The 55,309-nt window shown below is 67.9% G+C and carries 54 protein-coding genes and 4 tRNA genes (1 of these 58 cut by a window edge); 28 read left to right on the top strand and 30 right to left on the bottom strand.

Features of this window, described 5'->3' with window-relative positions:
• From AC1DCJ_RS16225 to AC1DCJ_RS16250, 6 genes are all read right to left on the bottom strand, one after another.
• Positions 1–356, bottom strand: a 356-nt coding sequence (locus AC1DCJ_RS16225; RefSeq protein WP_478071395.1) for a GTP-binding protein, incomplete at its 3' end; no start/stop codon positions are given.
• A gap of 40 nt (positions 357–396) precedes the next feature.
• A tRNA-Thr gene (locus tag AC1DCJ_RS16230) sits at positions 397–472 on the bottom strand.
• A gap of 47 nt (positions 473–519) precedes the next feature.
• A tRNA-Gly gene (locus AC1DCJ_RS16235) sits at positions 520–593 on the bottom strand.
• A 28-nt stretch (positions 594–621) separates the two neighbouring features.
• Positions 622–707 (bottom strand) — tRNA-Tyr (locus AC1DCJ_RS16240).
• Between the two features lie 138 nt (positions 708–845).
• A complete protein-coding gene (locus tag AC1DCJ_RS16245) occupies positions 846–1,859 on the bottom strand; it encodes an isoaspartyl peptidase/L-asparaginase family protein (protein ID WP_478071396.1) in 1,014 nt (337 codons plus the stop codon).
• 121 nt (positions 1,860–1,980) lie between these two features.
• The gene (locus tag AC1DCJ_RS16250) at positions 1,981–2,952 is read right to left on the bottom strand and encodes a cyanophycinase (protein WP_137191264.1); all 972 of its coding nucleotides are present in this window, start codon (positions 2,950–2,952) and stop codon (positions 1,981–1,983) included.
• Positions 2,953–3,150: 198 nt separating this feature from the next.
• On the opposite strand from AC1DCJ_RS16250, the gene AC1DCJ_RS16255 reads away from it, so the two are divergent.
• Entirely contained in the window at positions 3,151–5,901 is a 2,751-nt protein-coding gene (locus tag AC1DCJ_RS16255) for a TonB-dependent receptor plug domain-containing protein (protein ID WP_478071397.1), read from the top strand.
• A gap of 662 nt (positions 5,902–6,563) precedes the next feature.
• A complete protein-coding gene (locus AC1DCJ_RS16260) occupies positions 6,564–7,601 on the top strand; it encodes an NAD(P)/FAD-dependent oxidoreductase (protein ID WP_478071398.1) in 1,038 nt (345 codons plus the stop codon).
• Positions 7,602–7,700: 99 nt separating this feature from the next.
• Here AC1DCJ_RS16260 and ychF read toward each other — a convergent pair whose 3' ends face one another.
• The 8 genes from ychF to AC1DCJ_RS16300 form a co-directional block, all read right to left on the bottom strand.
• Entirely contained in the window at positions 7,701–8,792 is a 1,092-nt protein-coding gene (gene ychF / locus AC1DCJ_RS16265; RefSeq protein ID WP_038690322.1) for a redox-regulated ATPase YchF, read from the bottom strand.
• A gap of 52 nt (positions 8,793–8,844) precedes the next feature.
• On the bottom strand, positions 8,845–9,423 hold the full coding sequence (gene pth, locus AC1DCJ_RS16270; protein WP_313247261.1) for an aminoacyl-tRNA hydrolase: 579 nt from the start codon (positions 9,421–9,423) through the stop codon (positions 8,845–8,847).
• Between the two features lie 81 nt (positions 9,424–9,504).
• Positions 9,505–10,119, bottom strand: a complete 615-nt coding sequence (locus AC1DCJ_RS16275) for a 50S ribosomal protein L25/general stress protein Ctc (RefSeq protein WP_137190963.1) — start codon at positions 10,117–10,119, stop codon at positions 9,505–9,507.
• Between the two features lie 109 nt (positions 10,120–10,228).
• Entirely contained in the window at positions 10,229–11,188 is a 960-nt protein-coding gene (locus tag AC1DCJ_RS16280) for a ribose-phosphate diphosphokinase (RefSeq protein WP_038692467.1), read from the bottom strand.
• Positions 11,189–11,321: 133 nt separating this feature from the next.
• A tRNA-Gln gene (locus AC1DCJ_RS16285) sits at positions 11,322–11,398 on the bottom strand.
• Positions 11,399–11,407: 9 nt separating this feature from the next.
• On the bottom strand, positions 11,408–12,277 hold the full coding sequence (ispE, locus tag AC1DCJ_RS16290) for a 4-(cytidine 5'-diphospho)-2-C-methyl-D-erythritol kinase (protein ID WP_478071399.1): 870 nt from the start codon (positions 12,275–12,277) through the stop codon (positions 11,408–11,410).
• The gene (lolB, locus tag AC1DCJ_RS16295; RefSeq protein WP_478071400.1) at positions 12,274–12,936 is read right to left on the bottom strand and encodes a lipoprotein insertase outer membrane protein LolB; all 663 of its coding nucleotides are present in this window, start codon (positions 12,934–12,936) and stop codon (positions 12,274–12,276) included. Before lolB ends, ispE begins: the two co-directional genes overlap by 4 nt.
• Entirely contained in the window at positions 12,933–14,630 is a 1,698-nt protein-coding gene (locus AC1DCJ_RS16300) for a tetratricopeptide repeat protein (protein WP_141059628.1), read from the bottom strand. Before AC1DCJ_RS16300 ends, lolB begins: the two co-directional genes overlap by 4 nt.
• A gap of 64 nt (positions 14,631–14,694) precedes the next feature.
• On the opposite strand from AC1DCJ_RS16300, the gene hemA reads away from it, so the two are divergent.
• From hemA to ppk2, 5 genes are read left to right on the top strand one after another with little or no spacing between them, the layout of a single operon-like run.
• On the top strand, positions 14,695–15,978 hold the full coding sequence (gene hemA / locus AC1DCJ_RS16305; RefSeq protein ID WP_038690334.1) for a glutamyl-tRNA reductase: 1,284 nt from the start codon (positions 14,695–14,697) through the stop codon (positions 15,976–15,978).
• Entirely contained in the window at positions 15,956–17,041 is a 1,086-nt protein-coding gene (gene prfA, locus AC1DCJ_RS16310) for a peptide chain release factor 1 (RefSeq protein WP_137190967.1), read from the top strand. Before hemA ends, prfA begins: the two co-directional genes overlap by 23 nt.
• Before the next feature lie 2 nt (positions 17,042–17,043).
• A complete protein-coding gene (locus tag AC1DCJ_RS16315; RefSeq protein ID WP_478071401.1) occupies positions 17,044–18,741 on the top strand; it encodes an O-linked N-acetylglucosamine transferase, SPINDLY family protein in 1,698 nt (565 codons plus the stop codon).
• A gap of 23 nt (positions 18,742–18,764) precedes the next feature.
• Positions 18,765–19,103 carry a hypothetical protein gene (locus AC1DCJ_RS16320; protein WP_478071402.1) on the top strand — a complete coding sequence of 113 codons (339 nt, stop codon included), beginning with the start codon at positions 18,765–18,767 and terminating at the stop codon, positions 19,101–19,103.
• A 50-nt stretch (positions 19,104–19,153) separates the two neighbouring features.
• Positions 19,154–19,933 carry a polyphosphate kinase 2 gene (ppk2, locus tag AC1DCJ_RS16325; RefSeq protein ID WP_478071403.1) on the top strand — a complete coding sequence of 260 codons (780 nt, stop codon included), beginning with the start codon at positions 19,154–19,156 and terminating at the stop codon, positions 19,931–19,933.
• Positions 19,934–20,412: 479 nt separating this feature from the next.
• Here ppk2 and AC1DCJ_RS16330 read toward each other — a convergent pair whose 3' ends face one another.
• On the bottom strand, positions 20,413–20,988 hold the full coding sequence (locus AC1DCJ_RS16330; protein ID WP_478071404.1) for a TlpA family protein disulfide reductase: 576 nt from the start codon (positions 20,986–20,988) through the stop codon (positions 20,413–20,415).
• Positions 20,985–22,259, bottom strand: a complete 1,275-nt coding sequence (locus AC1DCJ_RS16335; protein WP_038690345.1) for a YihY family inner membrane protein — start codon at positions 22,257–22,259, stop codon at positions 20,985–20,987. Before AC1DCJ_RS16335 ends, AC1DCJ_RS16330 begins: the two co-directional genes overlap by 4 nt.
• Before the next feature lie 83 nt (positions 22,260–22,342).
• Between AC1DCJ_RS16335 and wrbA the strand changes: the two genes are divergently transcribed.
• The 3 genes from wrbA to AC1DCJ_RS16350 all read left to right on the top strand — a co-directional run bounded on the left by wrbA (position 22,343) and on the right by AC1DCJ_RS16350 (position 23,854).
• Positions 22,343–22,933, top strand: coding sequence for an NAD(P)H:quinone oxidoreductase (gene wrbA, locus AC1DCJ_RS16340; protein WP_137190973.1), 591 nt, complete (start codon positions 22,343–22,345; stop codon positions 22,931–22,933).
• The gene (locus AC1DCJ_RS16345; protein ID WP_141059634.1) at positions 22,930–23,265 is read left to right on the top strand and encodes a DUF2069 domain-containing protein; all 336 of its coding nucleotides are present in this window, start codon (positions 22,930–22,932) and stop codon (positions 23,263–23,265) included. Before wrbA ends, AC1DCJ_RS16345 begins: the two co-directional genes overlap by 4 nt.
• 103 nt (positions 23,266–23,368) lie before the next feature.
• Complete coding sequence (locus AC1DCJ_RS16350; protein WP_038690351.1) at positions 23,369–23,854, top strand: asparaginase domain-containing protein; 486 nt, start codon at positions 23,369–23,371, stop codon at positions 23,852–23,854.
• Positions 23,855–24,505: 651 nt separating this feature from the next.
• Here AC1DCJ_RS16350 and AC1DCJ_RS16355 read toward each other — a convergent pair.
• From AC1DCJ_RS16355 to sufT, 3 genes are all read right to left on the bottom strand, one after another.
• Positions 24,506–26,251 carry a S8 family peptidase gene (locus tag AC1DCJ_RS16355; protein WP_038690355.1) on the bottom strand — a complete coding sequence of 582 codons (1,746 nt, stop codon included), beginning with the start codon at positions 26,249–26,251 and terminating at the stop codon, positions 24,506–24,508.
• A 454-nt stretch (positions 26,252–26,705) separates the two neighbouring features.
• A complete protein-coding gene (locus AC1DCJ_RS16360) occupies positions 26,706–27,803 on the bottom strand; it encodes a branched-chain amino acid aminotransferase (RefSeq protein ID WP_141059548.1) in 1,098 nt (365 codons plus the stop codon).
• 57 nt (positions 27,804–27,860) lie between these two features.
• The gene (gene sufT / locus AC1DCJ_RS16365; protein ID WP_038690358.1) at positions 27,861–28,412 is read right to left on the bottom strand and encodes a putative Fe-S cluster assembly protein SufT; all 552 of its coding nucleotides are present in this window, start codon (positions 28,410–28,412) and stop codon (positions 27,861–27,863) included.
• Between the two features lie 118 nt (positions 28,413–28,530).
• Between sufT and AC1DCJ_RS16370 the strand changes: the two genes are divergently transcribed.
• Entirely contained in the window at positions 28,531–28,950 is a 420-nt protein-coding gene (locus AC1DCJ_RS16370) for a hypothetical protein (protein WP_137190975.1), read from the top strand.
• A gap of 239 nt (positions 28,951–29,189) precedes the next feature.
• Here AC1DCJ_RS16370 and AC1DCJ_RS16375 read toward each other — a convergent pair whose 3' ends face one another.
• Both AC1DCJ_RS16375 and AC1DCJ_RS16380 read right to left on the bottom strand, forming a co-directional pair.
• The gene (locus AC1DCJ_RS16375; protein ID WP_141059550.1) at positions 29,190–30,644 is read right to left on the bottom strand and encodes an NAD(P)(+) transhydrogenase (Re/Si-specific) subunit beta; all 1,455 of its coding nucleotides are present in this window, start codon (positions 30,642–30,644) and stop codon (positions 29,190–29,192) included.
• Positions 30,641–30,949, bottom strand: a complete 309-nt coding sequence (locus AC1DCJ_RS16380) for an NAD(P) transhydrogenase subunit alpha part 2 (RefSeq protein ID WP_019182396.1) — start codon at positions 30,947–30,949, stop codon at positions 30,641–30,643. The genes AC1DCJ_RS16375 and AC1DCJ_RS16380 overlap by 4 nt, the downstream gene beginning before the upstream one ends.
• Positions 30,950–31,027: 78 nt before the next feature.
• Here AC1DCJ_RS16380 and AC1DCJ_RS16385 point away from each other — a divergent pair, with 78 nt between their 5' ends.
• The 3 genes from AC1DCJ_RS16385 to AC1DCJ_RS16395 are packed head-to-tail and all read left to right on the top strand — an operon-like array spanning position 31,028 to position 32,402.
• Positions 31,028–31,642 (top strand): RNA polymerase sigma factor, encoded by a 615-nt coding sequence (locus tag AC1DCJ_RS16385; protein ID WP_478071405.1) that lies wholly within the window; start codon positions 31,028–31,030, stop codon positions 31,640–31,642.
• Positions 31,639–31,974: a hypothetical protein gene (locus AC1DCJ_RS16390; protein WP_137190978.1), complete on the top strand. Its 336-nt coding sequence runs from the start codon at positions 31,639–31,641 to the stop codon at positions 31,972–31,974. Before AC1DCJ_RS16385 ends, AC1DCJ_RS16390 begins: the two co-directional genes overlap by 4 nt.
• Positions 31,975–31,976: 2 nt before the next feature.
• Positions 31,977–32,402 carry a DUF3106 domain-containing protein gene (locus AC1DCJ_RS16395; protein ID WP_038690367.1) on the top strand — a complete coding sequence of 142 codons (426 nt, stop codon included), beginning with the start codon at positions 31,977–31,979 and terminating at the stop codon, positions 32,400–32,402.
• Between the two features lie 102 nt (positions 32,403–32,504).
• On the opposite strand, the gene AC1DCJ_RS16400 is transcribed toward AC1DCJ_RS16395, so the two are convergent.
• On the bottom strand, positions 32,505–33,590 hold the full coding sequence (locus AC1DCJ_RS16400; RefSeq protein WP_137190979.1) for an NAD(P) transhydrogenase subunit alpha: 1,086 nt from the start codon (positions 33,588–33,590) through the stop codon (positions 32,505–32,507).
• Positions 33,591–33,702: 112 nt separating this feature from the next.
• Entirely contained in the window at positions 33,703–36,015 is a 2,313-nt protein-coding gene (locus tag AC1DCJ_RS16405) for a DUF1631 domain-containing protein (RefSeq protein WP_478071406.1), read from the bottom strand.
• A gap of 331 nt (positions 36,016–36,346) precedes the next feature.
• Here AC1DCJ_RS16405 and AC1DCJ_RS16410 point away from each other — a divergent pair, with 331 nt between their 5' ends.
• Genes AC1DCJ_RS16410 through AC1DCJ_RS16425 form a run of 4 tightly spaced genes read left to right on the top strand, consistent with a single transcriptional unit; the run spans position 36,347 to position 39,212 of the window.
• Entirely contained in the window at positions 36,347–36,922 is a 576-nt protein-coding gene (locus AC1DCJ_RS16410) for a nitroreductase family protein (RefSeq protein WP_038690373.1), read from the top strand.
• 1 nt (position 36,923) lies between these two features.
• Positions 36,924–37,877, top strand: a complete 954-nt coding sequence (locus AC1DCJ_RS16415) for a 5'-3' exonuclease (protein WP_038690375.1) — start codon at positions 36,924–36,926, stop codon at positions 37,875–37,877.
• On the top strand, positions 37,874–38,425 hold the full coding sequence (locus AC1DCJ_RS16420) for an NUDIX hydrolase (protein ID WP_313247022.1): 552 nt from the start codon (positions 37,874–37,876) through the stop codon (positions 38,423–38,425). Before AC1DCJ_RS16415 ends, AC1DCJ_RS16420 begins: the two co-directional genes overlap by 4 nt.
• Positions 38,418–39,212, top strand: coding sequence for an N-formylglutamate amidohydrolase (locus AC1DCJ_RS16425; protein ID WP_478071407.1), 795 nt, complete (start codon positions 38,418–38,420; stop codon positions 39,210–39,212). Before AC1DCJ_RS16420 ends, AC1DCJ_RS16425 begins: the two co-directional genes overlap by 8 nt.
• Positions 39,213–39,252: 40 nt before the next feature.
• Here the strand turns inward: AC1DCJ_RS16425 and AC1DCJ_RS16430 are convergent, their stop codons facing one another.
• Entirely contained in the window at positions 39,253–39,915 is a 663-nt protein-coding gene (locus tag AC1DCJ_RS16430; RefSeq protein WP_428711766.1) for a DUF7716 domain-containing protein, read from the bottom strand.
• Between the two features lie 64 nt (positions 39,916–39,979).
• The gene (locus AC1DCJ_RS16435) at positions 39,980–41,416 is read right to left on the bottom strand and encodes an MFS transporter (RefSeq protein ID WP_478071408.1); all 1,437 of its coding nucleotides are present in this window, start codon (positions 41,414–41,416) and stop codon (positions 39,980–39,982) included.
• A 107-nt stretch (positions 41,417–41,523) separates the two neighbouring features.
• Here AC1DCJ_RS16435 and AC1DCJ_RS16440 point away from each other — a divergent pair, with 107 nt between their 5' ends.
• Positions 41,524–42,408 (top strand): LysR family transcriptional regulator, encoded by an 885-nt coding sequence (locus AC1DCJ_RS16440; RefSeq protein WP_478071409.1) that lies wholly within the window; start codon positions 41,524–41,526, stop codon positions 42,406–42,408.
• 700 nt (positions 42,409–43,108) lie between these two features.
• Here AC1DCJ_RS16440 and pip read toward each other — a convergent pair.
• The 3 genes from pip to prmC are packed head-to-tail and all read right to left on the bottom strand — an operon-like array spanning position 43,109 to position 45,357.
• The gene (pip, locus tag AC1DCJ_RS16445) at positions 43,109–44,053 is read right to left on the bottom strand and encodes a prolyl aminopeptidase (protein WP_137190987.1); all 945 of its coding nucleotides are present in this window, start codon (positions 44,051–44,053) and stop codon (positions 43,109–43,111) included.
• A 41-nt stretch (positions 44,054–44,094) separates the two neighbouring features.
• On the bottom strand, positions 44,095–44,448 hold the full coding sequence (locus AC1DCJ_RS16450) for a DUF5713 family protein (protein ID WP_137190988.1): 354 nt from the start codon (positions 44,446–44,448) through the stop codon (positions 44,095–44,097).
• Between the two features lie 54 nt (positions 44,449–44,502).
• A complete protein-coding gene (gene prmC, locus AC1DCJ_RS16455) occupies positions 44,503–45,357 on the bottom strand; it encodes a peptide chain release factor N(5)-glutamine methyltransferase (RefSeq protein ID WP_478071410.1) in 855 nt (284 codons plus the stop codon).
• A 418-nt stretch (positions 45,358–45,775) separates the two neighbouring features.
• On the opposite strand from prmC, the gene ahpC reads away from it, so the two are divergent.
• The 5 genes from ahpC to AC1DCJ_RS16480 all read left to right on the top strand — a co-directional run bounded on the left by ahpC (position 45,776) and on the right by AC1DCJ_RS16480 (position 50,675).
• The gene (gene ahpC / locus AC1DCJ_RS16460; protein WP_478071411.1) at positions 45,776–46,339 is read left to right on the top strand and encodes an alkyl hydroperoxide reductase subunit C; all 564 of its coding nucleotides are present in this window, start codon (positions 45,776–45,778) and stop codon (positions 46,337–46,339) included.
• A 150-nt stretch (positions 46,340–46,489) separates the two neighbouring features.
• Positions 46,490–48,082: an alkyl hydroperoxide reductase subunit F gene (gene ahpF, locus AC1DCJ_RS16465; RefSeq protein ID WP_141059560.1), complete on the top strand. Its 1,593-nt coding sequence runs from the start codon at positions 46,490–46,492 to the stop codon at positions 48,080–48,082.
• 86 nt (positions 48,083–48,168) lie between these two features.
• Positions 48,169–49,119, top strand: a complete 951-nt coding sequence (gene oxyR, locus AC1DCJ_RS16470) for a DNA-binding transcriptional regulator OxyR (RefSeq protein ID WP_038690391.1) — start codon at positions 48,169–48,171, stop codon at positions 49,117–49,119.
• A gap of 139 nt (positions 49,120–49,258) precedes the next feature.
• On the top strand, positions 49,259–49,666 hold the full coding sequence (gene rnk / locus AC1DCJ_RS16475; RefSeq protein ID WP_038690393.1) for a nucleoside diphosphate kinase regulator: 408 nt from the start codon (positions 49,259–49,261) through the stop codon (positions 49,664–49,666).
• Between the two features lie 46 nt (positions 49,667–49,712).
• On the top strand, positions 49,713–50,675 hold the full coding sequence (locus AC1DCJ_RS16480) for a transaldolase (RefSeq protein ID WP_137190991.1): 963 nt from the start codon (positions 49,713–49,715) through the stop codon (positions 50,673–50,675).
• A gap of 149 nt (positions 50,676–50,824) precedes the next feature.
• Here the strand turns inward: AC1DCJ_RS16480 and msrA are convergent, their stop codons facing one another.
• Together msrA and AC1DCJ_RS16490 are read right to left on the bottom strand one after the other, a co-directional pair.
• Positions 50,825–51,475 carry a peptide-methionine (S)-S-oxide reductase MsrA gene (gene msrA, locus AC1DCJ_RS16485; RefSeq protein WP_478071428.1) on the bottom strand — a complete coding sequence of 217 codons (651 nt, stop codon included), beginning with the start codon at positions 51,473–51,475 and terminating at the stop codon, positions 50,825–50,827.
• 30 nt (positions 51,476–51,505) lie between these two features.
• Positions 51,506–51,772, bottom strand: a complete 267-nt coding sequence (locus AC1DCJ_RS16490; RefSeq protein WP_038690397.1) for a putative signal transducing protein — start codon at positions 51,770–51,772, stop codon at positions 51,506–51,508.
• 346 nt (positions 51,773–52,118) lie between these two features.
• Between AC1DCJ_RS16490 and AC1DCJ_RS16495 the strand changes: the two genes are divergently transcribed.
• The 4 genes from AC1DCJ_RS16495 to rlmM all read left to right on the top strand — a co-directional run.
• Positions 52,119–53,867 (top strand): glutamine--tRNA ligase/YqeY domain fusion protein, encoded by a 1,749-nt coding sequence (locus AC1DCJ_RS16495; protein ID WP_478071412.1) that lies wholly within the window; start codon positions 52,119–52,121, stop codon positions 53,865–53,867.
• A gap of 51 nt (positions 53,868–53,918) precedes the next feature.
• On the top strand, positions 53,919–54,581 hold the full coding sequence (locus AC1DCJ_RS16500; protein WP_478071413.1) for a hypothetical protein: 663 nt from the start codon (positions 53,919–53,921) through the stop codon (positions 54,579–54,581).
• Between the two features lie 111 nt (positions 54,582–54,692).
• Positions 54,693–55,253, top strand: a complete 561-nt coding sequence (locus AC1DCJ_RS16505; protein WP_137190993.1) for a nucleoside deaminase — start codon at positions 54,693–54,695, stop codon at positions 55,251–55,253.
• Positions 55,254–55,277: 24 nt separating this feature from the next.
• Positions 55,278–55,309, top strand: the start of a protein-coding gene (rlmM, locus tag AC1DCJ_RS16510) for a 23S rRNA (cytidine(2498)-2'-O)-methyltransferase RlmM (RefSeq protein WP_478071414.1). 1,015 nt of this gene lie beyond the right edge of the window; 32 of the gene's 1,047 nt are visible here — the first part of the coding sequence; it begins with the start codon at positions 55,278–55,280; the stop codon falls past the right edge of the window.

The following is a 55,309-nucleotide window of genomic DNA, read 5'->3' on the forward strand; positions in this document are numbered from 1 at the left end:
TGCTCGCGGGTCTGCGGCATCGGGCCGTCAGCAGCGGAGCAGACCAGGATCGCGCCGTCCATCTGGGCGGCACCGGTGATCATGTTCTTGACGTAGTCAGCATGGCCCGGGCAATCCACGTGGGCGTAATGACGCTCGGTGGATTCGTATTCGACGTGCGCGGTCGAGATCGTGATGCCACGTGCCTTTTCTTCCGGCGCGGCGTCGATCGAGGAATAATCCTTGAACTCGCCACCGAAGCGCTCAGCACCGATCTTGGTCAGTGCGGCGGTCAGCGTGGTCTTGCCGTGGTCGACGTGACCGATGGTGCCGACGTTGACGTGCGGCTTGGTGCGCTCGAACTTACCCTTGGCCATGGCTGCTTATCTCGAAATCGTCTGAATGGTGGCACTTAGATGGTGCTCACGAAAGGAATCGAACCTTCGACCTCCTCCTTACCAAGGAGGTGCTCTACCGACTGAGCTACGTGAGCGAGTTTTGTATTATGGCACGAATTTGATTAGATTCAAACTCATTCAATGGAGCGGGAGACGGGGATCGAACCCGCACCATCAGCTTGGAAGGCTGAGGTTCTACCATTGAACTACTCCCGCATCGGAAGCCTTTGCCACAACATGAAACTGGTGGAGGGAGGTGGATTCGAACCACCGAAGGCGTAAGCCAGCAGATTTACAGTCTGCCCCCGTTGGCCGCTTGGGTATCCCTCCTTACCACCCTGTCCCGTGGCGCCGAAGCGTTTTCGGTGTGGGGTGGAAGAGCCGTGAATTTTGGGGATAAACAGGCACTCTGTCAACACTCTTTTTCAACTTTTTCACACGAAGTGCAAAAAGCCCTGACGTGGCGGGCTATTGCCCGGGCAGCGGCAGCGATTCGTCGGCGAAGATGGCCACGTGCGGCACGCCATCGGCGCCGATCCAGCCCCGATACATGCCCTGCGTATTGAACGGCGCGGCAACGCGACCGTCTGCCGCGAGCACGATCGCACCGCCGTCGCCACCGAGCGCGGGAATGCGCTCGTTGATCACCGAACGCCCCGCTTCCGCCGGCCCCTGCTTGAGGTACTGCATGCGTGCGCAGATGTCATGCGCGGCCGCCGTGCGGATGTAGTACTCGCCCCAGCCGGTACCCGACACTGCACAGGCGGCGTTGGCATAGGTGCCGGCGCCGATGATCGGCGAATCGCCCACGCGACCGTAGCGCTTGTTGGTCATGCCACCGGTCGAGGTGCCCGCGGCAAGATGGCCGTTTGCATCCAGCGCGACCGCGCCGACGGTACCGAAGTGGCGCGCGGTTTCCAGGTCGGCGTGCGCCTGGCCGCTGGCCTCTTCCTTGAGCGCCTTCTGCAGCTGCTGCCAGCGTTTTTCAGTGCGGAAATAGGCCGGATCGACCACCGCGATGCCCTGGCTGGCGGCGAAGGTTTCCGCGCCCTGCCCCACCATCATCACGTGCGCGGAGTGCTGCATCACCGCTTCGGCCAGCAGTATCGGGTTGCGCACCCGCTGCACGCCCGCCACCGCGCCGGCCTTCAGGGTGGCGCCGTCCATCAGCGACGCATCCAGTTCGTTGCGGCCGTCGTGGGTGAACACCGCGCCCTTGCCAGCATTGAAGGTGGGATCGTCCTCGAGCACGGTGATCGCCGCGGTCACCGCATCCAGCGCGGGTTTGCCGGCCGCCAGCGCCTGGTGGCCGCGGAGCAGCGCCTGGCGCAACGCGGCACGCGCGGCCTTCTCTTCTGCCGGGGTCAGGTCCTTGCGCTCCACCCCGGCGCCACCGTGGATGACCAGCACCGGTGCGGCGGCGGTGGCCGCCAGCGGCATCGACAGGCACAGCGACAACAGCAACGCGGTTGAACGGGACATGGGCGGCGCCGGCAGGTTGGGACGCCCATCATGGCCGCAGATGCGCGGTGGGGGTAGGGCCGCGCCCTGCCCTGTCGGCGCGCGTGCGCGGCCGGGGCATCCCACGACCAACGGGCGTGGGCTACCGGAGCTCGAGGCCGCCGTCGCGGATATCGGCGGTGACCTGGAAGGCCGCGTCGTCCACGCGGAACCCGTCCAGGTGCAGCAGGCTGCCACTGCCCACGCCGGTGACCGGGATGGCGTGGAAGTCGAGCGGTTCGCCATCGCGCAGGCGGTCGGCGGTGTGTCGCGGCATCACCAGCCAGGCGTAGCCGCCATTCCTGCTGAGCACGCGGCCGCGCCCATCGGCTTCCACGCACAGGGCGGTGTCCTCGTCCACGCCGATGCCCACCATGTCCTCGCGCCCGGCCTGTTGCGCCGCCCGGGCCACGAACACGATCAACCGGCCGAGGCGGTCGCGCTTGCCGAAATGGGTGTCGGTGACCACGTTGGACAGGTACGGCATGGTCAGGAAGTCGCTGTCCAGGGTGACCTCGCCCCCCATCGGATCGCGCAGCGCGCGGGCCGAGGTGATGCTGCCGCCATCCATCGCGCCGTAGCTGTAGCCGCCCAGAATGGCCAGGCCGGCGCTGGTGCCGGCGATCGGTCGGCCCGCGCGGACGTGCGCATTGAGCGCCGCGTTGAGCGCGGTGCCCTTCCAGAAGCGGATATAGCGGGACTGGTCGCCACCGGCGATGAAGATCGCATCGGCCGCCGCCACCACCCGCAGCACCGCCGGGTCATCGGCGCCCCGGCGGCTGTCGAAGACCACGGTCTGCACCGAGGCGGCCCCGCCGATATCGCGGTACAGGCGCTCCTGCAGATCGTCGGCGCCGGAGGCGCGCAGGATCACCACGCGCCCGTTCCCGGCGCGCTGCAGCCACCACTGGAAGGCCTCGGGAACCCATTCCCCCCCGCCCATCAGCATCATCGCCGGTTCGGTGTGGGCGGCCGGGGCGGCATCGAGATCGCCCACCTCGTAGTAGCGGTAGCCGGGGTCCAGGACGGACTGTGCGTGGCTGGGCAGGGCCAGACCGAGCAGCAGCCCCAGCATCGGCGCGAACGGGCGGAAAGCCTTGTGCACGTTGATCTCCCTGAACAAAAACCGGGTGTAAGCGCTTTCACTCTTTGCCAGAGAAATCGGTAGTGGTCAAGCCCGTAAAAAAGGCGTTAAATGCGCGCCGTCCATTCGCGAAATGTGAATGGGGGACAGGCCTCCCTCGAGGCCGGCACTTTCTTCTCGAGAATTCTCATGCGTAAACAGGCGATGGCGTGGTCGATCCAGCTGGCGTTGATGGGTGTGGCCGCAACCGCAGGTGCCCAGGCGCCGGCCGCGTCCGGGGTGCAGCAACTGGACACGGTGCAGGTCACCGGTTCGCGCATTCCGCGCGCCCAGGTCGAGGGCCCGGCCCCGGTCACGGTGATCACCGCCGAGCAGATCCAGGCCAGCGGCTTCACCAGCGTGCCGGACGTGCTGCGGTCGATGTCCCAGAACGGTGGTGAGACCCAGAGCCAGCAGTCCTCCAGCGGCGCCGACTTCTCGCCGGGTGCGCAGCAGGTCGACCTGCGCGGGCTGGGCCCGAACCACACCCTGGTGCTGGTCAATGGCCGCCGCATCGCCGACTTCCCCATGCCGTTCCAGGGCCGCAGCAACTTCACCGACGTCTCCAACATCCCGATCGGGATGATCGAGCGGATCGAAGTGCTCACCGGCAGCGCCTCGGCCATCTACGGCTCGGACGCGATTGCCGGGGTGGTCAACTTCATCCTCAAGAAGCACGTGGATGGCACCACGGTGGACGTGCGGATGGGCACGGCCACCGAAGGCGGCGCCGATTCGTTCGACATCAGCCTGGCCAGCGGCTTCGATGCCGGTCGTTTCAGTGCGGTGTACAGCCTGGAACTGCAGTCGCAGACGCCGCTGTGGGCCTACGAGCGCAGCCAGCAGGATTCCACCCTGGACGCCCCCACCGAGAGCGCCCGCGCCGCGCGCCGCGCCTACCTGCGCACCGATTACAACGACGATTACCTGGACCCGGGCCAGGCCACCTGCGATGCGCTGGCCGGCCAGAACCGCGGCAGCACCCAGTATGCCGAGCGCCCGCGCTACGGCTTCTACTGCGGCAGCGACCGGTCGATCGGCTACGGCACGATCCTGAGCAAGCGCCGCGGCGTGAACGGCTACGCCTCGCTCAACTATGCCTTCGACAATGGCACCCAGTGGTTTGCCGACGTGCAGATGGGCTACCACGACATCGCGCTGATGCGCGACGTGACCCAGTGGGGCCGGATGGCCGCCGACGGCAACGAAGACGGCTACTTCTACAACCAGGCCACCGACCAGGTGGAGTTCTGGCAGCGCCAGTTCTCGCCCGAGGAAATGGGCGGCCTGCGCAACGGCATGATCCGCAGCACCCAGAAGACCTTCAGCGTGACCACCGGCTTCAAGGGCAGCCTGGGACCGAATTGGGACTACGAAGCCTCGCTGAGCCATTCGCAGTACCAGTCGTCGATCCGCTGGCCGCAGATCATCGCGTCCAAGGCCAACGCGCTGTTCCTGGGCGAGCAGCTGGGCGAGTACACCGATGACGACGACAACGTGTTCCCGGTGTTCAACGCCGATCCGGCGCGCCTGTACCGGCCGCTGAGCCACAGCGAGTACGATTCGATCGCCGCCAAGACGACCTACACGCCGAAGTCGCGCACCGATACGGCCGCACTGACCCTGACCAACGGCGAGCTGTTCGAACTGCCGGGCGGCAAGGCCGGGTTCGCCGCCACCGCCGAGTTCGGCAACCAGTCCTACGCGCTGAACCCCGATCCGCTGGCGACCGGGTACTACTACTACAGCTGGAAGGACTCGGACGGCCATGGCAGCCGCAACCGCTGGGCCACCGCGGCCGAGCTGCGCCTGCCGCTGCACGACACGCTCAACGTGAGCGTGGCCGGTCGCTACGACCAGTACCGCTACTCGGGCAACAGCATCGGCAAGGCGACCTGGAGCGGCGGAATCGAGTGGCGCCCGATCGACAGCCTGCTGGTGCGGGGTTCGTACGGCACCGCGTTCCGCGCGCCGGACCTGCACTACGTGTACGCCGGGCCGGGCAACGATGAAACCAGCAACAACGATTACTACGCCTGCCAGCTGGACGCCGCGGATGATTGCTCGGACTACGAAGAGAACCTGATCCGCACGCGCGAGGGCAACCGGAAGCTCGACCCGGAGACCAGCACGTCGTGGAGTGCCGGGTTCGTGTGGTCGCCGGCGGTGGGCCTGGACCTGTCGGTGGACTGGTTCGACATCGACATGCGCGACCAGGTGCAGGACATGGACGTGGGGACGATCCTGCGGGATGAGGCGGCTTGCCGTCTGGGCGGCGCCGACGCGACGTCGCCGACCTGCGTGGACGCGATCAGCCGGGTGACGCGGACCAGCGACGGCCGCCTGTACGGGGTACACGTGAATCCGATCAACATCGCGCGCGAGACCACGCAGGGTATCGATGTGGGCGTGCGTTACCGGCTGACGACGGGGATCGGCGATTTCATCCTGAGTGGCAACCACACCTGGGTGAAGACGCATGATTTCCAGCAGTTCGACGGCGATGTGGTGGAGGACAAGTTCGCGGTGAACAGCGGGTTCGACATTCCGCGCACCAAGACCAGCGCCAGCATCACGTGGGAGAACGATGCGTGGTCGGCGACGCTGTACGGGTCACGGCTGGGCAAGCTGCCGACCTACGACAGCTATGACGAGAGTTTCGACCCGGAGAGCGGCGACAGCCCGTGGATCGGGGCGACGTACCGGTACAACGTGTCGGTGCAGTACCGCGTGGACGACCATTCGCGCCTGTCGCTGTCGGTGGTGAACGTGGGCAACAAGATGCCGCCGAAGGACGCGACCTATACGTCCTACCCGTACTACGACGTGTCCTGGTTCGATACGGTGGGTCGTACGATCAACCTGCAGTACACGCACAAGTTCGGCGGCACGGCGCTGTAAGCGGCGCGGTTGCAGCGGATGCGGGCGAAAAGACGGAGGCAGTGCCTCCGTCTTTTTTTTGGCGATGCACTTCCCAAGCGACAAGGCACAAGCGATCACGGTGTGCTGGCGCCTGCGCGGGGCAGGTGGCCATGCAGAGACCCAAACAGGTAGTGCCGGCCGCTGGCCGGCTCCTCGGAATCCAGAAAGCGTCCTGTACGGTTCTCCACACCCGACGTGGAGAGGCGTGGGGGTTTGGTGTGGACAAGTAGGTGCAAGCCAACCACCGCAACGCTTTCTGGACGTGGTGATTTTTTGTCCACGCGCGTGTGGGGTTTTCCACATCGTACGTGGAGAGCGATGGGGGTTTGCTGTGGACAACCCGGCGCGAGCGATACACTGCAAGGGTTTCCAGCAGTGGTCATAAATTGTCCACGTGGCTTGCGGGGTGGGTGTGCGGGTTGCCGGCCAGCGGCCGGCACTACCGGGGTCGGGGTTTTCCACATGGGGCGTGGAGAGCGGTGGGTGTTTGTTGTGGACAAGTGGGTCGGAAGCACACGCGGCAAGGGTTTCCGGGCGTGATCAAATAATCACCACCACGTGCTTGCCACCGGACAACCTGTCGCAGAGTGGCTACCCATCCCGACTATGCTGCGTTCCCCCTTATCGATGGAGAGCACCGCGTGCGCAAAGGCAATCCCCGCATCGCCGTTGTCGGTGCCGGCATCATTGGCGCCTCTGTGGCATGGCACCTGACGCGCGCGGGTGCAGCCGTCACGGTGCTGGAGCGCAGCGCCACTGCGTCGAGCGGCGCGACCGGCAGCTCGTATGGCTGGGTAGGTACGGGCAGCATGCTGCCGGGCGATTCACCGTCGCGTTTTGCCATGATCCGCGACGCCTTGCCGGAATTTGCCCGGCTGGCGAACGCGCTGGGGCCATTACCGATCGCGGCGCGCGGTGCGCTCGTATGGTCCGGCACGGACGCTGAAACCGACGCGTTTGTAACCCAGCAGCGAGAGGCCGGTATCGGTATCGAGCTGCTGGATGGCGCAGGAATCACGGCACTGGAGCCGCATCTGAAGGCGCCGGCACTGGCCGCATGGGTGCCCGGGGATGTCGCCCTCGAACCCGCCCTGCTGACCGCACAGTTGCTGGCCAGTGCACAGGCATCGGGCGCACGCGTTGCCTTCGATCAGGAGGTATCGGCCATTGAGACACGCAACGGCCGGGTTACCCGGGTGGTGACAGCGGAAGGGTCGCATGCCGTGGACGGCGTGGTGCTTGCCAATGCTGCCAGCGCCGTGCCCCTGGCGGCACGCCTGGATATCCACCTGCCCGTGCATGAGGCGCCCGCCGTAGTGCTGGAGTTCGATGCACTGCCCGGGCGTCTCCATCACCTGCTGTGCGCCGCAGACCACGAAGTCCGGCCGCGTCTCGGCGGTGGACTGCTGGTTGCGGCCGACATGCCCGTCGAGGGCGACGCCGGGCTGGATCGCCTGGCCCGTCAGTGCATGGCCGATACGCAGGCCCTGCTCACTGCCCCTGCCGGGCTGGTGTTGCGCTCGGTGAGGGCCGTGCAACGGCCACTGACTGCCACGGGCATGCCGATCCGGGGTTTCATGCCGGGCATTGACGGTCTCTACGCTGTCATAGGCCACCCGGGCGTCATGCTGGCGCCTTGGTTGGGCCGGCTGGCCGCGCAGGAGATCGTTGCCGATTGAGCGCGGATACGGGGTGCTTCCGCGAGGTGGTATGCGCGGGCAAAGAAAAGGCCCCGCGCTGCGGGGCCTCTCTTGTACCGGCATCAACGTGCGATGCAATCAGACGTTGAAGCGGAAGTGCAGGATGTCGCCTTCCTGGACGCGGTATTCCTTGCCTTCCAGACGCAGGCGGCCGGCTTCCTTGGCACCCGCTTCGCCCTTGTACTTGATGAAGTCGTCATACGCGATGGTTTCAGCGCGGATGAAGCCTTTCTCGAAGTCGGTGTGGATCACGGCGGCAGCCTGCGGGGCGGTGGCGCCCTTGCGCACGGTCCAGGCACGGACTTCCTTCACGCCTGCGGTGAAGTAGGTCTGCAGACCCAGCAGCTGGTAGGCGGCGTAGATCACGCGGTTCAAGCCCGGCTCGGACAGACCGAGGTCGGCCAGGAACGTGTCGCGGTCTTCGTCGTCCAGCTGCGACAGCTCTTCTTCGATGGCCGCCGACACCGGCACCACCTGCGCGCCTTCGGTGGCGGCGCGGGCGCGTACGGCGTCCAGGTGCGGGTTGTTCTCGAAGCCGTCTTCCAGCACGTTGGCGATGTACATGACCGGCTTGAGGGTGAGCAGGAACAGGTCGCGGACCAGCGCCTTCTCTTCCTCGTCCAGGCCTGCCGAACGACCGGCCTTGCCGTCGGCCAGCGCGGCCTGCAACTTGGCCAGCACCGGCTTGCGGGCCGCCGCTTCCTTGTCGCCCCCCTTGGCGGCGCGCTCGGCGCGGTTCAGCGCCTTCTCGACGCTGTCCAGGTCGGCCAGGGCCAGCTCGGTGTCGATGGTGTCGATGTCCGACAGCGGGTCGACCTTGTTGTTGACGTGGATGACGTCGGCGTTTTCGAAGCAGCGCACCACGTGGGTGATCGCATCCACTTCACGGATGTGGGCCAGGAACTTGTTGCCCAGGCCTTCACCGCTGGCGGCACCGGCCACCAGGCCGGCGATGTCGACGAACTCGACCGCGGTCGGGATGACCTTCTGCGGGTTGATGATCGCGGCCAGCTCGTTCAGGCGCGGATCCGGCACCGGCACGATGCCGACGTTCGGTTCAATCGTGCAGAACGGGAAGTTGGCCGCGGCGATGCCCGCCTTGGTCAGCGCATTGAACAGGGTCGACTTGCCGACGTTGGGCAGACCGACGATGCCGCATTTGATACCCATCTTTGACAACCTCTGGGGTGGTAGGTACCGACCGTTGGTCGGTACACCGTGGTTATTTCGGGGTGTGGAGGCGCTTCATCGCCTCACTGTAATCGCCGGATACCGCCAGCGGCAGCACGTCGATCGCATCTTCGATGGCACGACCGATCAGCACATCATCGTCTTTGCTGGCACGCCCCAGCACCCACGGGACCACGCGGTCCTTGTGGCCGGGATGGCCGATGCCGATGCGCAGGCGGTGGAACTTGCCGTGGCCGAGCAGGCGAATGGTGTCGCGCAGGCCGTTCTGGCCGCCATGGCCACCGTCGAACTTGAGCCGTGCCACGCCGGGCGGCAGGTCCAGCTCGTCGTGCGCCAGCAGGGTTTCTTCCGGTTCGATCTTCCAGAAGCGCTGCGCGGCGGTGACCGATTTGCCACTGAGGTTCATGAAGGTGGCGGGCTTGAGCAGCCACACCGATTGCCCGGCGATGTCGACCTTGGCGGTCTCGCCGAACAGCTTGCTGTCCACGCTCCAGCGCGCGCCGGCCTGTTCAACCAGGGCGTCAATGAAACGAAACCCGGCATTGTGCCGGGTCTGGGCGTGCTCGGGTCCGGGATTGCCCAGACCAACGATCAATCGCAATCCTGTCATCACTCTTCTTTCGTCGGTACCGGCCCTGTGCCGGCACATACAGAAACGGCGCCTGCCCCGAAGGACAGGCGCCGCAATCACTTACTCTGCAGCCGGCGCTTCGTCGGCAGCTTCTTCCTTGCCGAGCTTGGCGGTGACGATCGCGTCGTCATGGTCCTTGCCCTGGGCCAGGGCCGGGATCTCGACGCCCTTCGGCAGCTTGATGTCCGACAGGTAGATCACATCGCCAGCCTTCAGGTCGGCCAGGTCGACGTCGATCGATTCCGGCAGGTCCTTCGGCAGGCAGGTGACGGTCACTTCCTTCAGTTCGTGGGTGACCACGACGTCGGCAGCCTTGCCAGCCGGCGAGGTGTCTTCGTTGACGAAGTGCAGCGGGACGTTGGCGGTCAGCGCTTCGTTCTCGTTCACGCGCAGGAAATCCAGGTGGATGATCAGCTGCTTGAACGGGTGGCGCTGCATGTCACGCAGCAGGACCTTGGTGATCTGGCCATCCAGGTTCAGGTCCAGGATCGACGAGTAGAACCACTCGTTCTGCTGGGCAAGCCAGGTGGCGTTGTGGTCCAGGTTGATGTTGATCGGAGCGGCGTCGCCGCCGTAGACGACGGCCGGGATCACGCCGGCGTGACGCAGGCGGCGGCTCGCACCCTTGCCCTGCACGTCACGAGCGGTGACCTTGATTTCATGGGTCTTGGACATTGTATTGACTACCAGTTGGTGCCTTGCCGGATGGCTTGGCGATGAAGGGCACGTCCGCGACCAGACGTACCCGGGGCCCGCCCACCGTTGCCGGCGGGCGGAAAAAAAATCAGTCCACGTACAGCGAGCTGACCGACTCGCCGAAGGCGATGCGGCGCATCGTTTCGGCCAGCATTTCCGCCACGCTGAGCTGGCGGATCTTGCTGCACACCCGCGCCTCTTCACGCAGCGGGATGGTGTCGGTCACCACCAGCTCATCGAGCTGGGAGTTGTTGATGTTGTCCACCGCCGGGCCCGAGAGCACGGCGTGGGTGCAGTACGCGGCCACCTTGAGGGCGCCACGCGCCTTCAGCGCCGCGGCAGCCGCACACAGGGTGCCGGCAGTATCGACGATGTCATCGACCATCACGCAGGTCTTGCCTTCGACGTCACCGATGATGTTCATCACGGTGGAGACGTTGGCGCGCGGACGGCGCTTGTCGATGATCGCCAGGTCCGCATCGTCAAGCCGCTTGGCCACCGCACGTGCGCGCACCACGCCGCCCACGTCCGGGGACACCACGATCAGGTTTTCCGTGCCGTAGGCGCGCCAGATATCGGCGAGCAGCAGCGGCGAGGCATATACGTTGTCGACCGGCATGTCGAAGAAGCCCTGGATCTGGTCGGCATGCAGATCCACCGTCAGCACCCGGTCTGCGCCCACGGCACTGAACATCTTGGCGGCCACCTTGGCGGTGATCGGCACGCGCGAGGAGCGCATGCGGCGATCCTGGCGCGAGTAGCCGAAGTACGGCACCACCGCGGTAACACTGTTGACCGAGGCGCGCTTGAGCGCATCGATCAGCACCAGCAGCTCCATCAGGTTCTCGGCGCTCGGCGCGCAGGTCGGCTGGATCACGAACACGTCCTGCTTGCGGACGTTTTCCTCGATCTCGACCTGGACTTCACCGTCGGAGAAGCGCGATACCAACGCCTTGCCCGGTCGCACCCCCAGTTCCTTGCAGATGCTCTGCGCAAGGCGCTTGTTGGCGTTGCCGGAAAATACCAGCAGGTTGGGGTGATCTTGCATCATGACGGTCTCGGGCGGGAGCGATTGGAGAACTCGGCCGCCGGCACCCTGGAGTGTCTGCGGTGACAACACCGCGGATCATCGGCCGTGCCCGCGCAGGCATGCGCATGGGAACGCGGCTGACATCCGCAAGTGGCAGGGGCGGGAGGATTCGAACCTCCGAATGCCAGGATCAAAACCTGGTGCCTTGGGCCTCTTGGCGACGCCCCTGCATCAAAATCAATAACGCTCGAGTACATCAAGCAGTGGCGAGCGCTCCACGCCCGCAGCCACCCATGCCCGCAGTTCTTCCGGCAACTGCGCCAGGCCCTGCTCTGCAGCAGCGCGCGTGGCGAAGGCGACGAAACAACCGCTTCCCGACCCGGTGAGTCGTGCCCGGCCGATCCTGCTCAACGCTGCAAACGCTGCCTCTACGGCAGGTTCGCGACGGCGCAGTACCGGCTCGAACGCATTCCCGAGCAAAGACCCGGAAGCGAAGTCCGCTATTTTCGCCACTGGGGCGTCGCGCGTCAAATGCGGATCTGCAAAAAGTCCGGCGGTCGGGGCGTGCACCCCCGGATCGGCGACCACATACCAGGCCGGCGCGAGGGCAATCGGGGTGAGCTGCTCGCCCACCCCGTCGGCCCAGGCGTTGTGCCCACGGACGAAAACCGGCACGTCCGCGCCCAGCTGCAGCCCCAACGCGGCCAGCGCATCGACGTCCAGGCCGGCGTTCCAGAGGCGGTTCAAGCCCACCAGCACGGTGGCGGCATCGGACGACCCACCACCGAATCCACCACCGGCCGGAATGTGCTTTTCCACGCCGATATCGGCGCCTTGGGCGACATTGGCGACGCGTTTGAGCAACAGCGCGGCCCGAACCGCCAGGTCATCGGCCTCGGCCACGCCCGCCAGCGAGGGGCCATCGCGGCGCACCTGGCCGTCTTCACGCACGCGCAGCCGGATCTGGTCGCCCCACGCCAGCAGCGCGAACACGGTCTGCAGCTGGTGGTAGCCATCGGGCCGGCGGCCGGTGATGTTCAGGAAAAGATTGAGCTTGGCCGGGGCCGGCCACTGCGACCAGCCCGCGTTCAGGTCCGGAGCGCTCATGGACGGCCGAGTGTCCAGCTGTCGACGACCACGCGCACTTTGGCGTCGCCGCTGGTCGCTTCGATCCGCCGCGGCAGCACCGGGCGGTCGCCCTCGGCCGGGTACCAGTCCAGGTACTGGATCTGCCAGCCCATCTGTTCGACCCGACGCGGCCGACCGTCGCCGTCGCGCTCGACGCGCTCGGCGGCGCCGGTGTCATCGGCGACCAGACCGCGCACCCAGTCGGGCAGCTGGTTGACCGGGATGTCCCAGCCGGTCGCCTCCAGCAGCACCTGCTGGGCGTCCTCGCCTTCACGCGGACCGCCCTCCAGGCCTTCCAGACGCCCGCCTTCGTGGTGGCTGTCGCCGGTCAGCTTCCAGCTCTGGCGGGTGACCGGTGCACTCAGTTCGACCACGTAGCGGCGCACATCCTGCTGCCAGTCGATGCGCCCGTTACCGCCGTTGCGTCCCTTGTTGACCGCGACGCGGCCCTGGAAGCTCCACTGCGGCTGCGCGCGGACGGCGGCCACGCGAGCCGCCTCGGCTTGCTCGGCCTCGGCCGATACGGTGGTCACCACGGTGGGCGCGGCCGGGGCCTTGCGCTCGTCCAGCGACACGCAGGCCGACAAGGATGCGGCCATCGCCAGCGTGGCGCCGGCCTTGAACAGGTTCAACGTCATACGCCGTATTTCTCGATCACGCGCTGCAGGGCGCGGTTGTCAGGGTCCAGTTTGCGTGCCTCGTCGAGGAAACGCCGTGCCTCGTCCTTGCGGCCCAGCACCCAGAGCACCTCGCCGACGTGCGCGGCGACCTCGGCGTCCTTGCTCAGGGTCCAGGCGCGGCGCAGCTGCACCAGCGCTTCTTCATTGCGGCCCAGGCGATACAGCACCCAGCCGTAGCTGTCGACGATGGCCGCGTTGTCCGGCTCGGCAACGCGGGCGCGGTCGATCAGCTCCAGCGCTTCCTGGTAGCGCTGGGTGCGGTCGGCCAGGGTGTAGCCCAGCGCATTGAGCGCGGCCACGTTCTCCGGGTCGGTGACCAGGATCTTGCGCAGGTCGGCTTCGGCGCGCGGCACATCGTCGCGGCGCTCCCAGGCCAGGGCGCGGGCGTACAGCAGCGCGTTCTCGTCCGGGTAGGCGGCCAGGCCACGGGCCAGGGCGTCCAGCTCACCGGGCAGGTCGTCGCCGCGCTGGCGCAGTTCGGCCTCCAGCAGGTAGGCATCGCGCCGGGCTTCATCGTCGACGGTGGCGTCGGACTGGATGGCATGCACTTCGGCGAACGCCTTGTCCGGGCGGCCCGCGTCGTACTGGGCGTTGGCCGCGCGCAGGCGCGCTTCCGGCAGTTCCTCGCCCCCGGGCACGCTGTGGTACCAGTCCACCGCTTCGGCCGGGCGCTTGAGGTACTCGGCGATCTTGCCCAGCAGCAGGCGCTGGGCGGGGTCGGGCTTGGCGGCCTTGGCCGACAGGTCCTTGTAGAGCAGCAGCAGGCCCGCGTCGTCCTTCTGCTTGGCCAACAGCGAGGCACGCATGCCCCAGGTCTGCACGTCCTGCGGGCCGACGGCCAGCACGCGCGCGGCCGAGCGCGGATCGCCGAGGGTGTCATAGGCGATGGCCAGCGCGTTGCGCAGGTCCGGGTCCTGGCGGCTCTTGGGCTCGACCCCGCGCAGCAGCGCCAGCGCGTCCTCCTGCTTGCCTGCCTGGGCGAGCTGGCTGGCATTCAACAGCGCCACGCGCGGTTCGTTCGGGAAGCGTTTGACCACTTCGTCGACCATCCGCTTGGCCAGGTCCGGGCGCTCCATGCGCATGGCCAGGCGGCCCAGCTCCTGCCAGACCTCCAGTTGATCGGGAATCGCGTTGTCGTCCACCAGCCCGCCCAGCACCTGGGCCGGCACGGCGGGGTCGCGCCCGCCGCCGATCAGCGCGGCGATGGCGAACTTCCAGCCGCGTGGGTCCGGGTCCTTCAGCAGCGCTCCGAGCTCAGTGCGCGCGCCGGCGATGTCGGCCTTGCGCATGTCCAGCGCGGCGGCGGCGCTGCGCATGGCCAGGCTGCGCGGGGCGCGGGCCTCCCACAGCGCCAGCGCCCGGGCCGCGCGCTTGTCGTCGTCGGCCAGCATGGAGATGCGGGTGGCGCGCTCGGCCAGCCCGGCGTCGTCGGTGCCGGCCTCGGCCGCCTCCAGGTACCAGCGCGCGGCGTCGCCGAGCTTGCCGGCCTGCAGGGCGAACTCACCGGCCATGACCGGGGTCAGCGGCGCGGTCGGGGCGGCCGCAGCCTTGGCGGCCGGGGCTGCAACGGGGGTCGGCGCCGGCGCTGCCAGGGCGTTGGCGACGGACAAGGACAGCAACAGAACGCTGGAGATGCGAATCAATGCGGGCATCGGGGGCTTCTGGCCTTAAAATGACGACTTGAATGGCCAGCAGCTTATCGCAAGCAACTGAACAATGACCCTGTGGGTGCTCGGACTGAATCACCAGACCGCGCCAGTGGAACTGCGCGAACGCGCGTCCTTTGGCGGCGACGCCCTGCCCCAGGCATTGGCGTCGCTGCGCGATACCCCGCAGGTCGCCGAGGCGGTGCTGCTGTCCACCTGCAACCGCACCGAGCTGTATGCCGTGGCCGAGTCCGGTGACGCGCTGGCGCAGTGGCTGGAATCCCACGCCGGGCAGCTGCACGGCTATCTGTACCAGCACGCCGACGCCGACGCGGTGCGCCACCTGTTCCGGGTGGCCACCGGGCTGGACTCGATGGTGCTGGGCGAGCCGCAGATCCTGGGCCAGGTCAAGGACGCCTGGGCCATCGCACGTGACCACGGCCTGCTGGGCCAACGCCTGGACCGGCTGTTCCAGCAGACCTTCTCGGTGGCCAAGCGCGCGCGTACCGATACCCGCGTGGGTGCCAACCCGATCTCGGTGGCCTCCACCGCGGTGCGCCTGGCGCAGAACTCGTTCGCACGGCTGGAAGACTCCACCGTGCTGCTGGTGGGCGCCGGCGAAACCATCGAACTGGCCGCCCGCCACCTGAGCGAAGGCAAGGTGCGCCGCCTGCTGGTAGCCAACCGCACGCTGGCCCACGCCCAGGAACTGGCCAGCCGGCATGGCGGCGTGGCCCTGCCGCTGAGCGAACTGGAGCGCCACCTGGGCGAGGCCGACGTGGTGTTTTCGGCCACCGCCGCACGCGAGCCGGTGATTGCCCGCGCGCACGTGGCCGCCGCGCTGAAGGCCCGCAAGCACAAGCCGATGCTGCTGTTCGACCTGGCCGTGCCGCGCGATATCGAGGCGGGGGTGGGCGAGCTGCCCGACGCGTTCCTGTATACCGTGGACGATCTGGAACGGGCGGTCGAAGACAACCGCCGCAGCCGCCGCGAGGCCGCTGCCGAAGCCGAAGCGATCATCGAGCTGCAGGTGGCCCGCTTCGTGGAAACCCTGCAGGCCAGCGCCCACCAGGCGCCGCTGCGGCAACTGCGCGCGTACGGCGAAGCGACCCGCGTGGAAATGCTGGAGAAGGCCCGCCAGCAGCTGGCCCACGGCAAATCGCCGGACGAAGTGCTGGAACTGCTGGCCCATGGCCTGACCAACCGCCTGCTGCACCCGCCCACCGCCGCGCTGCGCGCCGCGGCGCTGAGCGGCGATACTGAGCTGACCCGCGCCGCCGAGCGCCTGTTCCCGGCCAAGCCGGGCTACCAACATCCTGCTGTGAAGACTGATGACGCCGACCCTGCGCCGTAAGCTGGAAGCGCTGGCCGAACGCCGCGAAGAACTGGAACGCCTGCTTGCCGACCCGGCCGTGGTGAACGACAACGATCGTTTCCGCGCGTTCTCGCGCGAGTTCGCGCAGTTGCAGCCCATCGCCACGGCCCTGGCCGACGAAGCCCGTGCGCTGGCCGACCTGGCCGCTGCCGAAGCCATGCGCAGCGACCCGGACCTGCGCGAGCTGGCCGAAGAAGAAATCACCGCCGCCCAGCAGCGCCTGCAGCAGCTGGACCAGGAACTGGCGCTGCTGCTGGTGCCACGCGACCCGCGCGACGACGGCAACCTGTTCCTGGAAGTGCGCGCCGGTACCGGGGGCGACGAGGCCGCGATCTTCGCCGGCGACCTGTTCCGCATGTACGCCCGCTACGCCGAGCGCCAGGGCTGGAAGGTGGAGATCGAATCGGACAGCCCCGGCGAACACGGCGGCTACAAGGAAATCGTGGCCCGCGTAGTCGGCCGCGGGGCTTATTCCAAACTGAAGTTCGAGTCCGGGACGCACCGCGTGCAGCGCGTGCCGGCCACCGAATCGCAAGGCCGCATCCACACCTCGGCGGCAACGGTGGCGATCATTCCCGAAGCCGACGAAGTCGATGACGTGGTGATCAACCCGGCCGACCTGCGCGTGGATACCTTCCGCTCGTCCGGCGCCGGTGGCCAGCACGTCAACAAGACCGAATCGGCGATCCGCATCACCCACGTGCCGTCCGGGGTGGTGGTGGAATGCCAGACCGAGCGCAGCCAGCACGCCAACCGCGACAAGGCGATGAAGCGCCTGAAGGCCCAGCTGCTGGATGCCGAACGCAGCAAGCAGGCCGCAGCCACGGCCGAAAGCCGCCGGCTGCAGGTGGGCAGCGGCGACCGCAGCCAGCGCATCCGCACCTACAGCTTCCCCCAGGGGCGCATCACCGACCACCGCGTGGAAGGGCTGACCCTGTACGACCTGCCCAACATCATCGCCGGCGAGCTGGACACGCTGGTGGAACGGCTGATCCACGAGCACCAGGCCGACGAGCTGGCGCAGCTGGCGGCGGGCACCTGACCATGGACGCGGACCGGCAGCAGCTGCGCCTGGCGGTGCAACGCCAGCCGGCCGATTTCATCGCCTGGGTCATGCTGGCCGATGCCGAACTGGAGGCCGGCGATGTAGCGGCCGGCGAGCACGCCGCCACGCGTGCCCTGCAGTTGCGCGACCGCCACCCCGAAGCGCTGGCCCGGCTGGGCCGTGCACGCTGGATGCAGACGCGTCACGCCGAGGCGGCGGCCCTGCTGCGCCAGGCATCCGACAGCGCACCCCAGCACCCCGGAATCGCCCTGTGGCTCGGCCACGCGCTGGAGGATGCCGGCCAGCCGGAGGCCGCCGCCGACGCCTACCGGCATGCGCATACGCTGCTGCCGGGTGAGCCCTACATCACCGCCCAGCTGCTCAACTGGCAGCGCCGGCTGTGCGACTGGCGCAACATCGAGCGCCTGTCGGCGCAGGTGCGCCAGGCCGTCGCTCAGGGCCAGGCCGCGGTCGAGCCGTTCGCATTCCTGAGTGAAGACGGCAGCGCCGCCGAACAACTGGCCTGCGCGCGGCAACGCGCGGCGGCCATCCGCGCCAGCGTGACGCCGTTGCCGGCGACCACGGTGCGCCGCCAGGGCCGCCTGCGCGTTGGCTTTCTGTCCAACGGCTTCGGCGCACATCCCACCGGGCTGCTGATCGTGGCACTGCTGGAACAGCTGGCCGCCGCCGGGCGCCTGGACCTGCACCTGTTCGCGCTGACCGGCGACGATGGCAGCGCCATCCGCGCACGCCTGCAGGCGGCCGCCACGCAGGTGCACGCGGTGGGCGCACAGTCGCACCAGCAGATCGCCGCGCGCATCCGGGACACCGCCATCGACGTGCTGTTCGATCTGCGTGGCTGGGGCGGCGGCGGTACCCCGCAGGTGCTGGCGATGCGCCCTGCCCCGGTCCAGGTGAACTGGCTGGCCTATCCGGGCACCTCCGGCGCGGACTGGATCGACCATGTGCTGGCCGATGCCTTCGTGCTGCCCGCGCCGCTGGCGGCCGGATTCAGTGAACAGGTGCGGTACCTGCCGCGGGCGTTCCAACCGTCGGACAACACCCGCGTGCTCGCCGCGCCGCCGTCGCGCGAAGCGTGCGGGCTGCCGGCACAGGGCGTGGTGCTGTGCTGCTTCAACAACAGCTACAAGCTCAACCCGCGCAGCGTGCAGCGGCTGTTCGCGGTGCTGCACGGCGTGCCCGGCAGCGTGCTGTGGCTGCTGTCCGGCCCGGGCAACGCCGATGCGCGACTGCGCAGCGCGGCGCGCCAGGCGCAGCTGGATCCGGCACGGCTGGTGTTCATGCACAAGCTGCCGCACCCGGACTATCTGGCGCGCTACCAGCACGCCGATCTGTTCCTGGACACCCACCCCTACAACGCACACACCACCGCGTCCGATGCGTTGTGGGCTGGCTGCCCAGTGCTGACCTGCCCCGGGGCGACGTTTGCCTCGCGCGTGGCGGGCAGCCTCAACCACCACCTCGGCCTGGCACACATGAACGTGGCCGACGACCGCGCCTTCGTGGCCACCGCCATCGCGTTGGGCAACGATGCCCCGGCGCTGCAGGCGCTGCGCGCGGAACTGGCGCTGCGCCGCGACGACAGCGGCCTGTTCGACATGGCCGGGTTCGCCCGTGACTTCAGCGCCGTGGTGGAAGACCTGGCGCGCGAACGCGGTTGGCAGGGCGCGGCGTGACATCCGGCGCGGGATCGCCACGTGTGCTGTCGCTGCTGGAAGAGCAGCGCGCGCGGGCGGTTGCGATGCTGCGCGACACGGCTGGCGACCCTGACGCGTTGGCGTGGAAGGCCGAGCTCGACCTGGCCATCGCCCGCCTGCAGTGGTGCACACAGCATGCGATCGACGGTCGTGCCGTGGCCACGGTGCTTCCCTGGCCGGCCGACGCGTTCGGGTCGTTTGCCGTGGTCGAATGTAACGACGAGGGCGAGCCGGTGGCGGACCGCATGCTGCAGAGAGCTGGCGAACCGGTGGTGCTGATGCCGGGCGACCTCCTCGTGCACCGGCCGCGTGCGCTACCCGGCGACGGCGACAACGGCTGAACCTTCGCTGCGCTAGGCTCGGGGTTCCCAACGATGACCGAGGCACGTGGATGGGCAAGCTCAAGCGCAAGGAGTACGAGGCCCTGCTGGAACCCATGCAGCTGGAGCTGATCGCGATGGCGCGCTGGGTGCAGCACACCGGGCAACGCGTGCTGGTGCTGTTCGAAGGCCGCGATACCGCCGGCAAGGGCGGTGCGATCCAGGCCATCGCCGAGCACCTCAATCCGCGCCAATGCAAGGTGGTGGCGCTGCCCAAGCCGACCGACCGCGAAAGCACCCAGTGGTATTTCCAGCGCTATATCGCGCACCTGCCGGCCGGCGGCGAGATCGTGCTGATGGACCGCAGCTGGTACAACCGCGCCGGGGTCGAGCACGTGATGGGCTACTGCAGCGAACCGGAGTACACGGCGTTCCTGGCCCAGGCGCCGGTGGTCGAGAAGCTGCTGGTGGATGATGGCATCCTGCTGTTCAAGTACTGGCTGGGCGTGGACCAGGCGCAGCAGGAAAAACGGTTTGCCGAGCGCCACCTGGACCCGCTCAAGGGCTGGAAGCTGTCGCCGGTGGACCTGGAGTCACGCAGCAAGTACAGCGCCTACACCGACGCGCGCGAAGCGATGCTGCGCGCGACCCACCGTGACGAGGCGCCATGGACGCTGGTGGACTTCAACGACCAGAAGCGCGGCCGGCTGGCGCTGATCCGCAACCTGCTCGACCGCCTGCCCGATACCCGCGTGGACGAACCGGAACTGGCGCTGCCGCCGCTGAAGGGCAAGCTGCACAAGGAGCAGTTCGGGGTGCTGCCGCCGATCGAGGGATTCGAGATCCCGTAACGCCGCGCCCTCACGTAGAGCCGGGCTCTGCCCGGCTGCCGCGCGGTGACCCGGCGCCGGTGCGATCAACGCATCGCCATGCGCCCGGGACCTGCCGCATCGCGACGAAACGTAGTGCCGGGCTCTGCCCGGCAGCTTCGAAGGAGCGCCACGGACACCTGCTGCGCGTGCATCGCCCTGAACAGCAGCCGGGCAGAGCCCGGCTCTACGCGCGTGGTGCGGCAGGTCATGGGCGCATGGCGATGCGTTCAACGTCATGGCGCGTACATACCCCGCGGCGCGGCAGAGCCCGGCTCTACGTGGGGTGCGGCATGTCATGGGCGCATGGCGATGCGTTCAACGTCATGGCGCGTACATACCCCGCGGCGCGGCAGAGCCCGGCTCTACGCGCGTGGTGCGGCAGGTCATGGGCGCATGGCGATGCGTTCAACGTCATGGCGCGTACGTACCCTGCGGCGCGGCAGAGCCCGGCGCTACGCTCAACCTTCCTTGATGCGCGCTTCAATGTCATGCGCGGTGACCGGGCCGAGGAACTCCTTGGCGACCTTGCCGTCGGGCGCGATCAGGTAGGTCAACGGCAGGCCGCGCGGGATGGCGAAATCCTCGGGCGGGTTGTAGGTGTCCACGATGACGATGGGATAGGTCACCGGGCGCTTTTCAAGAAACGCCTTCATCTCGGCCGGCTCGATGTCCTCGTACGCCAGGCCGACCACCTCGATCTCCGTGCGCATTGCGTGCAGCGCCGACAGCTCCGGCATCTCCTTGCGGCACGGCGCGCACCAGGTGGCCCAGAAATTGACCACCACCCACTTGCCGCGATGAGCCGCCAGGTCGTAGGTGCTGCCATCCAATGCAGGCAACGTCAGGGTGGGTCGTTCGACGGTCTTGCGGTCGGTCGGCGCGACCTCATCGGTCGCCGGCGTGGCCGGCTCTGCGACGGCGGCAGGAGGCGTGGCCGGTGCGGACGCGGGCGCGGTGGCATCCGGCTGCACGGGCTTGTTGCAGGCGGCCAGGGCCAGCAGGCCCACGGCCAGCAGCAGGGGCTTGGCGGTCATGGTGTATCTCCGGGGGTCGAATAGATATCGCTGACGCGGCGCTTGAGCAGTTCGCGCAGCGGCAGCCGCAAGGCATCCAGCGCCAGGACGGAGGCCTGGCCCAGGCTGTCGTCGCGGTACGGCAGGTAGGCTTCGCGGACCGGGATGCGCATCTGCGTGGTTTCGTACAGGTCGGACAGGGTGAGCTTGTCCAGGTCGCGCGCCAGCAGCCATTCGCCGCGCTCGTCGCGCCGTACCACGCGGATGGCCTCCAGGTCGCACAACATGGTCTGCAACAGCGAATCGGTCAGCATGGGCTCCAGCCGCAGGATCTCGTCATCGTCCAGGCTGTGGCCTTCGGCCCGGGCCTGCTGGAACCGCCCGATCAGGCGCAGCAGGCCATAGATCTCATAGCCGGTGGGCAGGCGCAGCTCGGCCGGCTGGTAGCGGAAGGCGGCGATCGAGGACGCCAGCGAGGCCCCCAGCAGCACCGACACCCAGCACAGGTAGATCCACAGCAGCAGGATCGGCACGAACGCGACGGTGCCATAGAGCTTCTGGTAGGACTGGAAGCTGCCCAGGTAGGCGCCCATGCCCCACTTCACCAGTTCCAGCATTACCGCCGCCAGGATCGCGCCGGGAATGGCATGCCGCCACTTCACCGTGTGGTGCGGCACCACCCGGTAGACCAGCGTGATGCAGACGAACTCGATCAGGATCGGCGCCACGGTCAGCGAGAAATTGGCCAGCCAGCGGCCTTCGCTGGTGCCGAACAGGGGCAGCGCGAACACCCGCGCCGATACCGCCAGCGAGGCGGCGGCCAGCATCGCGCCCAGGGTCAGCACGGTCCAATAGACCAGGAAGCGGGTCAGCTTGGGCCGGGTGGAGCCCACGCGCCAGATCTGGTTGAAGGTTTCTTCCACGCTGTTGAGGGTGATCAGCAGCGACACCACCAGCGCGATGAAACCGGCGGCGGTGAGCTGGCCGGCACTGGCCGAGAACTGGCGCAGGTAGCCTTCGGCGGCGCGCGCGGCGTTGGGCACGAAGTTGGAGAACACGTAGTCGCTGAGCTGGTCGCTCCAGCGGTCGAACACCGGAAACGCCGACAGCACGCCGAAGACCACGATGGCCAGCGGCACCAGCGCGAACACGGTGGTGTAGGCCAGCGAGGCCGCGGCCTGGAACAGGCGGTCGTCCAGGAAGCGCCGCCAGAGGAAGCGGCCGAAGCTGGCGGCACGCTTGCGATCGCGCACGCGCTCCATCCAGAGGTTCACGGTGTCGAGGGGTTCCATCGGCGCAAGGGTACCCGAAGAGGGGTGTGCGGGACTGCATCGCATCGCCATACTGGCCGCTGGTCCGGATGAGATGACGCGCGATGGCGGAAATACTGGTGCTCTACTACAGCCGCGGTGGTTCGGTGGCCCGGCTGGCCCGCCAGATCGCACGGGGCATCGGCGAGGTGCCGGGCATGAGCGCGCGGCTGCGCACGGTGCCGCCGGTGGCGGCGGTGACGCAGACTGCCCGCCCGCCGGTACCCGAGGATGGCGCGCCCTACGTGGACATCGGCGATCTGGCCGAGTGCGACGGCCTGATCCTGGGCAGCCCGACCCGTTTCGGCAACATGGCCGCGCCGGTGAAGCATTTCCTGGATGGCCTGGGCGCCGAATGGGTCAATGGCACGCTGGCCGGCAAACCGGCCGCGGTGTTCACCTCGACGGCGTCGTTGCACGGTGGCCAGGAATCGACGCTGCTGTCGATGCAGGTGCCGCTGTTGCACCATGGCTGCCTGATCGTGGGCATTCCGTTCACCGAGCCGGCGCTGAGCCACACCACCACCGGCGGTACGCCGTACGGCGCCAGCCACGTTGCAGGGGCCGACGACAACCCGGTGCCGAGCGAGGATGAGGCGATCCTGGCGCGCGCGCTGGGCCGGCGCGTGGCCGACATCGCGCGGCGGCTGGCATGAACGGCCGCGCGCAGGACGCGATCCTGGCGCTGCTGCTGGTGGCGCTGGCGGCGGTGTATGCGCTGTGGTTCGCGCAGGACCGGCACTGGCTGGCCACGCAGCTGGTGTTCACCCTGCCGCCGCTGCTGCTGGCGCTGGGGGTATGGTTGCGGCGCGGGAAGGCGGCCTTCTGGGCGGGGGTGCTGGCGCTGTTCTGGTTCAGCCACGGGGTGATGAGCGCCTGGAGCCACCCGGAAACGGCCGGCTGGGCGTGGGCGGAACTGCTGCTGGCGCTGGCGGTGATCGGGGTGGGCAGCGGCCCGGGGCTGCGGCGTCGCTTCGCCAAGCGCTGACCGGTTGGCGGCCTGCGGCTGCGGGGCGGCGCTGGCGGTCGTATCATCTGCATCCCGGCGCGGGCTGCCCGCACGGTTCTGACCGCTATCCAGGAAGCCTGCAATGGACGAACTACTGATCATCACCACCGGTGGCACGATCGACAAGATCTACTTCGACGACAAGTCGGATTACCAGATCGGCGATCCGCAGATCGGGATGATCCTGCGCGAGCTGGGCGTGACGTTCCGTTTCAATGTGATTCCGATCCTGCGCAAGGATTCGCTGCACATCACCGATGAGGACCGGGAGCTGATCCGCGCGACCATCGCCGCGCAGCCGACCCGCCACGTGCTGGTGACGCACGGCACCGATTCGATGGTGCAGACCGGCCAGGTGCTGCGGAGCATCGCCGACAAGACGATCGTGATGACCGGCGCACTGAGCCCGGCCCGCTTCCGTGGTTCAGACGCGGAGTTCAACATCGGCTGCGCGATCGGCGCGGTGCAGTCGCTGGCCAGCGGTGTATACATCGCCATGAACGGCCGCATCTGGAACCCGGAGCACGTGCGCAAGAACGTCGCAGCGAACCGCTTCGAAGAAGCCTGATCGGAGGGAGGAGGTTTTTTTGGCGGCTGCCGGCAGAAGCTAATTCCAACGCCACTTCCAAAGCCACGTCTGGAGCAACATCGAAAGCGGCGCCGCCTGCGTTCCGGGCTGGGCGGGGGTGTGTGGGTTCGCGGGACACGCCGTAAATCCATCCCTGGAGGCTCGTGAGCGCCTTGCTCGTTTGTGCAGTCCTGCACAAACGGCAAGACCGGGGTTGGGCGTCCTGCCCAACCCGTCCGGCGCATGCGCCGGACCCATGGCGCCCAACGGTCCCGCAAACCCACACACCCCCGCCCTAGATAGTTGGCTGGTGGCCATGCAAGAGCAAAACACTGCCAAGCGAAGAGCGATGCCGCTTCTTCGTTGCGTACCAGCACACTGTCAAAGGCTGGGTACGGGTGGGTTGGCGGGACCGTTGGGCGCCATGGATGGCGCCCACGAGCCCCCATGGATGGGTTCACGGCGTGTCCCGCCAACCCACCCGTACCCGGCCAAGCCGGAGCAGGCACGAGCTCGCGGCAGTTGATCTTGATCCTGCTGCGGCAGTTGATCTTGATCCTGCTTCGGCTTTCAGCTTCTAAAAAAAAATACCCCCCCAAAAAAAACGCCCCGACCGAAGCCGGGGCGTGCCCATTGGAGAGGGATCTGGGCTCAGTACTGCGCGGTCAGGGTGACCCCGGAGAAGGTCGAATAGCCCTTCACCCGCACGTGCCAGGTACCGGCCGCCGGTGAAGTGATCGTGCAGGTCTCGTTGTTGCCGCTCAGGTACGGACGGCAGTTGTACACCGTGTCGGTCGGCGCGCTGCCCGAACGCACATACAGATCCGCATCACCACTGCCACCGGCGATGCTCACCTTCAGCTGCGAACGGCCCGACGGCACCACCACCGTGTAGGACAGCGACGCCCCGCTGGCCGCGCCCAGACCGCTCACCGGCACATTGTTCTGCAGCACCGTCCCCGTGCCCGGGTTCGGATTGGTCCCGCCCAGCGCCGCCGTGACCGCCGCATCGGCGTCCACGATGCCCGCGCCGCACCCACCGCTGCATGCGCCCGGCAATGCCCGCGCCGTGTTCTTCAGCAACGTCTCGATCGCCGCCGGCGTCAACGCCGTCGGTGCCACCGACTGCACCAGCGCCACCACGCCGGCCACGTGCGGCGCCGCCATCGACGTCCCGTTGTAGGACGCGTAGGACGCCGTGCCCGGCACCGTCGTGCCGCTGTTGAGCGTGGACAGGATCGCCTGGCCCGGCGCCGAAACATCGATGCCCGCACCGTAGTTCGAGAAGCTGGCGCGCGCGCCGGCCGACGTCGTGGCCGCCACCGCGATCACGTTGGCGCAGTTGGCCGGCACCGACGAAGACACGTTGGTGTTGCTGTTGCCCGCCGCCACCACCACCGTCGTGCCGCGCGACACCGCGCCGTTGATCGCGTTCTGGTAGGTGGTCGAGCAGGTGCCACCGCCGCCCAGCGACATGTTGATCACTTCGGCCGGGTTGGCATTGGCCGGCACGCCGCTGACCGTGCCGCCGGAGGCCCACACGATCGCATCGGCGATGTCGGAGGTGTAACCGCCGCACTTGCCGAGCACACGCACCGGCACGACCTTCGCGTTGAATGCCGTACCGGCCACGCCGGTGCTGTTGTTGGTCACCGCCGCGATGGTGCCGGCCACGTGGGTACCGTGCCAGCTCGAGTTCGACGCCGGAATGCCCGAGCCGCACTCGTTGGCGGCGTACCAGTCGCCTTCATCGTTCGCGTTGTTGTCACGGCCGCCACCATCGCGCGCCATCGCCGCGTCGCTGATGAAGTCATAGCCGGGCAGGATGTTGGCGTTGAGGTCCGGATGGTTGGTGATGCCGGTGTCGATCACCGCCACCACCACGCCGGTGCCGGTGGCCTTGTCCCATGCCGGGCGCACGTTGATCGAGGCGTTGCTGGTGCCGAAGCCCCACTGCTCGGACAGGCGCGCGTCGTTGGGCACCAGGGTGGCGTGCATCAGCTGATCGACTTCGACGTATTCCACGTTCGGGTCAGCCGCCAGGCGGCGCATCAGCAGTTCCGACTCGGCCGCATCCAGCGGACGGTCGGCCTTGACCACGGTCGGGCCGATGGCCAGCTGGCGCAGCTTCTGCAGGCCCAGCGCGCGACCCTGCGCAGCCGGTACGGCCGAGGCCGCCGCCTTCAACGAGCTGGCCAGTGCGGTCGGGGTGGCGACCAGGTTGGCGCCATCCTTGTATTTGACGATGAAACGCTGGTGCGTCGGTGCCGACGACAAGCCGCTCAGCTGCACATCGCCGGCGAATGCCGGGGCGGCCAGCAGCAGGGTGGACAGGACGGACGCGCCGAGTACAACCAATGCACGCTGACGCAAACGGGGTTGCGAATCATGAGACATCGGATTTCCCTTTCAGACTGTGGATGCCGCGAACGCGGCTGAATTTCCAGTCCCGACCCGGGGGCTGTTGAACGCGGTGGCGCGGATCGAGACCGGTTGTTGGATCGGTTCCCCTGAAATCAAACCGCCCATCGCGAACCTAGTGGGTCGCTGCAGGTTCAACAATGTTTCAGCCGCACTTCAGCGACATGAAATGTCGGATCTGAGACTTTCCGTGTCGAAGGTTTGTGAAAGTGAAGGAACTTGGCGCCTTCTGACCGGTCACATTGCGCCATCGAATGTCTGTTTCGGCTGTCTGGGTCGGAAAACGGCGGACAAGCCTTGCGCAACGGGGCCTGCGCGGTGCTGCCACCGCTGGACAATGCGCCTCCGCGAGCGGCCGCCAGCACGACGCCCATGAAAAAACCCGCCTGTTGCCAGGCGGGTTTTCTGGAGTCATCCGGGTGCGGGGCGCTTACGCGTCCAGACGCACCAGCCAACCGTGGCGGTCCGGCAGGCGGCCGTACTGGATGTCGGTCAGCTCCTTGCGCAGCGACATCGTCACTTCGCCGGCCGGGGCGTTGATGTCGCCCACCGAGAAGCCTTCGCCCTTGAGCTGGCCGATCGGGGTGACCACCGCAGCGGTACCGCAGGCGAACGCTTCCACGATCTCGCCGGAGGTCACGCCGTCCTTCCACTCATCAAGGGTGACCTTGCGCTCTTCGACCTTCATGCCGCGGTCGCGCGCCAGCTGCAGGATGCTTTCGCGGGTGATGCCTTCCAGGATGCTGCCCGACAGCGACGGGGTCACCAGGGTGCCGTCCTTGTAGACCAGGAACACGTTCATGCCACCCAGTTCTTCCAGGTACTTGCCCTCGACCGGATCCAGGAACAGCACCTGCGAGCAGCCCTGCGCCTGCGCCTTCTGCTGCGGCAGCAGCGAGGCGGCGTAGTTGCCACCGCACTTGGCCGCGCCGGTGCCGCCCTTGCCCGCGCGTGCATAGTCGGTGGACAGCCAGATCGACACCGGGGCCACGCCCTTGGCGAAGTAGGGGCCGGCCGGGCTGGCGATCACGTAGTAGCCGGCCTTGTGCGCGCCGCGCACGCCCAGGAAGGCTTCATCGCCGATCATGAAGGGACGGAAATACAGGCTGGATTCGTCGGCCGACGGCACCCAGCTGGCGTCCACCGCGATCATCTGCTTGAGCGATTCGACGAAGATGTCGACCGGCAGTTCCGGCAGCGCCAGGCGCTGGGCCGAACGCTGCAGGCGGCGGCCGTTGGCCTCCGGGCGGAAGGTCCAGATCGAGCCGTCGGCGTGGCGGTAGGCCTTGATGCCTTCGAAGATTTCCTGGCCGTAATGCAGCACCGCCGCGGCCGGGTCCAGCTGCAGCGGGCCGTACGGGCGCACCACGGCATCGTGCCAGCCGGTGTCCTTGTCCCACCGCACTTCCACCATGTGGTCGGTGAAGTGCAGACCAAAACCGGGGGCGGCCAGGATGCGCTCGCGCTCCTCGCTGCTGCGCGGCGTGGCGGAACGGGTGGTGTTGAAGCTCACGGAAGACTGGGACACCGGATATTTCCTGTTCTGGTTACGGGGAACGCCGCGACGCCTGCTGGCGGTGGGCGGTTACAACATGCCGGTTTCGAGCCGGGCGGCCTCGGACATCATGTGGCGGCCCCACGGCGGGTCGAACACCAGCTCGACGTCGGCCTGGGCCACCGTCGGAATCATCTCCAGCTTGCTGCGCACGTCATCGACCAGGATATCGCCCATGCCGCAGCCGGGCGCGGTCAGCGTCATGGTGACGTCGATCTCGCGCCGGCCATCGTCCAGGTGCTTGAGGTCGACCTCGTACACCAGGCCCAGGTCCACGATGTTGAACGGGATTTCAGGATCGAAGCAGGTGCGCAGCTGCTGCCACACCAGTTTTTCGACTTCGTCATCGGAGGCGTTTTCAGGCAGCTCCAGCGCCGGCGGCGGTTCCTTGCCGATGGCGTCGCCGTCCTTGCCGGCGATGCGGAACAGATTGCCTTCGACGAAGACGGTATAGCTGCCACCCAGGGCCTGGGTGATGTAGCCATAGCTGCCAGCGGGCAGCGTGACCGTTTCGCCCTGCGGGACCATGACGGCCTCGCAGTCGCGTTCGAAGTGGACAGGTTCACTGCTACGGGAATACATGTGGATCGATATGGGGGTCGCGGCCAATTCCCGCAAGGCGACCATTTTAGCCCAGCGGCCGCCCACGCGCCGGTCACCCCGCAAGCCGGTATCCTGTGGGCACTCACAGGAAGATTGCATGTCGCCCACGTCCGTGCCTGTCCGGAGCCGCCATTGGCTCTGGCCCCCGATGTTGCTGCTTGGTGTCGTCACGGCCACGTTGGCCTGGTTGTTCATTGCCCTGCTCAGCGGCCGCCAGGCCGGCTGGATGGCGGTGCTGGCGGCGCTGGATATCGCCTTCATGCTGCGCCTGGGCACCTTCCGCGCCGGCCCGGCCCGGGTGGTGATTACCCTGCTGGCGACCCTGCTGGTTGCGCTGGCGGCCAACTGGGGCATCGCCTCGGCCTACCTGGGCGGCTCGATGGGCCTCAATCCGTGGGATTCAGCGTTGCGCATGGGCCCATTCATGGCTTGGACCCTGCTCGGCCTGGCCAACGGCGCGGTGGAATGGCTGTGGCTGGGTGTGGCGCTGGTGATCGGGTGGTGGGTGGCGAAGTAGCCGCCCCACGCGCCACGACCAACGGTCGTGGCCTACCGATGATCGTGCGCGAATGTGGGGCGTCATTCCGATGCCCGCGCACGAACGCGGGGCGTGATCGCGATGCCGCGCACGAATGTGGGGACCGTGGCCCGGTGACCGCGCACGGATCCCGGTAGGTCACGACCGTTGGTCGTGACCCCGATAACCGTTCACGAGCGCGGGTAGGTCACGACCGTTGGTCGTGACCCCGGCCCCGCTCAATGCCCGCCGTCGAGCGCCTTCAATTCGCTGACCAGCGCGCTGGCCGCGCCGGCGCCATCGCCGTACAGCATGCGGGCGTTGTCGGCGTAGAACAGGGCATTCTCGATGCCGGCAAAGCCGGTGCCCTTGCCGCGCTTGATCACCACCACATTGCGCGCGTTGACCACGTCCAGGATCGGCATGCCGTAGATCGGGCTGGCCGGGTCGGTGCGCGCCACCGGGTTGACCACGTCGTTGGCGCCGATCACCAGCACCACGTCGGTGTTGGGGAACTCGGGGTTGATGTCGTCCATGTCGGCGATCAGATCGTAGGGCACGCCCGCTTCGGCCAGCAGCACGTTCATGTGGCCCGGCATGCGCCCGGCGACCGGATGGATGGCGAACTTCACCTTGATGCCGCGGTCGATCAGGCGCTGGGCCAGTTCCCATACCTTGTGCTGCGCCTGGGCCACGGCCATGCCGTAGCCGGGCACGATCACCACGCGCTCGGCGAAGGCGAGCATGGCGGCCACGTCGCTGGCCTCGATCGGCTTCTGCGCGCCGCTGATTTCCTGCGCCACGCCACCGCCGCCGAAGTTGGAGAACAGCACGCCGCTGATCGGCCGGTTCATCGCCTTTGCCATCAGGCGGGTCAGCAGGATGCCGGCCGCGCCGACCATCATGCCGGCGATGATCAGGGCCTCGTTGCCCAGCACATACCCTTCGAATGCCACGGCCAAGCCGGTGAACGCGTTGTACAGCGAGATCACCACCGGCATGTCGGCACCGCCGATCGGCAGCGTCATCAGCACACCCAGCGCCAGCGCGACCACGAAGAAGCTGATGATCGCCACCGGGCTCAGGGTGACCGCCGCCCAGACGCCCAGCACCACCATCGCCAGGGCAACCAGCAGGTTGAACGCCTGCTGCCCGGGGAAAGTGACGCGCCGGTCGAGTCGGCCATCCAGCTTGGCCCAGGCGATGATCGAGCCGGACAGCGACACCGCACCGATCGCCGAACCGATCACGGCCAGCGCCAGCACGGTGGCCGACGGCTGGCGCGCGGCCAGGTCGGCCAGCGCCTGTTCGCTCCAATGGGTGGTATCGCGGTTGGCCAGGAACGAGAAGCGCAGCAGTTCCACCGCGCCGATCGCCGCGGCCGAGCCGCCGCCCATGCCGTTGTAGAGGGCCACCATCTGCGGCATGTCGGTGATCGCCACGCGCTTGGCCGACCACCAGGCCACGCCGGTGCCGATCGCCACCGCCGCCAGAATCAGCGGAATGTTGTGCAGCTCGGGCAGGAAGAAGGTCGCCACGGTGGCGATCAGCATGCCCAGCCCGGCCCAGCGGATGCCGCTGCGTGCGGTCATCGGCGAGGCCATGCGCTGCAGGCCCAGCAGGAACAGGGTGGCGGCCACCAGGTAGCTCACCTGCACCAGCCACTGCAGCAGTTGCGCGGTGCTCACGTTCAAGGCGCCTTCTCCCCGGCGTCGCGCTTGGCGCTGGGCTTGAACATGTCCAGCATGCGCTCGGTGACCACGTAGCCACCGGCGGCATTGCCGGCGCCCAGCACCACCGCGATGAAGCCGATGATCTTCTCCAGCGGCGTCTGCGCGTGGCCCAGCACCACCATCGCGCCGATCAGCACGATGCCATGGATGAAGTTGGACCCGGACATCAGGGGGGTATGCAGGATCACCGGCACCCGTGAAATGATCACGTGGCCGGCGATCGCGGCCAGCATGAAGATGTACAACGCCACGAACCCGTCGCTCATTGCAGTGTGTCTCCCAGGCGGTGATCCCGTCCCCCCATCATAACCATGCGCTGAACCGTTCTGCAGGCCGGTCAACCGATGCCGCCCCGGTGCGTTGTCACAGGTACCCCCCTGCGCGAGCGCTACCCTGTGCTGGTGAGCCCCACCCTGCAAACGCTGCCCACCGAGGCCGACGCCGCCCTGCCGGTGTCGCTGGACGCGTTCCTGGCCAGTATCGGGCCGCGCGCGTTCCGCTTCGCCGAGGCCGGCCTGCGCCAGCGCGACGATGCGCTGGACGCGGTGCAGGACAGCATGCTGCGGATGCTGTCCTACCGCGACAAACCGGCGGCCGAGTGGGCGCCGTTGTTCTGGAGCATCCTGCGCCGCCGGGTGGTCGACCTGCAGCGCCGGCGCGGCTTCCGGCTGCGCTTCTGGCGCAGCAGCGACGAGGCCGGCAGCGAGCACGACATCGACTGGGCCGACCACGCCCCCGGCCCGGCACAGGCGCATGAGCAGCGCGAACAGTACGCGCAGCTGGTGCGTGCCCTGCGCGAACTTCCCGCCCGCCAGCGCGAGGCCTTCACCCTGCGCGTGCTGCAGCAACTGGACGGCGCCACCACCGCGGCGGCCATGGGCTGCAGCGAGGGCGCGGTCAAAACCCATCTTTCGCGCGCCCGGCAGGCGCTGCAGCAGCATCTGGAGATCGCCCTGTGAGCCGCCCTGTTACCCCGCCCCTGCACGATGACGCCGCCCTGCACGCCTTGCACGCGCAGGCCCTGCAGCAGGTGTCGCCGGCCACGCTGGCGCGGCTGCGCAGTGCCCGCCACGCGGCCGCGCCACGCCGCAGCCGCGCGCATGGCTGGTGGATGGCCACTGCCTGCTCGGCGGTGGCCGCGCTGGCGCTGGGCTACAGTTTCACCGCCAACCCGCCCAGCGCCCCGGCCACGCCCACGGTGGCATCGGCGGTGGATGACAGCAGCGATGTGCTCGACGAGAATCCCGACCTGTACGTGTGGCTGGGCACGACCGACCTGGCAATGGAGTGAACATGACACCGCGACTGATCCTGGCTTTGGCGCTGCTGTCGACGAGCGCGGCCAGCGGGGCGCAGGCCCCTACCCTGCCGGAGTGGGATCGGCTGACCCCGCAGCAGCGCGAGGCGCTGATCGCGCCCGTGCGCGACCGCTGGAACGATGCCCCGCCGCCGCAGCGCGAGCGCATGCTGCAGCACGGGCAGCGCTGGCAGGGCATGACCCCGGAACAGCGCGAGCTGGCCCGGCGCGGGCGCCATCGGTTCGAGAACATGAGCCCGGAGCAGCGCGAGCAGGCCCGCGCGCTGTTCGCGCAGATGCGCGAACTGAGCCCGGCCCAGCGCGACGCGCTGCGTGAACGCTGGTCGAAGATGACCCCGGAGCAGCGCCAGGAATGGTTGAAAGCCAATCCGGTGAAGGATCTGCCGCCGCCGAAGCGGTGATACCTCGGGCGGCGGCGTTGCGGCGCTGCCGGGTGGTGCAGCCACCCATGGGGTGGCTCTACCGGGCCCGGGGTTGCGCCACCCCATGGGTGGCTGCCTATATCAAGCGGCGGCCACCCAGCGGGTTTTCGCCAGCAGCTCGTCATCCCAGTCGAAGGCGATCGCCCCGTCCTTGAGGAACAGCGCCACGAAGTTGTACAGGTTGCGCGCGTACATCTCGCTGGCGTGCACCGCGCCGCGGCTGGCCAGGTCCAGCGGGCCGTCCACGGTGACCCCGCCCAGCGCGATGGTTTCACCCGGGCGGGTGGCCTCGCAGTTGCCGCCGGTTTCGGCGGCCAGGTCCACGATCACGCTGCCCGGCTTCATGCCCTGCACCATCGCGGTACTGACGATCTTCGGCGCCGGTCGCCCGGGCACGGCCGCGGTGCAGATCACCACGTCCACCAGGCGCAGGTGCTCGCCCAGCCGGCGCTGCTGCTCGGCACGTTCTTCGTCGGTCAGCGGCCGCGCATAGCCGCCCTCGCCCACGGCGCTGACGCCCAGGTCGAGGAACTTGCCGCCCAGCGATTCGATCTGCTCGCGGGTTTCCGGGCGTACATCGAAACCTTCCACCTGCGCGCCCAGCCGGCGTGCGGTGGCGATGGCCTGCAGGCCGGCCACGCCGGCGCCCACCACCAGCACCCGCGACGGGCGGATCGTGCCGGCGGCGGTGGTCAACATCGGGAAGAAACGCGGTGCCAGCTGCGCGGCGATCAACGTGGCCTTGTAGCCGGCCATGCCGGCCTGCGAGCTCAGCACGTCCATCGACTGCGCGCGGGTGGTGCGCGGCAGGCGCTCCAGCGGGAAGGCCTGCAGCCCGCGCGACTGGATCAGGCCGGCGCGTTCGGCATCGGCTTGCGGGTGCAGCATGCCGACCAGGCTGGCGCCGGGTTTGAGCTGGCCCAACCGTGCGTTGTCCGGTGGCTGCACGCACAGCACGATGTCGGCTGCGCCCAGCCGCGTGTCATCGGCCGGCTGCGCGCCGACGTCGATGTATGCCTGATCGGGAAAACCGGCGGCCTGGCCGGCCCCGGGTTCAAACCACACGGTCGCGCCCAGCGCGGCCAGCTTGCGTGCCGTTTCCGGCGTCATCGCCACGCGCCGTTCCCCTGGCGCGCGTTCGGATACCACCAACACCTCGACAGCCATGCGTGTCCCCGACGATCAGCAGAGTGTGGGGGGATCGTAACCTACCGGTTCGGTTTGAGTAGAAACCATGCGGCGATGGGGCAGGCGTGGCCGGGCAGAACCCGGCGTTGCCTCAGTGGACGGTGGCGTTCTTGTTGTCCAGCCGGTCGATCACGCCCTGCATGGCGCTGTCGAAGGCACCATCGTCGATGTGGGCGCGCAGGCGGCCCAGCCGCACCATCACCGCCAGTTCTTCCGGCGAGGCCACGCAKAAGCGCACGCCACGCCGGTTGACGAACAGCAGGCGCTGGGAAATCGGGCTCACCCAGGACAGCTTGCCGGCCTGCACCTTGCCGTCCTTGTCGACGAAATCCAGCCAGCTGCCAATCTCCAGCCCGCGGAAGCGGTCGGCATCGGCGTTGTCGAAATCGGTCACGTCGACCTTGCCGCCCAGCTCCACCGCCGCGCTTTCCTGCACGGGCGGGGTGGGCAGCGCCACCTGGGGCAGTTCGGGAAGCGCGCGCTCCAGTTCCGGGCGTGATTCGGCAATGGCCTGCAGCGTGTCATGCAGGGCGTCGATCGCCCCGGTGGCGGCATCGGCGTGCACGCCCACGCTGGCAAACACCTTGCGCAATGCCGGGTGCCAGGCCTGCAGCCATGGCTTGCCGACGATCTGCCGGCGCGCCTCGGCCACTTCTTCAAGGATGCCGTCGGCCAGGGCCAGCGCCTCGCCCACCGACGCCCCGTCCTCGCCTTCGCGCAGCACGGTCAGGGTGAGGTGGTGTTGCCAGGGCTGGCGCAGGAACTCGGCAATCGCCTGCGGCAGGGTCACATCGGCAATGCGCCGGTCCAGCTCGGCGGCCGAGCGGCCGCGCGCCATCTCCAGCTTTTCCTGGCCGCGCTGGGTTTCAGCGGCGCGGCGCTCGGCGATTTCGATGCGGCGCCGGTGCTGAGCCAGGAAATCGCGGAATTCTTCTTCCAGGGTCAGGAAGATCGCCAGGTTCTCGTTGAACTCGGCCACCAGGCGTTCGATGATTTCCTCGACCTTGCCCATCAGCACGCGCTCGGCCTGGCTCTCGCCGGTGTTGCCTTCGCAGGCCTCGGCCAGCGAGTTGAGCAGCTTGCGCGCCGGATGGGTCTTCTGCACGAACATGCGGCGGTCGAGCATGGCGACCTTGACGAAGGGCACCACCAGCCGCCCGATCAGCTCGCGCGAGCGGCCTTCCAGGTCGCGCTCATCGAGCATCACGTCAAACAGCATGCCCACCAGGTCGATCGCATCTTCGTCCTGCGGGTCCAGCCGCGCCTGCGACGGGTCCACGCCGAGCCGGGTGGCGCCCGACAGCACTTCACTCTTGAGGCGCTGGGCCAGCGATTCGCCGTCTTCGCCGATGGCCGCGCGCAGGGTGGCACTCGGCGTGGCCTGCAGCAGCGACAGCACCGACATCATTTCGCGCTGGCTCAGCGGACGCTGCTGACCCACGGCCACGCTGGCCGCCGAGGTTGCGTCTTCGCGCACGTGCCGGGTCTGCTGCAGCAGCTCATGCAGCGCTTCCAGCAGCATGCCCTGGTTGCCACTGAGGGTCTCGCCCGCCTCGGCTGCGGCGGCCTGACTGGCGCCGGCCGATTGCATCCGTCCGCGGCTTTCGGCCCAGCGATCGGCAAACCGCCGTGCCCAGGCCGGCGCAGCGGCATCGTCGTCACCGCCCTGGCCGTCCTGGTCCAGCGCATCGACCAGCGCCTCCAGTTCGTGCCGCGGGCTCGGCGGCCGGGGTGCCGGGCGCCGTGGCGCGGCCATCTGCGGCATCACGCCGGCGGCAGCGAGCTGCTCGTCCAGCGCTTCGTAACGCTTGCCGATCGGCGCATGCAGGTCGCGCTCGCACAGCTTGATCAGGACCAGCCGCACTTCCGGGGCCAGTTCGCAATCGGCAAAGGCTTCATGGATGGCCACGCCGATGTGCTCGGGGCTGATCGGATTGCTGTCGGCGTTCAGTTCCAGCCCGCCGGCGATCCAGCCCAGGCGGCGGTCCAGCCGCGCCAGTACCGGCTTCCAGTCACGCAGCAGCACGGTGGCGAAGTTGCGCACCGCCAGCCGCGACTCCAGCACATGCTCGGGCACCAGGCTGAGACCGTCTTCGATCTGACCGGCCAGGGTAGCCTCGGCCGACAGCGGCTGACCGCGCTCCAGCGCCTCCCAGGCCTGCGCCAGGTGGGTACGGAAGCCGGCCACGATGTCCTCGCGACGGCGGCGCAGTTCACGCATGCCATCCAGGAACAGCAGTTGCGACGCGCCGGCGGTGCCGGCACGGTCGAACAGAACGTCGTCAAAGCGGGCCAGCACGGTCGCGAACGACTCGGTCAGCGCGGGTAGCGCTCCCTCACGGGCAAGCTTCAACAGTGCCGGGTGATGACCCGGCTGCCCCAATGTATTGGGCGTGGCGATCATGCGAAAAGGCTCCCCACCTTCGCAGGCACAGAATGCAGCATGGAAACAACAGATACCGGTGCCCCCCAGGCACCCGCGTCCGGATGGTAGGTCGCCCCACCGGTCAGGGACAGTGAAACAGTCCGCACTTTGAACCTCACGACCGGGGTACCGGCAGGCCTTGTATCGTACGGCCAGCGTCGGCGGGAAGCGAGTACAGCCACGTGAAGCAATGCCATTGATTAGGTGATGTTCATCACGCTTTGTCGCAAATCGATCAGAGATCGCCGCTGGGCGCGTCACAAACTGCCGCGACTATACTGGGCGCACCGTGAAAACTGATCGAGTGAACATGTCCGAATCCCCTGCGCTGCAAGCCCTGGACGCCCGCCGCTCGGTGCCCGCCAAGCAGCTTGGCGAGCCCGGCCCGGACCCGGACACCCTGCTGCGGATGCTGGCATCGGCGGTGCGCGTGCCCGACCACGGCAAGCTGGTGCCGTACCGCTTCCTGCGCATCGCCGGCGATGCACGTCACAGTCTGGGCGCGTTCCTGGCCGAGCGCAGCCAGCAGCGTGACCCGCAAGTGGCGCAGGCCCAGCTGGACAAGGATCGCCAGCGGTTCTCGCATGCACCGGTGATCATCACCGTGGTGGCCAGCCCGCGCCCCAACCCCAAGGTGCCCGAGCAGGAACAGCTGATGACCGCCGGCTGCGTCTGCTTTGCGCTGCTGCAGGCCGCGCAGGCGCTGGGCTTCGGCGCGCAGTGGCTGACCGCATGGATGGCCTTCGACCCGGCCGTGCATGCCCACCTGGGCCTGGCCGAGGGCGAGCGCATCGCCGGGTTCATCCATATCGGCACCCCGAAGACCGCGGCCCCCGAGCGCGACCGCCCCGACCCCGCCGCGCTGCTGCAGGACTGGGTGGGCTGAGATGGCCGAGTTGTCTGTCGCGCCCCCCGCCCCGCGCCCACCGCTGTACCTGGTCGATGCCAGCTTGTACGTGTTCCGCGCGTGGCATTCGATGCCCGATGAATTCCAGGACCAGCAGGGCTGGCCGACCAACGCGGTGCACGGGTTTGCCCGCTTCCTGCTGGACCTGATCGAGCGCGAGCGCCCGCGGCATATCGCCATTGCCTTCGACGAGGCCCTGGACAGCTGCTTCCGGCACCGGCTGTACGCCGCCTACAAGGCCAACCGCGATCCGGCCCCGGACGCGCTGCGCCGCCAGTTCGCCCACTGCAAGGCCCTGTGCATGGCGCTGGGGCTGGCGGTGCTGGCCCACCACGAGTACGAGGCCGACGACCTGATCGGCAGCGCCCTGCACGCACGCCGCGACGCCGGCATGCGCGGGGTGATCATTTCGGCCGACAAGGACCTGTCGCAGCTGCTGTACGAACACGACGAACAGTGGGACTACGCACGCAACCAGCGCTGGGGCATGGCCGGGGTCAAGGCCCGCCACGGCGTGCATGCGCACCAGATCGCCGATTACCTGGCGCTGTGTGGCGATGCGGTGGACAACATTCCCGGCGTCACCGGGGTAGGCGCCAAGTCGGCCGCGGTGCTGCTGGCCCACTTCGGCAGCATGGACGTGCTGTACGAGCGCCTGGACGAAGTGCCGTTCCTGCGCCTGCGCGGCGCGGCGCAGATGGCGGTGCGGCTGCGCGAACAGCGCGAGCACGCGCTGCTGTGGCGGCAGCTGACCACCATCGCACTGGACGCGCCGCTGGACTGCGCCGATGCCGATTTCCGCCGCGGCAGCGCCGACCCGCAGATGCTGCAGGGCCTGTGCGATGCGCTGCGGTTCGGCCCGTTGACCCGGCGCCGGCTGTTCAGCGCCGCCGGCCTGCCCGATTCCCCTTCCATTGCCAGTGAGTTCGCATGAGCCCCAACACGCAAGCCCCCAAGGTCGTCTACGAAGGCAAGTACCAGCGCATGGTGGTGCGCGGCACGTGGGAATACAGCGAGCGCACCCATGCCGGTGGCCTGGCCGCGATCATCATCGCGGTCACCCCGGAGGACAACGTGCTGTTCGTCGAGCAGTTCCGGGTGCCGCTGCAGGCCAACACCATCGAGATGCCGGCCGGCCTGGTGGGCGACATCGATGCCGGTGAGTCGATCGAAGTGTCGGCAGTGCGCGAGCTGGAAGAAGAAACCGGCTGGACCGCCGACCACGCCGAGGTGTTGATGATCGGCCCCACCTCGTCGGGTGCAAGCAGCGAGAAGATCGCCTTCGTGCGCGCCACCGGCCTGCGCAAGGTGGGCGATGGCGGCGGCGATGCCAGCGAGAACATCACCGTGCACGAAGTGCCGCGCGCCCGTGCAGCGGCCTGGCTGGTGGAGAAGATCGGCCAGGGCTACGAGCTGGACGCCAAGCTGTGGGCCGGGCTGTGGATGATCGAGCACCATCTGGACGGCACCCCGCGTGGCTGATGCGTTCGTTCCGCCCATTGCGCCGGTCGCGCTGCTGGGACCGTCCGACCCGGCACCGTTCACCGTGCATCAGGCGCAGGGACGCTCGCCGTACCTGCTGATCGCCGACCATGCGGGCCAGCAGGTGCCGGCCGCACTGGACGCACTGGGTCTGCCCGCGTCCGAACTGGACCGCCACATCGGCTGGGACATCGGCATTGCCGGAGTCACAGTGGAACTGGCGCGCCTGCTGGACGCCTGGGCGATCACCCAGACCTATTCGCGGCTGGTGATCGACTGCAATCGCCCGCCGGGTGCGCCGGGGCGGTTCGCGCCGCTCAGCGACGGCACCGTGGTGCCGGGCAACCAGGGGCTGGATGAAGCGGCACAGGACGCCCGCGTGCAGGCCATCTTCGCGCCGTACCACGGCCGCATTGCCACCGAACTGGATGCCCGCGCCGCAGCCGGCATGCCCACCGTGCTGATTGCCATGCACAGCTTCACGCCGGCGATGCAGGGCGTGGCGCGGCCGTGGCATGCCGGTGTGCTGTACCAGCGCGATGCGCGCTTTGCGCATGCGTTGATGCACGCCTTGCAGGCCGAAGGTGACCTGGTGGTGGGCGACAACCAGCCCTATGCGGTCAGCGATGCCACGGATTACGCGATTCCGGTGCACGCCGAAGCGCGCGGGCTGGCGCACGTGGAACTGGAGATCCGCCAGGACCTGATTGCCGACGCCGCCGGGCAGCAGGCCTGGGCACGGCGGTTGGCGCGGGTGTTGCAGACGTTGGCGCCGGGGTTGGGTTGAACGCGGTCGTTCGGGTACCGCAGCCGACCAACGGTCGGCTCTACCTCGTGGGTTGCCATGGGAACGAACGGTAGCCGGTGACCTGCAGCGCCAGCCCGATCGCCGCGAAGCGGGCCTGCAGGTGATCGCTTGCCGCGCGATCGATGTTGCAGGCCACCGCCAGCGGCAGTGCACGCACCTGCGCCAGCGCCTCGCCCACCGATAGCGCCTGTATCTCGGCCACCAGGCTGGCCGCCGCTTTGCGCTGCGCCGGCTCAACCGTCTCCAAGGTCAGGTCGAAGGCGGCATACAGCCCGGGCGACAGCCCTTCGGCGCGCGCACGGGCCAGCTCCTCCTGCGGCGCATCGCCGTAGGCCATCGACAATCCCGGGCGTTCCAGGAACGCATCCTCTTCGCTGTAATGGTCCAGCGCGCGGGCGTAGTCGTCCACGGTCGAGAACGGCTGCTGCCGCTTCTGCACGCTGAGCACATCGGCGAACGTGGCGCCCTCCAGGTAGTGGGTCAGCCCGTGCGCGGCCGCGAACGGATGCACGCCGTCGGCATCCTCCTCGTCCTCGGCGTCATGGCCGGCCAGCCAGAAGCGGGCCTGGCGTGCGTCGCCGTCGCTTGCATGCACCCAGGCGTGACGCTCCCATACCTGGCCATCGTCACTGCACGCGGCGATGGCCTCCAGGGTCTGGGTCAGGGTAAGCAATTCGGTCATGGCGGGGGCGTCCGGGCAAACCGCGATGGTAGAGGCACCCGGCGCACCGACCAACGGTCGGCGCCTACCGTTCGGTGGCGCAGGCCGCTTGCAGGGCCGCGTCGTCCGGCTGTGGCTGTGGCCGCAACCACAGCGCCACGCCCACCCCGAGCAGCGCGAACACCGCCGCGCCGTACTGCGCGTTGACCAGGCCCTGCAGCGCTTCCGGGCTGGTGCCGGCCGCACCCGCGCCGCGGCCGGCATTGGCCAGCATCACCAGCACCGCCAGGCCCAGCGCGCCGCCGATCTGCTGTGCGGTGGCGGCCATGCCCGAGGCCACGCCCTGCTGCGCGGCCGGCACGCCCTGCCCCGCCACGATCCACATCGCCGTCCAGCTCATGCCCTGGCCGATGCTCAGCACCACGATGCCCGGCAGCAGTGCCCAGTACGTGGCCCCGAACGGCAGCGCAATCGCCACCGCGGTGACGCCGACCGCACCGGCGGCCATGCCCAGCGCCAGCACCTGCCGCGGCGAGCGCCGGGTGAGCATGCGTTCGGTGATCTTGATGCCGAAGGTGCACACCAGCGTGGGCGGCAGGAACGCCAGGCCGGCCTGCAGCGCGGTCCAGCCATAGCCGTCCTGGAAATACAGCGCCAGGAAGTAGTACTGCACGCCGAAGCTGCTCATGAACAACAAGGTCAGCAGCATCGCCGCACGCATGCTGCGCAGGCGCAGCAACGCGAACTGCATCAGCGGGTCGCGGCTGCGCTGTTCGATCTGCACGAAGGCGACCAGCAGCAGCGCCGACACCACCAGGCACCCCAGCGTGCGCGGTGCCAGCCAGCCCCACTCCGGGCCCTGCACCAGGGTGGTGACCAGCAGGCTGCCGCCCAGGGTGACGGTGAAGCAGCCGGCCAGGTCGAACGAGCGCCCCACCTGCGGTGCGGGATCGCGCGGCAGCCACCAGCCGCCCAGCAGTGCGCAGGCACTGGCGAAGGGCACGATCACCAGCAGCACCGACGACCAACCAAAGCTCTGGGTGAGCACGCCGCCCAGCAGCGTGCCCAGCGCCAACCCGCCCGCACTGGCCATCGACCAGATCGCCAGCGCGCGGTTGCGCGGGGCGCCTTCGGCGTACAGCGTGTTGATCAGCGCCAGCGTGGCCGGGAACAGCAACGCCGCACCGATGCCCTGCACCGCGCGCGCGCCGATCAGCAGCCACGCGCTGGTGCTGAAACCACCGACCAGCGAGGCCAGCGCGAACAGCCCCATGCCCAGCCGGTAGATGCGGCGCCGACCGAGCAGGTCGGCCGCGCGCCCGCCCAGCAGCAGGCAGCCGCCGAACGCCACCGTGTAGCCGCTGACGATCCACTGCAGCTGCTGCGCGTTGATCTGCAGCTGCACGCCCATCTCATGCAGGGCGACGAAGATGATGGTGGCGTCCAGCGCGATGATCAGCTGGGCCATGGCCAACAGGGTCAACGCCAGCCGGGGCGGGAAGGAATGCGGGGAGTGGGTCATGCCGGTCGGTGCGTGGGGAAGGCGGGCAGTCTCATTGATGACGCCACACAAAGAAACCCGGATACTTCGATTTCTGTCATGCATTTTTGCATCAATCGGAGCCCGCCATGGATCTCAATGCCGTGCGCATGCTGGTGCAGGTTGCCGACGCCCGCAGTTTCACCGTGGCCGCCGGCCAGCTCGGCATCAGCCAGTCGGGGTTGTCGCGGGCGATCAGCCGGCTGGAAGGCACCCTGGGCGTGCGCCTGCTCCACCGCAACACGCGCAATGTCAGCCTGACCCCTGACGGCCGCCAGTTCGTGGACCACTGCGCCCCGCTGCTGTCCGGGCTGGACGACGCCGAGCGTCGGCTCGGGGACCGGCCCTGCACGCCGTCGGGCGTACTGAAGCTGACCGCGCCGTCGATGTTCGGGCGCAAGGTGCTGGTGCCCCTGGCCGGGCAGTTGATGGCGGCGCACCCGCAGCTGCAGTTCGAGCTGGTGCTCAACGACCGGCTGGTGGATCTGGTGGAGGAAGGCTTCGACGCCGCCCTGCGCACCGGGCCGATCAGCGACGTGCGGATGGTGGCGCGGCCGCTGCGGCCGTTGCATTGGGTCACCGTGGCCTCGCCGGACTACCTGGCCCGGCACGGTGCACCGGTCAGCGTGGATGCCCTGCAGGACCACACCTGCCTGGCGGTGCGCAACCTGCGCAGCGGGCGACTGGTGGACTGGCAGTTCCGCGAGGGCGATGGCCTGCGTGAATTCACCCCACCGGCGCGAATGGTGTTTGACAGCGGCGACCCGCTGGTGGAAGGCGCGCTGGCCGGGGTGGGCATCGTGCAGGTGATGGATTTCGCGGTGGCCGACGCGCTCGCCGCGGGGCGGCTGCAACGCGTACTGCAGCCGTTCGAAGGCCGCAGCCGTGCGTTGTCGCTGGTGTACCCGCCATCGCGGCAGGCCTCACCGAAGATGAAGGTATTGGCCGACGCATTGCTGGCCGGCAACTGGTAGGTGCCGACCGTTGGTCGGCACAGCGCATCGGCACGCATGGACCACGTGCCACGACCAACGGTCGTGGCCTACCCGGGGTCGCGACCTGCCCGCGGCGAAACACCGGTAGGTGCCGACCGTTGGTCGGCACGGCACATCGGCACGCATGGACCACGTGCCACGACCAACGGTCGTGGCCTACCCGGGGTCGCGACCCGCCCGCGGCGAAACACCGGTAGGTGCCGACCGTTGGTCGGCACGGCACATCGGTACGCATGGACCACGTGCCACGACCAACGGTCGTGGCCTACCCGGGGTCGCGACCTGCCCGCGGCGAAGCATCGGTAGGTGCCGACCGTTGGTCGGCACGGCGCATCGGCACGCGTGGACCACGTGCCACGACCAACGGTCGTGGCCTACCCGGGCTCGCAACCCGCCCGCGGCGAAACACCGGTAGGTGCCGACCGTTGGTCGGCACGGCACATCGGCACGCATTGACCACGTGCCACGACCAACGGTCGTGGCCCACCCGGGGTCGCGACCTGCCCGCGGCGAAGTATCGGTAGGTGCCGACCGTTGGTCGGCACGGCGCATCGGCACGCATGGACCACGTGCCACGACCAACGGTCGCGGCCCACCCTGGGTTGTGGCCCACCCGGTGTCGCGACCTGCCCGCGGCGAAACACCGGTAGGTGCCGACCGTTGGTCGGCACGCGTCGATTCAACCGGCGAAACGATCCGTGGCGCGCACCAGGGCGTCCACGTTTTCCGCTTCGAACGCCGAATGGCCCGACGCCGGGCTGATTTCCAGCGTCGATTTCGGCCAGGCCTTGTGCAGTTCCCACGCGTTCTGCAACGGGCACACCACGTCATAGCGGCCATGCACGATCACGCCGGGGATGTCGGCAATGCGGTGCACGTCGCGCAGCAGCTGCTCTTCCACTTCGAAGAAACCACCGTTGACGAAGTAATGGTTCTCGATGCGCGCAAACGCCAGCGCGAACTGCGCGTCCTGGTGGCTGTCCACGAAGTCCGCGTCCACATGCAGGAAGCTGGTGGCCCCTTCCCACACGCTCCACGCCTTGGCGGCGGCCAGGCGGGTAGCCTCGTCATCGCTGGTGAGGCGGCGGTGGAAGGCCGAAATCAGGTCGTGGCGCTCCACGTCCGGAATCGGCTTGAGGTAGTGCTCCCACGCATCCGGGAACAGGCGGTTGGCGCCTTCCTGGTAGAACCATTCCAGCTCCCAGCGACGCAGCATGAAGATGCCGCGCAGCACCAGTTCGGTCACGCGCTGCGGATGGGTTTCCGCATACGCCAGCGCCAGGGTCGAACCCCAGCTGCCGCCGAACACCTGCCAGCGCTCCACCTTCAGGTGCTCGCGCAGTTTCTCGATGTCGGCCACCAGGTCCCAGGTGGTGTTGTCCACCAGGTCGGCATGCGGGGTGGAACGCCCGGCACCGCGCTGGTCGAACAGGATGATCCGGTACTTGGCCGGGTCGTGGAACTGGCGCATTTTTTCACTGCAGCCGCCACCGGGACCACCGTGCAGCATCACCACCGGCTTGCCGTCGGGGTTGCCGCACTGTTCGAAATACAGCGTGTGGCGATCGTCGACCTTCAGCGTGCCGACGTCGTAAGGGGTGATGGCGGGATACAGCGTACGCATGACAGAACTCCGTTGTTGGGCACAGGCGCGGACGAGCGGGTTCACCACTCGCGCGGGCTGGTCAGATCATCAACATCCACATCGAACCCGTAGCTGCGCGCGATCAGCTCGAAATCGGCACCGATGTTCTCGCGGGCAGCGGTTTCCAGCTCGCTGTCCTGCGCTTCGAACGCTTCGCCGAGCACGTTGAACTCCAGCGTGGCGGCATGGGTGAGCGCCATCAGCGCGGCGCCGTCGGCCGGGCGTTCGCGTTCGATGCGTTCGCACAGGCGCAGCAGGATCTGCTGGCCTTGGGCCACCAGTGCCGGCGGGAAGTATTCATCCTGGACCATGTCGGCCAGGAACTCGTGGGACTGCAGCTGCGCGTGGGAAACAGAGGGGCTGGCAGTGGTCATGGCGCTTCCTTTCAAGTGAATCGCCATTCTACCCGCGCGATGTTTCAGGCAGCGTCAGCGCACGCCCGGCAGACAGCCGCGCGTCACCCGGTCGCGTTGTTCAAGGTCGCGCTCGGTGTGCACCTGCTCGAAACCGGCGTGTTCAAACAGCGCGCGGATCGCCGCGCCCTGGTCCCAGCCGTGTTCGATCAGCAGCCAGCCACCGGGCAGCAGGTGCGCACCGGCATCGGCGACGATCAGACGGATGTCGTCCAGGCCGTCGATGCCCGAGGCCAGCGCCGTCGCCGGCTCGTGGCGCAGGTCGCCCTGCTGCAGGTGCGGGTCGTTGCTGGCGATGTACGGCGGGTTGCTGGCAATCAGATCGAAGCGCATGCCCTGCAGCGGCGCGAACCAGGCCCCCTGCACGAACCGCACGCGCGCCAGCCCGTTGCGCGCCGCATTGCCGCGCGCCATGTCCAAGGCGGCGGCGCTGAGATCGGTGGCGGTCACGTCGGCCTGCGGGCGCTCGCTGGCCAGCGCCAGCGCGATCGCCCCGCTGCCGGTGCCCAGGTCGGCCACGGCCAGCGCGGTGTCGACCGGCAGCCGGGCCAGCGCCAGTTCCACCAGCAGCTCGGTTTCCGGCCGCGGGATCAGGGTGGCCGGGCTCACCGCCAGGTCCAGCGTCCAGAAGCCGCGATGGCCCAGCAGGTAGGCCACCGGTTCGCCGGCCACGCGCCGGGCCAGCAACGCGTGAAACGCCGCCACATCGCCCGTCTCGACCGGGTCGGTGGCGTGCGCGAACAGCCAGCTGCGCGGCTTGCCCAGGACATGCAACAGCAACAGCTCGGCTTCATGCCGGCCCTCCACCCCGGGCAGGGCCGTGGCGGCATCGGCAAGCAGCTGGCGCAGGTCACGGGGAGCGGCGGTCATCGGGCAGGTCGGGCAATGGGCGGGGGCGCAGTGTAGTGCACCGGGCCAGGACCCCAGGACGGCCGAAGACCGGCCGTGGCCGCGCCCCGGCATTGATTGCAGCAATGTGCGAACCAATATTCGGTTGAGCGGATCTATCGTCAATACGCGGCGAGCGCGGGTCTGCCGGTCGGTTTCGTTCAGCCAACCGCGCGCAGGAATAAGGAGCGGCTATTGCGCCGATTACCCCATTCAGCCCGAATGTCATTGCGCTGCAACGCTTTCGGGCGAAACAGGGTATGACATTCATCGCACGATCAGCCCATATTGATAGTCTGTGACTATCGTATAGATGCAATCAATGCATTGTCCTTATGGGAACGGAGCCGCTAACCTGTGTTGGTCGCTTCACCCACCCCCTTCACCAAGAGGAACATCAATGTCGCTCATCAATACGCAGATCAAGCCGTTCGAAGCCAACGCCTACCAGAACGGCGAGTTCATCAAGGTTTCCGACAGCACCCTGAAGGGCCAGTGGTCCGTGCTGATCTTCATGCCGGCCGCGTTCACCTTCAACTGCCCGACCGAGATTGAAGACGCCGCCGACCATTACGCCGAGTTCCAGAAGGCCGGTGCCGAGGTGTACATCGTCACCACCGACACCCACTTCTCGCACAAGGTGTGGCACGAAACCTCGCCGGCCGTCGGCAAGGCCCAGTTCCCGCTGGTCGGCGACCCGACCCACCAGCTGACCCGCGCCTTCGGCGTGCACATCGAAGAAGAAGGCCTGGCCCTGCGCGGCACCTTCATCATCAACCCGGAAGGCGTGATCAAGACCCTGGAGATCCACTCCAACGAGATCGGCCGTGACGTCTCCGAGACCCTGCGCAAGCTGAAGGCTGCCCAGTTCACCGCCGCCAACCCGAACCAGGTGTGCCCGGCCAAGTGGAAGGAAGGCGAAAAGACCCTGACCCCGTCGCTGGACCTGGTCGGCAAGATCTAAGTCGTTTCCCATCCCCATTCCCGCTCGACGGGAATGGGGGTGAACCCAAGCCGGTGCGCACGCGCCGGCTTGGGTTCACCCCCATGTCGCGCAGATGCACCCACGGGGTTCGTCGACGCCGTCTGCTTGCCTGAATCAAGGAGTTTTTCGATGTTGGATGCCAACCTCCAGTCCCAGCTGAAGACCTACCTGGAACGTGTCACCCGCCCGATCCAGATTACGGCGCATGCGGATGACGGCGCCAAGTCGCAGGAGATGCTGGAGCTGCTGAACACGCTGGTCGCGCTGTCGGACAAGATCACCCTGGACGTGCGCCGCGACAGCAGCGAGCGCACCCCGTCGTTCGCGCTGACCACCCCGGGCCAGGACATCCACCTGGCGTTCGCCGGGCTGCCGATGGGCCACGAGTTCACCTCGCTGGTGCTGGCCCTGCTGCAGGTGGGCGGTCACCCGTCCAAGGCCACCGCCGAGCTGATCGAGCAGGTGCAGGGGCTGGAAGGCGAGCTCAAGTTCGAAACCTACTTCTCGCTGTCCTGCCAGAACTGCCCGGACGTGGTGCAGGCACTGAACCTGGCCGCGGTGCTCAACCCGCGCATCCAGCACGTGGCGATCGACGGCGGCCTGTTCCCGGCCGAGGTTGAGGCGCGCCAGATCATGTCGGTGCCCACCGTCTACCTCAACGGCGAAATGTTCGACCAGGGCCGCATGACCCTCGAGCAGATCGTGGCCAAGCTGGACACCGGTTCGGCCAAACGCGACGCCGAGAAGATCGCCGCCAAAGCACCCTTCGACGTGCTGGTGATCGGCGGTGGTCCGGCCGGTGCGGCCGCGGCGATCTATGCCGCGCGCAAGGGCATCCGTACCGGCGTGGCGGCCGAGCGTTTCGGCGGCCAGGTGCTGGACACCATGGCGATCGAGAACTTCATTTCGGTCAAGGAAACCGAGGGCCCGAAGCTGGCCACCGCGCTGGAACAGCACGTGCGCGAGTACGAGGTGGACATCATGAACCTGCAGCGCGGCACGGCACTGACGCCGGCCGGCGACGATGGTCTGGTGGGCATCACGCTGGAGAACGGCGCGGTGTTGAAGTCGCGCACGGTGATCCTGTCCACCGGTGCGCGCTGGCGCCAGATGAACGTGCCCGGCGAAGACCAGTACCGCAACAAGGGCGTGGCGTACTGCCCGCATTGCGATGGCCCGCTGTTCAAGGGCAAGCGCGTGGCGGTGGTGGGCGGCGGCAACTCGGGCGTGGAAGCGGCGATCGACCTCGCTGGCCTGGTGTCGCATGTGACCCTTCTGGAATTTGATGACAAACTCCGGGCCGATGAAGTGTTGCAGAAGAAACTGCGCAGCCTGGGCAACGTCACCATCATCACCAGCGCCCTCACCCAGGAAGTGCTGGGCGATGGCCAGAAGGTGACCGGGCTGGTCTACAAGGACCGCATCGGTGGCGATGCGCACCGGATCGAACTCGAAGGCATCTTCGTGCAGATCGGGTTGCTGCCCAACACCGAGTGGTTGAAGGGCGCGGTGGCGTTGTCGCCGCGTGGCGAGATCGTGATCGACGACCGTGGCCAGACCAGCGTGCCCGGCGTGTTCGCGGCAGGCGATTGCACTACCGTTCCGTACAAGCAGATCATCATCGCGATGGGCGCCGGTTCGACCGCCGCACTGAGTGCTTTTGATCACCTGATCCGCACATCCGTTCCCAAGAGCAGCGGCGCTGTCGCCGAAGCTGCCTGAAACGTCAGGGTCCCGGTTCGCCGGGACCCACCTGCTGGGTAAGCCACGCCGTCACCCGGTCCATTACCGCTTAGAGGTCCAAGGAAATGAACCTACGTGATCTGAAATACCTGGTGGCGCTGGCCGACCACCGGCACTTCGGCCGCGCCGCGGCGGCGTGCTTCGTCAGCCAGCCCACCCTGTCCACCCAGATCCGCAAGCTGGAGGACGAACTGGGCCTGCCCCTGGTCGAACGTGCTCCACGCAAAGTGATGCTGACCCCCGCCGGGGTGGAAGCGGCGGCGCGTGCGCGCACCATCGTGGCCGAGGTCGAGCAGCTGAAAGAAGCCGCACGGCGCAGCCGCGATCCCGAAGCCGGGACGGTGCGCCTGGGCATTTTCCCCACGCTGGGCCCGTACCTGCTGCCGCATGTGATTCCCAACATCCGCGAACGCTTCCCGCAGCTGGAGCTGCTGCTGGTGGAAGAAAAGAGCGACGAGCTGCTGGCGCGGCTGCGCGAAGGCAAGCTGGACGCCGCATTGCTGGCGCTGCCGCTGGACGACGACCAGCTGCACGCCGAATTCCTGTTCGAAGAACCGTTCCTGCTGGCCGTCTCCGGGCAGCACCCGCTGGCGCGCCGGCACCACCTGGATGTGCAGGAGCTGTCCACCCAGAAGCTGCTGCTGCTGGAAGACGGGCACTGCCTGCGCGACCAGGCGCTGGCGGTGTGCCGGCTGTTCGGCGCCAATGAGAAGTCCGAGTTCCGCGCCACCAGCCTGGAGACGCTGCGCCAGATGGTCGCGGCCGACGTGGGCATCACGCTGTTGCCGACCTTGTCAGTGAAGCCGCCGGTGCCGCGCTCGGAAAACATCCGCCTGCTCGATTTCCAGGGCGATGATCGGCCCAGCCGCCGCATCGCGATGGCATGGCGGCGCAGTTCGGCGATGACCGGTTTCCTGCAGCAGCTGGCGCAGCAGTTCAAACGCCTGCCGCAGGAACTGTTCACCTTGGACAACGCCGATTCCGGCGTGCCCCTGACAGCGCGCGGCAACGCCTGACAGGCCGGATGAACCGGCTGCATCGGTCCCTGCGCCGCACGGGTCGCATCCGTCTTCGATAGGCAGCACAATAGAACCCAGGCGGCGCCAGCAGGCGCCGCCTTTTGCATGGGCCATCATTACTCGCAAGGAGCTTTACATGTCCACTTCCAGCGGACTTCCCCCGTCGATCATCGTTTCCAGCCACGACATGGATCGTCTGGACGCCATGCTTGAATCCCCCGCCGTCAGCCAGACCCCGGCCGCCGTGGCCCTGGCCAAGGAGCTCAACCGTGCCACGGTGGTGGCGCCGGACCAGATTCCCGACGGCACCGTCATGATGCATTCGCGCGTGGAATGCGAAGATGAGCTGCAGAACGAAAAGCACGTGCTGACGCTGGTCTATCCGCGCGAAGCCGATGTTGAACAGGGCAAGGTGTCCATCCTTGCGCCGGTGGGTACCGCCCTGCTGGGCCTGTCGGTCGGCCAGACCATGGATTGGGACGCCCCGGGTGGCCGCAAACTGCGCCTGCGCGTGACCGCCGTCCATAACCAGCCCCACGCCTGACCTTCCTGCCGCCGCGCAGGTTCCCGTTTTCGTACCAGGAGTCGCAATGAACACCGTTTCTCCGTCCAAGCTCAGCCAGCTGCGTGATCTGTCCGTCGTGGTAGCCGATACCGGCGACTATGAGGCGATCAAGCGCCTGAAGCCGGTCGACTGCACGACCAACCCGACCCTGGTGAAGAAAGCGCTGGACCTGCCGGTGTATGCGGACCTGATCGAGCGCGAACTGGCCTGGGGCCGCGAGCAGGCCGGCGAGCGCGAGACCATCGTGCACGCCGTGGCCGACCGCCTCACGGTGGGCGTGGGCACGCTGTTGAGTTCGCTGGTGCCGGGCCGGGTGTCCACCGAGGTGGACGCCGACCAGGCCCACGACACCGCCGCGACGGTGGCCAAGGCGCGCCAGTTCATTGCCATGTACGACGCCGCCGGCGTGCCGCGCAGCAAGGTGCTGATCAAGATCGCAGCGACGTGGGCAGGCGTGGAAGCGGCGCGGGTGCTGCAGGCCGAAGGCATCGACTGCAACCTGACGCTGATCTTCAACCCGACCCAGGCGCTGGCCTGCAGCGAAGCGGGCGCGTTCCTGATTTCGCCGTTCGTCGGTCGCATCCTGGACTGGTACGTGGCCAACGGGCAGGCCCCGGCCGACATCGATGCCGACCCGGGCGTGGTGTTCGTGCGCGGGGTGTACGCCGAGTTCAAGCGCCGCGGTTCGCCGACGGTGGTGATGGGCGCATCGTTCCGTTCGACCGCGCAGATCGAGGCGCTGGCCGGCTGCGATCGGCTGACCATTTCGCCGGACCTGCTGGAGAAGCTGGACGCCGACCACGGTGCGCTGCCGCGCAAGCTGGTGGCCGGTGCAGCCGAACCGGTGCAGGTGACGGCGATCGACGCAGCCCGTTTTGCGGCCGACCTGGCCGCCGACCCGATGGCCACCGAGAAGCTGGCCACCGGAATCGACGCATTCGCCAAGGACCTGGAAGCGCTGCGCCAGACGATCCGCGAACGCCTGTAAGCGCGCCGGTGTGTGGACGACAAAAGGCCCCGCACTGCGGGGCCTTTTGGTTTCTCAACCCTCAACAACCGGGGTAGAGCCGACCGTTGGTCGGCTGCCGTTGCAGTGACGTGGGAGCAGCCGACCAACGGTCGGCTCTACCGCATCGCTCACGCATCCACACCAATCGGGCAGCTCACCCCCGTACCGCCGATCCCGCAGTACCCGTTCGGGTTCTTGGCCAGGTACTGCTGGTGATAGTCCTCGGCGTAGAAGTACGTCGGTGCCGGGAACACGATCTCGGTGGTGATCGCGCCCAGCCCGGCGTCCTCCAGACGCTGCTGGTACGCGTCGCGGCTGACGAGGGCCGCATCGAACTGGGCCTGGCTGGTGGCGTGGATGGCCGAGCGGTACTGGGTGCCGGTGTCGTTGCCCTGGCGCATGCCCTGGGTGGGGTCATGGTTCTCCCAGAACACCTGCAGCACCTGGCCCAGCGAGATGATGGCCGGGTCGAACACCACCTCCACGATCTCGGTGTGCCCGGTCATGCCGGAACAGACCTCTTCGTAGGTCGGGTTCGGAGTGGAACCGCCGGCATAGCCCACCGAGGTGGCGTACACGCCCGGCAGCGTCCAGAACTTGCGCTCGGCGCCCCAGAAACAGCCCATCGCCACGCGGATACGCTGCAGGCCGGCGAAACCGTCCTTGAGCGGGTGGCTGTTGACGTAATGCTGGTTGTGCAGCGGCAGCGGCTGGTCCCGGCCCGGCAGCGCCTCGTCCGGGCGCGGCAGGCGCTGCTTGAACGCACCGATGCCCAACAGGCCCTTGGCAATTCCCAACATGGCGGTCTCCTAGGCCGGCAACAGGCCGGCGCTTTCGTCACCGTCGAATATGGGGTCGTCCGGGGCGCCACCCAAGTCGAGCCCGGCCACGATGCCCTCGGCCTCCGGGCGGGCCAGGTCCGGCACGCACACCCGCAGCACCCCGAACAGCGGCAGCTCGCCCATCCCGCCCAGCAATGACTCGCCGAACACGAACGCGGGGATCCCCGCATCCTCCAGCGCATGCTTGACCAGATGGGCGTCAAACAGGTTGTCGGCCTGGTAGATCACGTGCATGGGCGGGCTCCGGCGGGGATGGCCCCAGCATACCCCCGGGGGCTGAAGGCGTGCCCACCCACGCACTTCACCTGCCGGAACGGTGTGGGGAAACGCCCGGCGTCGCCGGCTGCGCACGGGTAGTGCCGGCCGCTGGCCGGCTCCGCGGACTGCCTGCATTGTCCGGAGCCGGCCTGCGAAAGGCGTGCCGACCAACGGTCGGCACCTACCTGGTCTTTCCTGGGTCATGGGGAGCCGGCCTGCGAGAGGTGTGCCGACCAACGGTCGGCACCTACCCGTTTAGCCTGTCGCCTTGCGACAGGCTAAACTGTTGGTCTTTCTGCCTTTTAGACTGCGACCGCGCACCATGTCCGAGCCTACTGCCGCCCCCACCGACGCCCTTCCGGAAGCCCATGAAAAGCGGGATTTCATCCGTCAGATCGTCCGTGAGGACCTGGCCGCGGGCAAGCATGCCGCGATCAAGACCCGCTTCCCGCCCGAGCCCAACGGCTACCTGCACATCGGCCATGCCAAGTCGATCTGCCTGAACTTCGGCATCGCCGGCGAGTTCGGCGGCGTGTGCAACCTGCGCTTCGACGACACCAACCCGGCCAAGGAAGACCCCGAGTATGTGGCCGCCATCCAGGACGACGTGCGCTGGCTGGGCTTTGAGTGGAACGAACTGCGCCACGCCTCGGACTACTTCGATGCCTACTACCTGGCCGCCCAGAAGCTGATCCGCGACGGCAAGGCCTACGTGTGCGACCTGTCGGCCGAGGAAGTGCGCGCCTACCGCGGCACCCTGACCGAGCCGGGCCGCCCCTCGCCGTACCGCGAGCGCAGCGTGGACGAAAACCTGGACCTGTTCGCGCGCATGCGCGCCGGTGAGTTCCCGGACGGTGCCCGCACCGTGCGCGCGAAAATGGACATGGCCAGCGGCAACATCAACCTGCGCGATCCGGCGCTGTACCGCATCAAGCACGTCGAGCACCAGAACACCGGCAACGCCTGGCCGATCTACCCGATGTACGACTTCGCGCACGCGCTGGGTGATGCGCTCGAAGGCATCACCCATTCGTTGTGCACGCTGGAATTCGAAGACCACCGCCCGCTGTACGACTGGTGCGTGGACAACGTCGACTTCGCCCACGACGACGCACTGACCGCACCGCTGGTCGAGCGCGGCCTGCCGCGTGAGGCGGCCAAGCCGCGCCAGATCGAGTTCTCGCGGTTGAACATCAACTACACGGTGATGAGCAAGCGCAAGCTGATGGCGCTGGTCACCGAACAGCTGGTGGACGGCTGGGAAGACCCGCGCATGCCGACCCTGCAGGGCCTGCGTCGCCGCGGCTACACCCCGGCGGCGATGCGCCTGTTCGCCGAGCGCGTGGGTATCAGCAAGCAGAATTCGATGATCGATTTCAGCGTGCTTGAAGGCGCGCTGCGCGAAGACCTGGACAGCGCCGCGCCGCGCCGCATGGCCGTGGTCGACCCGGTCAAGCTGGTGCTGACCAACCTGCCGGAAGGCCACGCCGAAACGCTGACCTTCTCCAACCACCCCAAGGACGAGGCGTTTGGTACCCGCGAGGTGCCGTTCGCACGCGAACTGTGGATCGAGCGCGAGGACTTCGCCGAGATCCCGCCCAAGGGCTGGAAGCGCCTGGTGCCGGGCGGCGAAGTGCGGCTGCGCGGCGCCGGCATCATCCGCTGCGATGAGGTCATCAAGGACGCCGAGGGCACCATCACCGAGCTGCGTGGCTGGCTGGACCCGGAATCGCGCCCGGGCATGGAAGGCGCCAACCGCAAGGTCAAGGGCACCATCCACTGGGTCAGCGCGGTGCATGCCGTGGCGGCCGAGATCCGTCTGTACGACCGCCTGTTCTCGGTGCCCAACCCGGACGATGAAACCGACGGCAAGACCTACCGCGACTACCTCAACCTCGACTCGCGTCGCACCGTCACCGGCTATGTCGAGCCGGCCGCGGCCAGCGCCACGCCGGAGCAGTCGTTCCAGTTCGAGCGCACCGGCTATTTCGTCGCCGACCGCCGCGACCACACCTCCGCCACGCCGGTGTTCAACCGCAGCGTGACCCTGCGCGATACCTGGTCGACCTGACCGGCGCACAACGATGCTGCTGCCAGACGGCAGCATCTCAAGGAGGAAGCGATGGGTGTGTTGTCGGCGGTGCTGTATTTCTTCAGCCAGCATCCTTTCCTGAGCTTCCCAGTGTGCCTGTTGCTGGGTGGCCTGCTGGTCTGGTGGCGCGAAAACCTGCTGTGGCTGGTCGCCGCGTTCCTGCTCGGCACGTTCAACATCGTCGCCGGCCAGATGGTCAATGCGGCGTTCCTCAACGCCGTGGGCGAGCGGGGCACCGGGGTGATCGTGCGCAGCGAGGAAACCAGCTCCCGCCTCAACGAGCAGTCCATCTGGCGCTACGAAGCCATCGTGCATACCCGCGACGGCCGGGATGTAGAGACAACGCTATTCACCCACACCGTCTCCCTGTGGCCGCTGCGCAACGAGATCCAGGTGCCGGGTGTAAACCAGGTGTTCGAACTGATGTACGTACCCGGCTACCCACGCAACATCGTGATCCTTACCGAGTCGTCGGCGCACGGGCAGGCCCGGCAACGGTTGGCGGCACGCGAGGTCGTGGAGGTCGCCGAGCGGAAGTACCGTTTCAGCCCCAGTAATGCCGCGTTCGAGCAGGACTACCGGCAAGCGATGCACGCGTTCATCCAAGCCAACGATGGCGACCCGAACCAGCAGGTCGCGGTGGCACGGTATCGCCGCCAGCTGCGCGAATTGGATGCGTCCCTCCCACCCTGATCACAGCCCTCGCCCCCTTTTTCACGTGACCGTGTTCAGCGCGGGCACGGCATCCCCCCGAGCGGCCCGATACACTGCCGCTGCTCCACCTTTGAAGAGGCCTACGTCCCGATGCTGTACGCGCAAGTCCACCTCACCCTGCCCGCCTGGATCCACGACCAGATCGACCTGGCCCGTGTGTATCCCGACGATGCCGCCAAGGTCGCCCTGGCGATCGAGCTGTCGCGCCTGAATGTCGAGGCGGAAACCGGCGGCCCGTTCGGCGCGGTGGTGTTCGGCCCGGACCACCGCGTCATCGCCGCCGGCGTCAACCGCGTGGTGCCGCACAGCACCTCGCTGGCCCATGCCGAAAACATGGCCTACATGCTGGCCCAGCAGCGCCTGCAGACCCCGCGCCTGAACGACGTGCTGAGCCCGATCACTCTGGCCACCTCGTCGCAGCCTTGCTGCCAGTGCTACGGCGCCACCATCTGGGCCGGCATCGACCGGCTGCTGATCGGGGCCAGCGCGCAGGACGTGGAAGAACTCACGGCGTTCGATGAAGGCCCGCTGCCGGCCGACTGGGTCGGTGAACTCAACAAGCGCGGCATCGAGGTGGTGCGCGACATTGAACGCGACGCCGCGCGCGCCGTGCTGCGCCAGTACGGGGAGATCAACGGTGCGCATTACTGACCGCCGCGCCTCGGGCGCGCTGCGATGAGCGGCCTGCTGTGTCTGTGCCGCCAGGG

Source organism: Stenotrophomonas sp. 10N36, assembly GCF_056395005.1.

Coding starts and splice junctions, on each gene's coding strand:
- AC1DCJ_RS16245 (WP_478071396.1), bottom strand. CDS start 1,859: ATGTCCCGTTCAACCGCGTTGCTGTTGTCGCTGTGCCTGTCGATGCCG.
- AC1DCJ_RS16250 (WP_137191264.1), bottom strand. CDS start 2,952: ATGCTGGGGCTGCTGCTCGGTCTGGCCCTGCCCAGCCACGCACAGTCC.
- AC1DCJ_RS16255 (WP_478071397.1), top strand. CDS start 3,151: ATGCGTAAACAGGCGATGGCGTGGTCGATCCAGCTGGCGTTGATGGGT.
- ychF (WP_038690322.1), bottom strand. CDS start 8,792: ATGGGTATCAAATGCGGCATCGTCGGTCTGCCCAACGTCGGCAAGTCG.
- pth (WP_313247261.1), bottom strand. CDS start 9,423: ATGACAGGATTGCGATTGATCGTTGGTCTGGGCAATCCCGGACCCGAG.
- AC1DCJ_RS16275 (WP_137190963.1), bottom strand. CDS start 10,119: ATGTCCAAGACCCATGAAATCAAGGTCACCGCTCGTGACGTGCAGGGC.
- AC1DCJ_RS16280 (WP_038692467.1), bottom strand. CDS start 11,188: ATGCAAGATCACCCCAACCTGCTGGTATTTTCCGGCAACGCCAACAAG.
- ispE (WP_478071399.1), bottom strand. CDS start 12,277: ATGAGCGCTCCGGACCTGAACGCGGGCTGGTCGCAGTGGCCGGCCCCG.
- lolB (WP_478071400.1), bottom strand. CDS start 12,936: ATGACGTTGAACCTGTTCAAGGCCGGCGCCACGCTGGCGATGGCCGCA.
- AC1DCJ_RS16300 (WP_141059628.1), bottom strand. CDS start 14,630: ATGCCCGCATTGATTCGCATCTCCAGCGTTCTGTTGCTGTCCTTGTCC.
- hemA (WP_038690334.1), top strand. CDS start 14,695: ATGACCCTGTGGGTGCTCGGACTGAATCACCAGACCGCGCCAGTGGAA.
- prfA (WP_137190967.1), top strand. CDS start 15,956: ATGACGCCGACCCTGCGCCGTAAGCTGGAAGCGCTGGCCGAACGCCGC.
- AC1DCJ_RS16315 (WP_478071401.1), top strand. CDS start 17,044: ATGGACGCGGACCGGCAGCAGCTGCGCCTGGCGGTGCAACGCCAGCCG.
- ppk2 (WP_478071403.1), top strand. CDS start 19,154: ATGGGCAAGCTCAAGCGCAAGGAGTACGAGGCCCTGCTGGAACCCATG.
- AC1DCJ_RS16330 (WP_478071404.1), bottom strand. CDS start 20,988: ATGACCGCCAAGCCCCTGCTGCTGGCCGTGGGCCTGCTGGCCCTGGCC.
- AC1DCJ_RS16335 (WP_038690345.1), bottom strand. CDS start 22,259: ATGGAACCCCTCGACACCGTGAACCTCTGGATGGAGCGCGTGCGCGAT.
- wrbA (WP_137190973.1), top strand. CDS start 22,343: ATGGCGGAAATACTGGTGCTCTACTACAGCCGCGGTGGTTCGGTGGCC.
- AC1DCJ_RS16345 (WP_141059634.1), top strand. CDS start 22,930: ATGAACGGCCGCGCGCAGGACGCGATCCTGGCGCTGCTGCTGGTGGCG.
- AC1DCJ_RS16350 (WP_038690351.1), top strand. CDS start 23,369: ATGGACGAACTACTGATCATCACCACCGGTGGCACGATCGACAAGATC.
- AC1DCJ_RS16355 (WP_038690355.1), bottom strand. CDS start 26,251: ATGTCTCATGATTCGCAACCCCGTTTGCGTCAGCGTGCATTGGTTGTA.
- sufT (WP_038690358.1), bottom strand. CDS start 28,412: ATGTATTCCCGTAGCAGTGAACCTGTCCACTTCGAACGCGACTGCGAG.
- AC1DCJ_RS16370 (WP_137190975.1), top strand. CDS start 28,531: ATGTCGCCCACGTCCGTGCCTGTCCGGAGCCGCCATTGGCTCTGGCCC.
- AC1DCJ_RS16380 (WP_019182396.1), bottom strand. CDS start 30,949: ATGAGCGACGGGTTCGTGGCGTTGTACATCTTCATGCTGGCCGCGATC.
- AC1DCJ_RS16385 (WP_478071405.1), top strand. CDS start 31,028: ATGCCGCCCCGGTGCGTTGTCACAGGTACCCCCCTGCGCGAGCGCTAC.
- AC1DCJ_RS16395 (WP_038690367.1), top strand. CDS start 31,977: ATGACACCGCGACTGATCCTGGCTTTGGCGCTGCTGTCGACGAGCGCG.
- AC1DCJ_RS16400 (WP_137190979.1), bottom strand. CDS start 33,590: ATGGCTGTCGAGGTGTTGGTGGTATCCGAACGCGCGCCAGGGGAACGG.
- AC1DCJ_RS16410 (WP_038690373.1), top strand. CDS start 36,347: ATGTCCGAATCCCCTGCGCTGCAAGCCCTGGACGCCCGCCGCTCGGTG.
- AC1DCJ_RS16415 (WP_038690375.1), top strand. CDS start 36,924: ATGGCCGAGTTGTCTGTCGCGCCCCCCGCCCCGCGCCCACCGCTGTAC.
- AC1DCJ_RS16420 (WP_313247022.1), top strand. CDS start 37,874: ATGAGCCCCAACACGCAAGCCCCCAAGGTCGTCTACGAAGGCAAGTAC.
- AC1DCJ_RS16430 (WP_428711766.1), bottom strand. CDS start 39,915: ATGACCGAATTGCTTACCCTGACCCAGACCCTGGAGGCCATCGCCGCG.
- AC1DCJ_RS16435 (WP_478071408.1), bottom strand. CDS start 41,416: ATGACCCACTCCCCGCATTCCTTCCCGCCCCGGCTGGCGTTGACCCTG.
- AC1DCJ_RS16440 (WP_478071409.1), top strand. CDS start 41,524: ATGGATCTCAATGCCGTGCGCATGCTGGTGCAGGTTGCCGACGCCCGC.
- pip (WP_137190987.1), bottom strand. CDS start 44,053: ATGCGTACGCTGTATCCCGCCATCACCCCTTACGACGTCGGCACGCTG.
- AC1DCJ_RS16450 (WP_137190988.1), bottom strand. CDS start 44,448: ATGACCACTGCCAGCCCCTCTGTTTCCCACGCGCAGCTGCAGTCCCAC.
- prmC (WP_478071410.1), bottom strand. CDS start 45,357: ATGACCGCCGCTCCCCGTGACCTGCGCCAGCTGCTTGCCGATGCCGCC.
- ahpC (WP_478071411.1), top strand. CDS start 45,776: ATGTCGCTCATCAATACGCAGATCAAGCCGTTCGAAGCCAACGCCTAC.
- ahpF (WP_141059560.1), top strand. CDS start 46,490: ATGTTGGATGCCAACCTCCAGTCCCAGCTGAAGACCTACCTGGAACGT.
- oxyR (WP_038690391.1), top strand. CDS start 48,169: ATGAACCTACGTGATCTGAAATACCTGGTGGCGCTGGCCGACCACCGG.
- rnk (WP_038690393.1), top strand. CDS start 49,259: ATGTCCACTTCCAGCGGACTTCCCCCGTCGATCATCGTTTCCAGCCAC.
- AC1DCJ_RS16480 (WP_137190991.1), top strand. CDS start 49,713: ATGAACACCGTTTCTCCGTCCAAGCTCAGCCAGCTGCGTGATCTGTCC.
- AC1DCJ_RS16490 (WP_038690397.1), bottom strand. CDS start 51,772: ATGCACGTGATCTACCAGGCCGACAACCTGTTTGACGCCCATCTGGTC.
- AC1DCJ_RS16495 (WP_478071412.1), top strand. CDS start 52,119: ATGTCCGAGCCTACTGCCGCCCCCACCGACGCCCTTCCGGAAGCCCAT.
- AC1DCJ_RS16500 (WP_478071413.1), top strand. CDS start 53,919: ATGGGTGTGTTGTCGGCGGTGCTGTATTTCTTCAGCCAGCATCCTTTC.
- AC1DCJ_RS16505 (WP_137190993.1), top strand. CDS start 54,693: ATGCTGTACGCGCAAGTCCACCTCACCCTGCCCGCCTGGATCCACGAC.